Origin of the sequence: Neisseria sp. HMSC067H09 (assembly GCF_001814135.1) — a bacterium.
Taxonomy (GTDB): domain Bacteria; phylum Pseudomonadota; class Gammaproteobacteria; order Burkholderiales; family Neisseriaceae; genus Neisseria.
Window position 1 is genome coordinate 38,299 of record NZ_KV814909.1, and the last position, 56,929, is coordinate 95,227.

48 protein-coding genes, 4 tRNA genes and 1 pseudogene (1 of these 53 cut by a window edge) are annotated in these 56,929 nt (G+C 51.2%); 21 read left to right on the forward strand and 32 right to left on the reverse strand.

What is annotated here, in order from left to right:
• Positions 1-38: 38 nt before the first annotated feature.
• From HMPREF2954_RS06135 to pdxH, 3 genes are all read right to left on the reverse strand, one after another.
• Positions 39-1,631: a vWA domain-containing protein gene (locus HMPREF2954_RS06135; RefSeq protein WP_045072732.1), complete on the reverse strand. Its 1,593-nt coding sequence runs from the start codon at positions 1,629-1,631 to the stop codon at positions 39-41.
• Positions 1,632-1,884: 253 nt separating this feature from the next.
• Positions 1,885-2,934 (reverse strand): pseudouridine synthase, encoded by a 1,050-nt coding sequence (locus HMPREF2954_RS06140; RefSeq protein ID WP_003764594.1) that lies wholly within the window; start codon positions 2,932-2,934, stop codon positions 1,885-1,887.
• Positions 2,935-3,123: 189 nt separating this feature from the next.
• Positions 3,124-3,756 carry a pyridoxamine 5'-phosphate oxidase gene (gene pdxH, locus HMPREF2954_RS06145; RefSeq protein ID WP_045072733.1) on the reverse strand — a complete coding sequence of 211 codons (633 nt, stop codon included), beginning with the start codon at positions 3,754-3,756 and terminating at the stop codon, positions 3,124-3,126.
• Positions 3,757-3,878: 122 nt separating this feature from the next.
• On the opposite strand from pdxH, the gene dut reads away from it, so the two are divergent.
• The 4 genes from dut to nrdD all read left to right on the forward strand — a co-directional run bounded on the left by dut (position 3,879) and on the right by nrdD (position 8,573).
• Entirely contained in the window at positions 3,879-4,331 is a 453-nt protein-coding gene (gene dut / locus HMPREF2954_RS06150) for a dUTP diphosphatase (protein WP_045072751.1), read from the forward strand.
• A gap of 166 nt (positions 4,332-4,497) precedes the next feature.
• A complete protein-coding gene (locus HMPREF2954_RS06155) occupies positions 4,498-5,889 on the forward strand; it encodes a nucleobase:cation symporter-2 family protein (RefSeq protein WP_045072734.1) in 1,392 nt (463 codons plus the stop codon).
• 331 nt (positions 5,890-6,220) lie between these two features.
• Complete coding sequence (nrdG, locus tag HMPREF2954_RS06160) at positions 6,221-6,757, forward strand: anaerobic ribonucleoside-triphosphate reductase activating protein (RefSeq protein ID WP_045072735.1); 537 nt, start codon at positions 6,221-6,223, stop codon at positions 6,755-6,757.
• Between the two features lie 34 nt (positions 6,758-6,791).
• A complete protein-coding gene (nrdD, locus tag HMPREF2954_RS06165) occupies positions 6,792-8,573 on the forward strand; it encodes an anaerobic ribonucleoside-triphosphate reductase (RefSeq protein WP_045072736.1) in 1,782 nt (593 codons plus the stop codon).
• A 67-nt stretch (positions 8,574-8,640) separates the two neighbouring features.
• Here nrdD and HMPREF2954_RS12975 read toward each other — a convergent pair.
• From HMPREF2954_RS12975 to HMPREF2954_RS06180, 4 genes and pseudogenes are all read right to left on the reverse strand, one after another.
• Positions 8,641-8,748, reverse strand: a pseudogene (locus HMPREF2954_RS12975) (IS5/IS1182 family transposase); the annotation flags it as partial.
• 91 nt (positions 8,749-8,839) lie between these two features.
• Positions 8,840-9,169, reverse strand: coding sequence for an NGK_0946 family protein (locus HMPREF2954_RS06170; protein WP_045074342.1), 330 nt, complete (start codon positions 9,167-9,169; stop codon positions 8,840-8,842).
• 39 nt (positions 9,170-9,208) lie between these two features.
• On the reverse strand, positions 9,209-9,460 hold the full coding sequence (locus tag HMPREF2954_RS06175) for a hypothetical protein (protein WP_045074344.1): 252 nt from the start codon (positions 9,458-9,460) through the stop codon (positions 9,209-9,211).
• Positions 9,461-9,909: 449 nt separating this feature from the next.
• Positions 9,910-10,782 (reverse strand): pirin family protein, encoded by an 873-nt coding sequence (locus HMPREF2954_RS06180; RefSeq protein ID WP_045074346.1) that lies wholly within the window; start codon positions 10,780-10,782, stop codon positions 9,910-9,912.
• Positions 10,783-10,945: 163 nt separating this feature from the next.
• On the opposite strand from HMPREF2954_RS06180, the gene HMPREF2954_RS06185 reads away from it, so the two are divergent.
• Complete coding sequence (locus HMPREF2954_RS06185) at positions 10,946-11,302, forward strand: winged helix-turn-helix transcriptional regulator (protein WP_045074348.1); 357 nt, start codon at positions 10,946-10,948, stop codon at positions 11,300-11,302.
• 125 nt (positions 11,303-11,427) lie between these two features.
• On the forward strand, positions 11,428-11,913 hold the full coding sequence (locus HMPREF2954_RS06190) for a DUF4189 domain-containing protein (RefSeq protein ID WP_039407323.1): 486 nt from the start codon (positions 11,428-11,430) through the stop codon (positions 11,911-11,913).
• A 111-nt stretch (positions 11,914-12,024) separates the two neighbouring features.
• On the opposite strand, the gene HMPREF2954_RS06195 is transcribed toward HMPREF2954_RS06190, so the two are convergent.
• The 5 genes from HMPREF2954_RS06195 to HMPREF2954_RS06215 all read right to left on the reverse strand — a co-directional run bounded on the left by HMPREF2954_RS06195 (position 12,025) and on the right by HMPREF2954_RS06215 (position 17,809).
• Positions 12,025-12,591, reverse strand: a complete 567-nt coding sequence (locus tag HMPREF2954_RS06195) for a peptidylprolyl isomerase (RefSeq protein ID WP_045074350.1) — start codon at positions 12,589-12,591, stop codon at positions 12,025-12,027.
• A gap of 148 nt (positions 12,592-12,739) precedes the next feature.
• Positions 12,740-13,300, reverse strand: a complete 561-nt coding sequence (locus tag HMPREF2954_RS06200) for a YceI family protein (protein WP_045074352.1) — start codon at positions 13,298-13,300, stop codon at positions 12,740-12,742.
• A gap of 162 nt (positions 13,301-13,462) precedes the next feature.
• Complete coding sequence (locus tag HMPREF2954_RS06205) at positions 13,463-15,910, reverse strand: DNA translocase FtsK (protein WP_045074354.1); 2,448 nt, start codon at positions 15,908-15,910, stop codon at positions 13,463-13,465.
• Positions 15,911-16,081: 171 nt separating this feature from the next.
• Entirely contained in the window at positions 16,082-17,446 is a 1,365-nt protein-coding gene (locus tag HMPREF2954_RS06210) for a sodium-dependent transporter (protein ID WP_045074357.1), read from the reverse strand.
• Between the two features lie 286 nt (positions 17,447-17,732).
• Positions 17,733-17,809 (reverse strand) — tRNA-Pro (locus HMPREF2954_RS06215).
• A 269-nt stretch (positions 17,810-18,078) separates the two neighbouring features.
• On the opposite strand from HMPREF2954_RS06215, the gene HMPREF2954_RS06220 reads away from it, so the two are divergent.
• Positions 18,079-18,552, forward strand: coding sequence for an FxsA family protein (locus HMPREF2954_RS06220; protein WP_045074360.1), 474 nt, complete (start codon positions 18,079-18,081; stop codon positions 18,550-18,552).
• Between the two features lie 91 nt (positions 18,553-18,643).
• On the opposite strand, the gene HMPREF2954_RS06225 is transcribed toward HMPREF2954_RS06220, so the two are convergent.
• From HMPREF2954_RS06225 to znuD, 4 genes are all read right to left on the reverse strand, one after another.
• Entirely contained in the window at positions 18,644-19,204 is a 561-nt protein-coding gene (locus HMPREF2954_RS06225; RefSeq protein ID WP_003743036.1) for a hypothetical protein, read from the reverse strand.
• Between the two features lie 127 nt (positions 19,205-19,331).
• Positions 19,332-19,832: a hypothetical protein gene (locus tag HMPREF2954_RS06230; protein WP_045074365.1), complete on the reverse strand. Its 501-nt coding sequence runs from the start codon at positions 19,830-19,832 to the stop codon at positions 19,332-19,334.
• Between the two features lie 477 nt (positions 19,833-20,309).
• Positions 20,310-22,220: an alpha-amylase family protein gene (locus HMPREF2954_RS06235; RefSeq protein ID WP_070689047.1), complete on the reverse strand. Its 1,911-nt coding sequence runs from the start codon at positions 22,218-22,220 to the stop codon at positions 20,310-20,312.
• Positions 22,221-22,673: 453 nt separating this feature from the next.
• The gene (gene znuD / locus HMPREF2954_RS06245) at positions 22,674-24,962 is read right to left on the reverse strand and encodes a TonB-dependent zinc receptor ZnuD (RefSeq protein WP_045074372.1); all 2,289 of its coding nucleotides are present in this window, start codon (positions 24,960-24,962) and stop codon (positions 22,674-22,676) included.
• A gap of 87 nt (positions 24,963-25,049) precedes the next feature.
• Between znuD and HMPREF2954_RS11600 the strand changes: the two genes are divergently transcribed.
• Entirely contained in the window at positions 25,050-25,199 is a 150-nt protein-coding gene (locus HMPREF2954_RS11600; protein WP_082054535.1) for a peptide chain release factor RF2, read from the forward strand.
• A gap of 65 nt (positions 25,200-25,264) precedes the next feature.
• Here HMPREF2954_RS11600 and HMPREF2954_RS06250 read toward each other — a convergent pair whose 3' ends face one another.
• Positions 25,265-25,741 (reverse strand): cupin domain-containing protein, encoded by a 477-nt coding sequence (locus HMPREF2954_RS06250; protein ID WP_045074375.1) that lies wholly within the window; start codon positions 25,739-25,741, stop codon positions 25,265-25,267.
• A gap of 160 nt (positions 25,742-25,901) precedes the next feature.
• Here HMPREF2954_RS06250 and HMPREF2954_RS06255 point away from each other — a divergent pair, with 160 nt between their 5' ends.
• Entirely contained in the window at positions 25,902-26,264 is a 363-nt protein-coding gene (locus HMPREF2954_RS06255; RefSeq protein ID WP_045074377.1) for a nuclear transport factor 2 family protein, read from the forward strand.
• 106 nt (positions 26,265-26,370) lie between these two features.
• Here HMPREF2954_RS06255 and HMPREF2954_RS06260 read toward each other — a convergent pair whose 3' ends face one another.
• The gene (locus HMPREF2954_RS06260; protein ID WP_045074379.1) at positions 26,371-27,780 is read right to left on the reverse strand and encodes a leucyl aminopeptidase; all 1,410 of its coding nucleotides are present in this window, start codon (positions 27,778-27,780) and stop codon (positions 26,371-26,373) included.
• Positions 27,781-27,947: 167 nt separating this feature from the next.
• Here HMPREF2954_RS06260 and lptF point away from each other — a divergent pair, with 167 nt between their 5' ends.
• Both lptF and lptG read left to right on the forward strand, forming a co-directional pair.
• Positions 27,948-29,063 (forward strand): LPS export ABC transporter permease LptF, encoded by a 1,116-nt coding sequence (lptF, locus tag HMPREF2954_RS06265; RefSeq protein ID WP_045074382.1) that lies wholly within the window; start codon positions 27,948-27,950, stop codon positions 29,061-29,063.
• Positions 29,060-30,130 (forward strand): LPS export ABC transporter permease LptG, encoded by a 1,071-nt coding sequence (gene lptG, locus HMPREF2954_RS06270; protein WP_039407274.1) that lies wholly within the window; start codon positions 29,060-29,062, stop codon positions 30,128-30,130. Before lptF ends, lptG begins: the two co-directional genes overlap by 4 nt.
• Before the next feature lie 276 nt (positions 30,131-30,406).
• On the opposite strand, the gene aroD is transcribed toward lptG, so the two are convergent.
• Positions 30,407-31,174: a type I 3-dehydroquinate dehydratase gene (gene aroD / locus HMPREF2954_RS06275; RefSeq protein ID WP_045074385.1), complete on the reverse strand. Its 768-nt coding sequence runs from the start codon at positions 31,172-31,174 to the stop codon at positions 30,407-30,409.
• Positions 31,171-31,866, reverse strand: a complete 696-nt coding sequence (locus tag HMPREF2954_RS06280; RefSeq protein WP_045074388.1) for a TIGR02117 family protein — start codon at positions 31,864-31,866, stop codon at positions 31,171-31,173. The genes aroD and HMPREF2954_RS06280 overlap by 4 nt, the downstream gene beginning before the upstream one ends.
• A gap of 380 nt (positions 31,867-32,246) precedes the next feature.
• Here HMPREF2954_RS06280 and HMPREF2954_RS06285 point away from each other — a divergent pair, with 380 nt between their 5' ends.
• Both HMPREF2954_RS06285 and HMPREF2954_RS06290 read left to right on the forward strand, forming a co-directional pair.
• Positions 32,247-33,662 (forward strand): SLC13 family permease, encoded by a 1,416-nt coding sequence (locus tag HMPREF2954_RS06285; protein WP_045074391.1) that lies wholly within the window; start codon positions 32,247-32,249, stop codon positions 33,660-33,662.
• A 107-nt stretch (positions 33,663-33,769) separates the two neighbouring features.
• Positions 33,770-34,279, forward strand: a complete 510-nt coding sequence (locus HMPREF2954_RS06290; protein WP_009311530.1) for a peptidylprolyl isomerase — start codon at positions 33,770-33,772, stop codon at positions 34,277-34,279.
• A gap of 588 nt (positions 34,280-34,867) precedes the next feature.
• Here HMPREF2954_RS06290 and fghA read toward each other — a convergent pair.
• Together fghA and HMPREF2954_RS06300 are read right to left on the reverse strand one after the other, a co-directional pair.
• Positions 34,868-35,695, reverse strand: a complete 828-nt coding sequence (gene fghA / locus HMPREF2954_RS06295; protein WP_045074395.1) for an S-formylglutathione hydrolase — start codon at positions 35,693-35,695, stop codon at positions 34,868-34,870.
• 8 nt (positions 35,696-35,703) lie between these two features.
• The gene (locus tag HMPREF2954_RS06300) at positions 35,704-36,840 is read right to left on the reverse strand and encodes an S-(hydroxymethyl)glutathione dehydrogenase/class III alcohol dehydrogenase (RefSeq protein ID WP_070689048.1); all 1,137 of its coding nucleotides are present in this window, start codon (positions 36,838-36,840) and stop codon (positions 35,704-35,706) included.
• 332 nt (positions 36,841-37,172) lie between these two features.
• On the opposite strand from HMPREF2954_RS06300, the gene HMPREF2954_RS06305 reads away from it, so the two are divergent.
• Positions 37,173-37,979 carry a calcium-binding protein gene (locus HMPREF2954_RS06305; protein ID WP_070689049.1) on the forward strand — a complete coding sequence of 269 codons (807 nt, stop codon included), beginning with the start codon at positions 37,173-37,175 and terminating at the stop codon, positions 37,977-37,979.
• A gap of 220 nt (positions 37,980-38,199) precedes the next feature.
• Here HMPREF2954_RS06305 and HMPREF2954_RS06310 read toward each other — a convergent pair whose 3' ends face one another.
• The 5 genes from HMPREF2954_RS06310 to HMPREF2954_RS06330 form a co-directional block, all read right to left on the reverse strand.
• Positions 38,200-38,697: a YbhB/YbcL family Raf kinase inhibitor-like protein gene (locus HMPREF2954_RS06310; protein ID WP_045074404.1), complete on the reverse strand. Its 498-nt coding sequence runs from the start codon at positions 38,695-38,697 to the stop codon at positions 38,200-38,202.
• 108 nt (positions 38,698-38,805) lie between these two features.
• Positions 38,806-39,465, reverse strand: coding sequence for a uracil-DNA glycosylase (ung, locus tag HMPREF2954_RS06315; RefSeq protein WP_045074406.1), 660 nt, complete (start codon positions 39,463-39,465; stop codon positions 38,806-38,808).
• A gap of 102 nt (positions 39,466-39,567) precedes the next feature.
• Complete coding sequence (gene dsbD, locus HMPREF2954_RS06320) at positions 39,568-41,373, reverse strand: protein-disulfide reductase DsbD (protein ID WP_045074408.1); 1,806 nt, start codon at positions 41,371-41,373, stop codon at positions 39,568-39,570.
• Between the two features lie 271 nt (positions 41,374-41,644).
• Positions 41,645-42,301, reverse strand: a complete 657-nt coding sequence (locus HMPREF2954_RS06325) for a response regulator (RefSeq protein WP_003743074.1) — start codon at positions 42,299-42,301, stop codon at positions 41,645-41,647.
• Positions 42,298-44,091 (reverse strand): histidine kinase, encoded by a 1,794-nt coding sequence (locus HMPREF2954_RS06330; protein ID WP_045074413.1) that lies wholly within the window; start codon positions 44,089-44,091, stop codon positions 42,298-42,300. The genes HMPREF2954_RS06325 and HMPREF2954_RS06330 overlap by 4 nt, the downstream gene beginning before the upstream one ends.
• A 236-nt stretch (positions 44,092-44,327) precedes the next feature.
• Here HMPREF2954_RS06330 and mobA point away from each other — a divergent pair, with 236 nt between their 5' ends.
• Positions 44,328-44,888, forward strand: coding sequence for a molybdenum cofactor guanylyltransferase (gene mobA / locus HMPREF2954_RS06335; protein ID WP_045074415.1), 561 nt, complete (start codon positions 44,328-44,330; stop codon positions 44,886-44,888).
• A 124-nt stretch (positions 44,889-45,012) separates the two neighbouring features.
• Here the strand turns inward: mobA and rnr are convergent, their stop codons facing one another.
• Positions 45,013-47,505 (reverse strand): ribonuclease R, encoded by a 2,493-nt coding sequence (gene rnr, locus HMPREF2954_RS06340; RefSeq protein ID WP_141755644.1) that lies wholly within the window; start codon positions 47,503-47,505, stop codon positions 45,013-45,015.
• 93 nt (positions 47,506-47,598) lie between these two features.
• Here rnr and HMPREF2954_RS06345 point away from each other — a divergent pair.
• The 3 genes from HMPREF2954_RS06345 (at position 47,599) to HMPREF2954_RS06355 (ending at position 47,994) form a co-directional block, all read left to right on the forward strand.
• Positions 47,599-47,685, forward strand: a tRNA-Leu gene (locus HMPREF2954_RS06345).
• 37 nt (positions 47,686-47,722) lie between these two features.
• Positions 47,723-47,809, forward strand: a tRNA-Leu gene (locus tag HMPREF2954_RS06350).
• A gap of 94 nt (positions 47,810-47,903) precedes the next feature.
• Positions 47,904-47,994 (forward strand) — tRNA-Ser (locus HMPREF2954_RS06355).
• A gap of 279 nt (positions 47,995-48,273) precedes the next feature.
• Here HMPREF2954_RS06355 and HMPREF2954_RS06360 read toward each other — a convergent pair.
• From HMPREF2954_RS06360 to HMPREF2954_RS13240, 3 genes are all read right to left on the reverse strand, one after another.
• Entirely contained in the window at positions 48,274-49,314 is a 1,041-nt protein-coding gene (locus HMPREF2954_RS06360; protein WP_045074511.1) for an ABC transporter substrate-binding protein, read from the reverse strand.
• 94 nt (positions 49,315-49,408) lie between these two features.
• Positions 49,409-51,430 carry a TonB-dependent receptor domain-containing protein gene (locus HMPREF2954_RS06365; RefSeq protein ID WP_168165596.1) on the reverse strand — a complete coding sequence of 674 codons (2,022 nt, stop codon included), beginning with the start codon at positions 51,428-51,430 and terminating at the stop codon, positions 49,409-49,411.
• Positions 51,387-51,791 (reverse strand): TonB-dependent receptor plug domain-containing protein, encoded by a 405-nt coding sequence (locus HMPREF2954_RS13240; protein ID WP_045074512.1) that lies wholly within the window; start codon positions 51,789-51,791, stop codon positions 51,387-51,389. Before HMPREF2954_RS13240 ends, HMPREF2954_RS06365 begins: the two co-directional genes overlap by 44 nt.
• 740 nt (positions 51,792-52,531) lie before the next feature.
• On the opposite strand from HMPREF2954_RS13240, the gene HMPREF2954_RS06375 reads away from it, so the two are divergent.
• Both HMPREF2954_RS06375 and HMPREF2954_RS06380 read left to right on the forward strand, forming a co-directional pair.
• Positions 52,532-53,500: a FecCD family ABC transporter permease gene (locus HMPREF2954_RS06375; RefSeq protein ID WP_231574653.1), complete on the forward strand. Its 969-nt coding sequence runs from the start codon at positions 52,532-52,534 to the stop codon at positions 53,498-53,500.
• A 3-nt stretch (positions 53,501-53,503) separates the two neighbouring features.
• The gene (locus HMPREF2954_RS06380) at positions 53,504-54,289 is read left to right on the forward strand and encodes an ABC transporter ATP-binding protein (RefSeq protein WP_045074537.1); all 786 of its coding nucleotides are present in this window, start codon (positions 53,504-53,506) and stop codon (positions 54,287-54,289) included.
• A gap of 694 nt (positions 54,290-54,983) precedes the next feature.
• Here HMPREF2954_RS06380 and HMPREF2954_RS06385 read toward each other — a convergent pair.
• Complete coding sequence (locus HMPREF2954_RS06385) at positions 54,984-56,411, reverse strand: acyl-CoA dehydrogenase family protein (protein WP_141755646.1); 1,428 nt, start codon at positions 56,409-56,411, stop codon at positions 54,984-54,986.
• Positions 56,412-56,599: 188 nt separating this feature from the next.
• Here HMPREF2954_RS06385 and HMPREF2954_RS06390 point away from each other — a divergent pair, with 188 nt between their 5' ends.
• Positions 56,600-56,929, forward strand: partial view of a VIT1/CCC1 transporter family protein gene (locus tag HMPREF2954_RS06390; protein ID WP_045074517.1) — the beginning only. 363 nt of this gene lie beyond the right edge of the window; 330 of the gene's 693 nt are visible here — the first part of the coding sequence; its start codon is at positions 56,600-56,602; its stop codon lies off the right edge, out of view.

The window sequence follows — 56,929 nt, forward strand, 5'->3', positions numbered from 1 at the left end:
AGGTCGTCTGAAAAGTTTTCAGACGACCTTTTGAGATTTTACTCTTTAACTAAAGGACCTGATGTTCCTCCGTGTCCGGCGGCGGTGCGCACCAGTTGGAGAAATTCGGACTTCAGGCCGAACGGATCATCGCCTTGGACTTTTTGTGCCATGTTTTCGATGTCGCCCCAGCTTAGTTTGCCGTTGTATTCGCCGCCGCGCAAGGCTTGGGCGTAGGAGGCGGCGGCAAGGGCGAGCAGGGTGTCTTTGTCGGCTTGGTCAAGCGGTTTGCTGCCGACGGGGACGGCTTGTTGCATCAGTTGGCTGTCTTTTTGTCCGGGCAGTTTGTAGCGCACTTTGACAAAGGCGTATTCGTTTTTGCTGCCTTTAGCGGCTGGGGCTTTTTGATAGCGTGATTCTTCAAGCCAGCCTTGTTTGCCCTGCGGGATGATTTCATAGAGGGCGGTCACGCTGTGGCCTGCACCGATGTCGCCCGCATCTACATTGTCGTTGTTGAAATCTTCATTGCGCAGGGTGCGGTTGGTATAGCCGACCAAGCGGTATTCTTTGACGGTGGCGGGGTTGAATTCGACTTGGATTTTGACATCCTGCGCTACGGTGGCGAGTGTGGAGGTCAGCTGCTGTTGCAGGACTTTTTTCGCTTCTTTTTCGTTGTCGATGTAGCTGTAATTGCCGTCACCCGCATCGGCGATTTGTTCCATCATGTCTTCGTTGTAGTTGCCCATGCCGAAGCCCAGGGTGCTGAGTGAAACGCCGCTTTTGCGTTTTTCGGCAACCATGGATTTGAGGGTTTCGGTGTCGGATACGCCGACGTTAAAGTCGCCATCGGTCGCCAGTAGGATGCGGTTGATGCCGTTGGGTACGAAGGCTTTTTGCGCTTGCTCATAAGCCATTTGCAGTGCAGATTCGCCGTCTGTCGCGCCGCCTGCACGCAGTTTGTCGATGGCGTTCAGGATTGTTTCTTTATCTGCACCTGAGGTGGGCGGAAGCACTAGATCCTCGCCTGACGCATAGGTAATCAGGGTCACTTTGTCTTGCGGGCGCAGTTGTCGGGTCAGGATGCGAAGGGTTTTTTGAACCAGCGGCAGTTTGTTTTCCTCCCCCATACTGCCGGATACATCCACAAGGAAAACGAGGTTGGCAGGCGGCAGGTCTTTTTTCGCGGTGTCTTGTGCTTGGATACCGATTTTGATGAGTTTGGCTTCCGGTTGCCATGGAGAATCAATGGTTTCAGTGTGAACGGCAAATGGACGGTCGTCAGTAGGCAGTGGATAGTTGTAGGGGAAATAATTGACGATTTCTTCAATCCGTACAGCGTCTTTGGGCGGCTGTTCGCCATTGGTCAGAAATCGGCGGACGTTGGCGTAGCTTCCGGTATCGACGTCTATGCTGAATGTGGAAACAGGCTCTTGAGCAACGGATTTGACCGGTTGGTCGGGTTGGTCTTGGTAGCGTTCGGTGTTTTCTGCAAGAGGCAGATTTTCTTCAGCAACGGCGGCAGTAGACAGTGCTGCGTTGGGTGGACTCTGAAGACTTTCAGGTGAAGAACTTGAGCGTTCGAGTGGGCCGGAACACGCGGCCAAAGCTGCTAACGTGAGTATGGAAACGGTTTTTAGAAAAAAACGGGGCATGATTCAAGCTCCAGGGAAATATCACATGCTGATTGTTAAAAGTATTGATAGCAGTGTATTGGCAGATTCAACGATAGCGCAGGGTCACTTTTTATTTGGATTTTAATGTGTGAATAGTGGGTTAAGTTTAAATCAGGACAAGGCGGAGCAATGCGGTACTGGTCTAAACTTAACCCACTATGTTTATGACTTGGGCAAGATTTTGTCGGGCTGAGACGATTTTGTAAAGGCCTCAACCCCGATTTATCTTACATTAACTTTTCTTCCGGCGGCGTTCGCCCGGCAGCAGCATATCCGCCCATTTGATGATGTTGGCGACTTCGGCGGGGTTGAGTTCGTAGAACTGTCCGCGTTTGAGGCGGTTGGGCAGGCCGATGGGGCCGAAGCCGACGCGCACGAGGCGGCTGACGGTGAGGCCTTGGCTTTCGAATATGCGGCGCACTTCGCGGTTGCGGCCTTCTTTAATCACGACGTTGTACCATTTGTTTGCACCTTCGCCGCCTTGTTCGTAGATGCGTTCGACTTTTGCCAAGCCGTCTTCGAGCATCACGCCTTCTTCGGTGAGGCTGCGCATTTGTTCGGTGGTCAGCCCGCCCAGTACGCGCACGGCGTATTCGCGTTCGACTTCGAAGCTGGGGTGGGCGAAACGTTGGACGAGTTCGCCGGAGGTGGTCAGGATGAGCAGGCCGCTGGTGTTGATGTCCAAGCGTCCGATGGCAACCCAGCGGCTGCTGGCGGCTTGCGGCAGGCGGTCGAATATGCTGACGCGGCCTTGCGGGTCGTCGCGGGAGACGATTTCGCCTTCTTGTTTGTAATACAGGATGATGCGCGGCAGGCGGTCCGCCCATTTGAGCTTGATGATGCTGCCTTTGACGGTAACGTGGTCGTCAGGGGTGACTTTGTCACCCAGTTGCGCGGTTTTGCCGTTGACCGTTACCCAGCCGTTATTGATCCACTCTTCCATTTCGCGGCGCGAACCGACGCCGGACGCGGCAAGCACTTTTTGCAGGCGTTCGGGTTCCATGCGCGACAGGTCGCTGCGGCGCTCTTTCAAATCGCGCGCGCGTTCCATGATTTTTTGGTTGGGATTGCGGACGACGAGTTTTCTGGCTTTGGCGGCACGCTGTTTGGGGGCGTTTTGCGGCTTGAGGTCGTCTGAAACTTTTTGTCCGTAAGGTTTGGAAGCGGTTTTCCGCGTTTCGTCTTTGGGACGGGCTTTGCTTTTGAAAGGTTTGGCGGTTTTCTTGGCAGACGGGGCTGCTCCGTCGCGCCATTGGCGTTTGCTGGTGGGTTGCTTGGACATGGAGTTCTCCTAACGCGTTTCCTGATGATTTCGAAACGGTTCTTCTGCGGCGGTGGCGGCAGGAATAAGTTACGGATAAAAGGCCGCCTGAAAACGAATGAAACGAGTTTTGCTAAAACGTTTTTATATTTCAGACGACCTTTTGCTGGAGTCGGGATTCTACCCTATCGGCTTGAAGCTGTGGGAAGTTTAAGGCGACAGCCGCTCGCGTATCCAATTGCCGTCAACCAAGCGGTATTGGATGCGGTCGTGCAGGCGGCTGGGGCGGCCCTGCCAGAATTCGATGCGGTCGGGGATGACAAGATAGCCGCCCCAATGCGGCGGACGCGGGACGTGCAGCGGGTGTTTCGCGCCCACTGCCGCCGCTTTGGCAACCAACAGCGCCTTGCTCGACAACACTTCGCTTTGCGCGCTTGCCCATGCGCCGATGCGGCTGGTGTAGGGGCGGCTGTCGAAATATTCGTCCGAAGCGGCGGCATCCAGTTTTTCGATGCGCCCTTCAACGCGCACCTGCCGCTCCAGCTCCGGCCAGAAAAACGTCATGGCGGCAAACGGATGCGCGTCAAACGAGCGGCCTTTGCGGCTTAAGTAATTGCTGAAAAACACAAATCCCTGCGGATTGACCTCTTTCAGCAGCACCATGCGGCTGTTCGGCCTGCCGTCTTCGCCCACGGAAGCCACGTTGACGGCGGTCGGCTCGTTGACTTGCGAATGAATCGCCTCGTTCAGCCATTGCTCGAACTGGACAATCGGGTCGGCACGGCATTCCGATTCCGACAGTTCGCGCTTGCTGTAATCTTCGCGGATATTGTGCAAATCCATGATGTCCTCCGATATTCACGTTTGTTTGAATGCATCATACCCCGTTTTTTCAGACGACTCCAACGATAGGGAGGGGGAAAATGTGTATAATCCGCGTCAAATCAAATGAAACGGAAAAAACCATGCAAACCGAAGTCGAACTGAAAATCCTCAATCCGAAAATGGCGGACAAACTGCCCTCCTACGCCACGTCGGGTTCTGCCGGACTGGACTTGCGCGCCTGTTTGGACGAAGCCGTTACCCTGCAACCGGGCGATACCTACCTTGTTCCGACCGGCCTAGCGGTTCACCTTGCCAATCCCGACTACGCCGCCGTTTTGCTGCCGCGTTCCGGTCTGGGACACAAACACGGCATCGTCTTGGGCAACTTGGTCGGACTGATCGACTCGGACTATCAGGGCGAACTCAAAGTCTCCGTGTGGAACAGGGGCAAAGAAGCGTTCACCATCGAGCCGATGGAACGCATCGCGCAAATGGTCATCGTTCCCGTCCTCCAAGCCTCGTTTAAAGTCGTGGACGAATTTGCCGCCAGCGAACGCGGCGAAGGCGGCTTCGGCAGCACGGGCAAAGCCTAAACCGTCTGTTCACATACAAAGGTCGTCTGAAAACTTGCAATGCCGGTTTTCAGACGACCTTTTGCCGTATTTGTATTGCAGGCTGAAATTGATAGAACATGCAGTATTGGTTACAATTTCGTTTCTTAAAATTTTTTAACGTTTGAAAACGTATAGAAAGACTGTAATGGCTGAAACAATGAAAAAACAGGTGGACTCGCCTGATTTGGTGTACGGTTTGGAAGACAAACCGCCATTCGGAAATGCCTTATTAAGCGCGATAACGCATCTTCTGGCGATTTTTGTGCCGATGATTACGCCCGCGCTGATTGTGGGCGGCGCGCTGGAATTGCCGGTGGAGATGACGGCGTATCTCGTGTCGATGGCGATGGTTGCGTCGGGTGTCGGCACTTATTTGCAGGTCAACCGTTTCGGGCCGGTCGGTTCGGGGATGCTGTCTATCCAGTCGGTGAATTTCTCGTTCGTTACCGTCATGATTGCGCTCGGAGCAGGGATGAAAGAGGGCGGTTTGACTAAGGATGCGATGATTTCGACACTGTTGGGCGTATCGTTTGTCGGCGCGTTTTTGGTGTGTTTCTCGGCGTGGCTTCTGCCGTATTTGAAAAAAGTGATTACGCCAACAGTCAGCGGTGTGGTCGTGATGCTGATTGGTCTGAGTTTGGTACACGTCGGCATTACTGATTTTGGCGGCGGCTTCGGTGCGAAGGCGAACGGCACGTTCGGTTCGATGGAAAACTTGGGGCTGGCGTCGCTGGTGTTGTTGATCGTGTTGATATTCAACTGCATGAAAAATCCGCTGTTGCGTATGAGCGGCATCGCAGTCGGGCTGATTGTCGGCTACATCGTCGCGCTGTTTTTGGGCAAGGTGGACTTTTCCGCGCTGCAAAACCTGCCGCTGGTTACGCTGCCCGTACCGTTTAAATATGGTTTTGCTTTTGAATGGCACGCATTTATTGTGGCGGGCGCGATTTTCCTGTTGAGCGTATTTGAGGCGGTCGGCGATTTGACTGCGACGGCAATGGTGTCCGACCAGCCGATTGAAGGTGAGGAATACACCAAACGCCTGCGCGGCGGCGTGTTGGCAGACGGCTTGGTATCGGTGATTGCGACGGCTTTGGGTTCGCTGCCGCTGACCACCTTCGCGCAAAACAACGGCGTGATTCAGATGACCGGCGTGGCTTCGCGCCATGTGGGCAAATATATTGCGGCGATTTTGGTGCTGTTGGGTTTGTTCCCCGTCGTCGGGCGCGCGTTTACGACGATTCCGAGTCCGGTTTTAGGTGGGGCGATGGTTTTGATGTTCGGACTGATTGCGATTGCGGGCGTGCGGATTTTGGTCAGCCACGGCATACGCAGGCGCGAGGCAGTGATTGCGGCAACGTCGGTCGGTTTGGGCTTGGGCGTGGCGTTTGAGCCGGAAGTGTTTAAAAACCTGCCTGTCTTGTTCCAAAACTCCATTTCCGCCGGCGGCATTACGGCAGTTATCCTGAACCTGCTTTTGCCGGAGGATAAAACCGACAAAGTCGTCAAAATCGATACCGAGGGGCTGGAACATTAAGTTTCAAGCGTAAACAAAAAGCCGTCCCTTTCGGGTGGCAATATATAAGGTCGTCTGAAAATTTGATTTTCAGATGACCTTTTTGTATTTTGGGGTGTTAGGGCTATTGAGTGTTTTTGATACAACGGAGTTTGCTCATCTTATACTTTGTATTTTAAACCGTGGTTGTGGATACGAGTTCTTTATTCATACTGCTTTAAATTTGAAAATTTAATATGGCTAATTATAAAAAGCTATTGCAACCCTTTGTTGTATTGTTAAATAAAAATACCATATCTTGTGTTCTTGTGATTTAATTTGCACCATATATTGTATTTATGGGTAGCAGGTCATGGCGGTGTTGAAATTCACAATCGAGCAAATCGTATGGCAGGAAGTGCCGGGCGAAGTGTCGCTGGCGTTTCTGTTTTCAGGCTGCCCGCTGCGCTGCAAAGGCTGCCACAGTGCTGATGCGTGGAAAGAGGGTATCGGCACGGAATTGACCGAGGATTATTTGAAAGGTCGTCTGAAACGCTATCGCGGGCTGATTAGCTGCGTGTTGTTTATGGGCGGGGAATGGCAGCCGGAAGCCTTGCAGAAAATGTTGGGCATCGTGACGCAGGCGGGGTTGAAAGCCTGTTTGTACACCGGTTTGGAGCGTGAGGAGCTGGAGGCGGTTTCAGACGGCATCCTGCCTTATCTGACGTATCTGAAAACCGGCCGTTGGCAGATGGAGCTGGGCGGCTTGGACAGCCCGACAACCAATCAGAAATTTATCGATTTGCGCACGGGCGAGGTGTTGAACCGCTTGTTTATCAAAGACAAACCCGCGCCCAAAATCATCCCGATTACGACTCAGCCGCAGGCAGCGGCTTTTCAGACGGCCTGAGGCTTTTTATCTAACCCACACAGGAGGAATTAACATGATTCGGCTGCATCCCGAACAGTTAAACGGCAAACTGCAATTCATGCACGACTACATCAGTGCGCAAAACGCGGCGGACGGCTCGAAAATGGACGCCAATGCCAACGTTACCCAGAAAAACATCGCCACGATGGAAGCGGAAATTATGAAAGACTTTTTCGTGCAGATTAACCGCGCCCAAGTGTCGCGCAAAATCGCCGAAATTTTCGACCAATCCGTTGCCGACGAGTACATCCGCCAGATTGAGGCGCATGAGATTTATGTGCACGACGAAACCAGCCTCAAGCCTTATTGTGTGTCGGTTACGCTGTATCCCTTCCTGCTCGACGGGTTAAGCAAACTCGGCGGCGAATCTAAGGCGCCGCAGCATTTGGCGTCGTTTTGCGGTTCGTTTATCAACCTTGTGTTTGCCATCAGCGCGCAGTTTGCCGGAGCGGTGGCGACGGTGGAATTTCTGACTTATTTCGACTACTTCGCCCGCAAAGACTACGGCGACGATTATTTGGAAACCCACGGCAAAGAAATCGCCAACCATATGCAGCAGGTGGTGTACAGCATCAACCAGCCCGCTGCCGCGCGCGGCTATCAGAGCGTATTTTGGAATATTTCCGTGTACGATCAATATTATTTCGATGCGATGTTCGGCGATTTCGTCTTCCCCGATTTCAGCAAACCGGTGTGGGCGAGCGTGGCGAAGCTGCAAAACTTCTTCCTCAAATGGTTCAATCAGGAACGCACCAAAGCCGTTTTGACTTTCCCCGTCGTTACCGCCGCAATGCTGACCGATGGCGGCAAATGCAAAGACACCGTGTTCGCCGACGAAATGGCAAAAGAGTTAGCGGAAGGCAATTCCTTCTTCGTCTATCTTTCCGACAATCCCGACTCGTTGGCTTCCTGCTGCCGCCTGCGCAATGCCATCGAAGACCGCACCTTCAGCTACACACTCGGCGCGGGCGGTGTGGCGACCGGTTCCATCAACGTCATCACCATCAATATGAACCGACTGGAACAAGACGGGCGCGACCTTGCCGCCGAAGTGGCCAAAATCCACAAATACCAATACGCCTACCGCAAACTGATGGAAGAATACCAAGCCGCCGGAATGCTGCCCGTTTACGATGCAGGCTTTATCACGTTGGACAAACAGTTCCTCACCATCGGCATCAACGGCATGGCGGAAGCCGCCGAATCGCAAGGCATCAAAGTCGGCTACAACGACGATTACATCCACTTCGTCCAAGGTCGTCTGAAAACCATATTCGAAGCCAACCAAGCCGCCAGCAAACACTATGGCGTGAAGTTCAACACCGAGTTCGTTCCCGCCGAAAACCTCGGCGTGAAAAACGCCAAATGGGACAAAGCCGACGGCTACAAAGTCAGCCGCGAATGCTACAACTCCTATTTCTACGTCGTTGAAGACGAAGAAATCAACGCGCTCGACAAATTCCTGCTGCACGGCAAAGAACTGGTGGATTGGCTCGACGGCGGCTCCGCGCTGCACCTGAACCTTGACGAAGCCCTGCCCGAATCCGGCTACCGCTCGCTCTTGGACATTGCCGCACAAACCGGCTGCAACTACTTCTGCGTGAACGTGCGCATCACCATCTGCAACGAATGCGGCCACATCGACAAACGCACCCTGCACGCATGCTCCGCCTGCGGTTCGCACGACATCGACTACGGCACCCGCGTCATCGGCTACCTGAAACGCGTATCTGCCTTCTCGAGCGGACGGCGCAAAGAACATGCGCTACGGCATTACCATCGTAAAGCGGCTTGATGGTATTGAATAGATAAAGGTTGTCTGAAACTTGGGTTTCAAGTTTCAGACGACCTTTTGGGTTTTATAGTGGATTAACTTTAAACCAGTACGGCGTTGCCTCGCCTTTCCGTACTATCTGTACTGTCTTCGGCTTCGTCGCCTTGTCCTGATTTAAATTTAATCCACTATATCTATGACTTTATTCGGGATGAACGAGTTTGAAGCCGAGAATAAGAAAAACGACCGATACGCCGTACCGGTCGTTTTTACGAATACCTGCTAAATTAGAACCAAGCTCTGATCAGAGCAGCAGTACCTGCGATACCACCAACCAAGCCAACTGCATTGGCTGCGGTACCCATTGCGCCATTGATCTGATCACGTTTGTTGGCACGTTTTTCACGTTCTAAAGCCAGCTCTTCTGACACGTTCGCACGTTGACGACGGTGTTGTTCCAGTTCTGCGCGGGAAAGTTGGGCAGATGCACGGTTACGCCCCGCTTTAATAGCAGCAGAATCGTCACCGATAGCCATATCACCAACAGAGTTTCCTTGCGTGGCGCAACCTGTTACTACCATGGATGAAAGAAGCAGGGCAGCAATTGTTTTTTTCATGATTTTTACCTAGTAAAAAATATTAAGCGGTTATATATTTTAGTGAAGAATATAGATTTTTCGATCGCCATAAGCACGGTTAATCGCATCTGCTTCATCCATCATTTCTTCGCGACGTTCGCGACGGCGTTCTGCTCGTTCTGCTCGCTCATCACTTTGTACTCTGCGGGAATCAGCTTGCATAGCAGCTTCCTGTTCAGGAGAAGGAGAGAAGCGCATATCGCCGTAAGTGGCGGAACAGCCTGTCAATGCAGACAGTAAGAGGGACATCAAAATAGTTTTTTTTAACATAACAAATCCACTTGTCCTTAAAGAGGGTTAGATCGGGTTAATTTTTTATATTATATCATTCTTATGAATTTAGCAAATTGTTTTGTGTGAGTATGGAGTGACGAAAAGATCAAATAGTGTAACCTGTAATAGGATAATCTCACGATTTTCTCTAGAGATATAATTAATTGTTTTCTTAGTAAAATTTAAGTTAGGTACTAAAATTTATAATGTACATACAAATTTAAACTGATTTTAATAAATTAAGATAAGGTAAATTGAACATTGTTAATATGATTTATTCTTTATATTTTTTATTTTTATAGCTGTTTTTAGGTATATTCTATTCATATTGAGTAGATAGAGAAGGTTGTCCTAAGGGGGTAGGACAACCAAATAAAACACTGTTGAGTTACGAAGTAAATATGTAATTTTATGTAATCCAAACCGCTAGAATTTTCTTAAATAGCTCAATCTATACCGCCGAATTTGCCGCTTTTGAAATCGCTGATGGCTTGGCGGATTTCTTCGGCGGTGTTCATCACAAACGGGCCATAGCCGACGACGGGTTCGTCAATCGGGACGCCGGAGAGCAAAAGGATTTTGACTTCTTCGCTGTCGGCTTCTATGTGTACGTTGCCGCCGCTTTTCTCAAAGCCGACCAATTGTCCTGCGCCTGCCTGCTCTTTGCCGTTTAGGGTAACGTTGCCCCGCAGGACGACCATAGACAGGTTGTGGGCTTCGGGTATTTCCAATACGGCTTTTTTATTGGCATTCAAAACGATGTCCCAGACGTTCATTTCGGTGAAGGTGTCGGCTGCGCCTTTTACGCCTTTGTATTCTCCTGCAATCAGCCGCAGGCAGCCTGCCTCGTCAGGGAGCTCAACCACGGGGATACCGGCTTTGGCGAGATGCTGATAGCGCGGTTGCGTGTTTTTGTCTTTGGCGGGCAGGTTGACCCAAAGTTGGACCATTTCAAACAGTCCGCCTTGTTTGCTGAAGTTTTCGGAGTGGAATTCTTCATGGATGATGCCCGAACCTGCGGTCATCCATTGCACGTCGCCTTCGTAAATGATGCCGCCTCCGCCGCTGGAGTCGCGGTGTGCCACTTCGCCGTGGTAGGCGATGGTAACGGTTTCAAAGCCTTTGTGCGGGTGTTGCCCGACACCGCGCGGGCTGCGGGCTTCGTTGGGGGAGAATTCATAGGGTGCGGCGTAGTCGAGCATCAGGAAAGGGTTGGTGCCGCGGTCTTCCCCCATGTGGGAGAACAAGGGTTGGACGAGGAAGCCGTCGCCGACCCAGTGTTGGCTGTTTGCACGGTAGATTTGTTTGACGTTGCGCATGATGAGGTTCCTTCTTGTGGGGTCGTCTGAAACCTTTTCAGACGACCTTTGTGTAATGAAATTAATAATGTCGTGGTTGCCATACTTTGTTGCATGTATTATATGGGGTACAAACTTATTAACAAGTACGCACAATTTTTATACTGTCATTTGGAGGTCAATAATGGCGGAAACAGAACTGACACACAGCACCTGCTGTCCGGTCGTTAATACTTTGGATATTATCGGCGGCAAGTGGAAGGTATTGATTTTATATTATTTACACGGGGAAACCCGACGATTCAACGAATTGCAGCGTCTGCTGGCGGGCGTTACCCAGCGGATGTTGACGTTGCAATTGCGCGAGTTGGAGCACGACGGTATTGTCCATCGCGAAGTGCATCCGCAGGTGCCGCCGAAGGTGGAGTATTCGCTGACCGCGTTCGGACGGACATTGATGCCCGTCATCGAGGCGATGCACCGCTGGGGCGAGCAATATGCCGCAGAATGCGTGAAACACAGAAAGCAGCCGCAAGAGTAAGCAGCTCTCAGACGACCTTTAGTCCGTCCGAGCAGGACAAGGTCGTCTGAAAGGGGCATATATCATGCCGTTCTTTTGTTTTATAATGACAACAGCCGATGTAAATAAAGTAATCAGGGATGAATATGAAAAAAACAGTTATTGCATTGCTTCTTGCCGTATGTGCAGGTACTGCGGGGGCGGCGGATACTTATGGCTACTTGGTCATGTGGCAGAATCCTGCGGATGGCGGCAGTGCCGTACAGCTCAAAACAACCAAAGAAAATGCTTCGCAACTGGAAGCAAATGCCGAATTGGAGGCTTTCTGCCGCGCACAAGATACACTTTCGGGCGTGCAGCAGGGGCAGGCGACGGGGTGTAAGTCGGTTATTCCGCTTCACAATACCTGTATCGCGCTCGCTTATCCGAAAGCGCAAGGCGGTCTGACGGCGGAAAATGTAGTTGCCATTACTTCTCCGCGTTTTAAAAGCGTCCATCAGACTGCGTTGAACCAATGTATTAAAAAATATGGGACGCAAGGTCAATGTGGTTTGGAAATTGCGTATTGTACGTCCGCTGATTTGTATGGCGGTCAGGTCAGGGCGTTTTGGAACCGCTTGAAATCGTTGTAAGTCATTGAGTTGATTTTTATGGTATAGCCGTTTAAAACAAAAAAGGTCGTCTGAAAATCGGATTCTGTTATTTCGATTTTTCAGACGGCCTTTTTATTTGGATTCGCGTATTTATTGGGTGACGGTTATACGTTTGATAATAATGGGTTTGATTGGGACGTTTTGATGGAAGCCGCGTGTTTCAGTCGGCGTTTTGCTGATTTGGCGTACGACATCCATGCCCGAGGTTACTTTGCCGAAGACGGTATAGCCGTAGCCTTGCGGGGTTTTGTTTTTGAAGTTGAGGAATGTATTGTCGGCAGTGTTGATGAAGAACTGGCTGGTGGCGGAATTAGGATCGCCGGTGCGCGCCATGGCGATGGTGCCGACAGTGTTTTTTAAGCCGTTGTCCGCTTCGTTGATAACAGCTTTATCTGTGGTTTTTTGGGCAAGGTCTGGGGTAAAGCCGCCGCCTTGAATCATAAAGCCGTCGATAACGCGGTGGAAGACGGTGTTGTCGTAAAAGCCTTTGCGCGCGTAGCTGACGAAGTTGGCGACGGTTTTGGGCGCTTTGGTTTCGTCGAGCGACAGACTGATATTGCCCATATTGGTTTCGATGACAGCGCGTGTCTCGGCTTGGGCGTTGAAGGCTGCGGCAAGCGCGAGAGCGGCGAAAGTGAGTTTGAGGGTTTTGTTCATTGGAGTGTTTCTCGTAGTGTGAAAATTAAACGTTATTATCGCGGATTTTATGTGAAATCTCTAAAAGGCGTTGTGAAATATTTTAAGGTCGTCTGAAAACGGATACAGCAAGCTTCGTTTCAGACGACCTTTTGTGTTGCGCCGCGGCTTATTGTTTGGCAGCTTCGAGTTGGATGTCGATGCGGACGGTTTTGGTCATGCCTGCATCAACCAGATAGTTCACGCCCCATTTGGTGCGGTCGATGGTGGTGCTGAAGTCGCCGCCGCAAACTTCGGTTTTCGCCATCGGGCTTTGGTAACAGTTGAATTTTTCGGCTTTGAGTTTGACGGGGGCGGTTTTGCCGTGCATGGTCAGGTTGCCGTCAACGGAAAGCAGTTTTTTGCCGTTGAAGTTGAATTTGGTGGAAACGAAGCGGATGTTCGGGTATTTGGCGGCGTCAAAGATGTCGGCGGATTTCAGGTGGTCGGTGAAGTGTTGCGAACCGCTTTGCAGGTTGGCAACGGGGATGGTAATGTCGATTTTGCCTTGACGTTTGGCTTGATCGAAATCGACGGAGCCGGTCAGACCGTAGAAACCGCCGACGTTGGTACTGGTGTTGAAGTGGTCGATGGCGAAACGGGCGTTGGCGTGGTGTTCGTCCACTTTGTAAGTGGCGGCGGAGGCAGTACCGATAGCTGCTGTGAGTGCGGCGAAGATGATTTTTTTCATGATTCTTTTCCTTTGTATGAGGTTATGAAGATGTTTATCTTAACATAGGAAAGGATGAGAATCATTTCTTAACGGTGAACGGTAGGTTTACTTATGTTTGATAAAAAGGTCGTCTGAAAACCAATATTTTGGTTTTCAGACGACCTTTGGCAATTATTGAGATTACAACTGATCTTTTTGCGCCAAAATCCTGCGGCTGCCGTTGATGTCTGCGGGGGAAACGACACCGGCGTTTTCGAGCGCTTCCATCAGGTTGGCGGCGCGGTTGTAGCCGATGCGCAACTGGCGTTGCAGGGAGGAGATGGAAGTTTTTTTGCTTTCCAAAATGTAGGCGACGGCTTGGTCGAACAATTCATCGCTGCCTGCATTTGGATTAACAATGTTGGTGGTTTCCAGCGCAGCTTCACCGCTGAGCAAACCTTCGATATAGTCGGCGGGGGCTTGCGATTTGACGAAGTTGACGACTTGATGCACTTCGTCGTCTGAAACGAATGCACCTTGCAGGCGGGTCGGCTCGGCGCTGCCCGGTTGCAGGAACAGGGAGTCGCCGTATTTCAGCAGTTCGTCCGCGCCCATTTGGTCGAGGATGGTACGGCTGTCGATTTTGCTTTGCACGGTAAACGCCATGCGCGTCGGGATATTCGCTTTAATCAAGCCGGTGACGACATCGACGCTCGGCCGTTGGGTCGCGACAATCATATGGATACCGGCGGCGCGCGCTTTTTGGGCGAGGCGGGCGATTTGTTGCTCGACGGCTTTGCGTTCGGTCATCATCAGGTCTGCTAGCTCGTCGATAACGACCACAATCATCGGCAGTTTTTCCAACGGCTCGGGATCGTCCGGATTCAAGCTGAACGGGTTGGGCATGGGTTTGCCCGATGCTTTGGCGGCTTCGACTTTTTGGTTGAAGCCTTCCAAGTTGCGCACGCCGGCGTGGGAAAGCAGACGGTAGCGTTTTTCCATTTCGGCAACACACCAGTTCAACGCCTGTCCTGCTTCGCGCATATCGGTAACGACCGGGCAGAGCAGGTGCGGAATGCCGTCGTAAATGCTCAATTCGAGCATTTTCGGGTCAATCATGATGAAGCGGACTTCGTCGGGCGTGGCTTTGAAAAGCATGGACATAATCATGCCGTTCACGCCGACGGATTTGCCCGAACCGGTCATACCGGCAACCAAAAGGTGCGGCATTTTTGCCAAATCGCCGACGACGGGCGTACCGGCGATGTCTTTACCCAACGCGACGGTCAGCTTGGATTTGGCTTCAGTAAACACGGGCGAAGACAAGATTTCGCTCAACATCACGTCTTGGCGTTTTTCGTTGGGCAACTCGATGCCCATGGTGTTTTTGCCCGCGATGGTTTCCACGATGCGCACGGATTGCAGCGACATGGAACGCGCCAAATCTTTAGACAGGGCAACGATTTGGCTGCCTTTTATGCCTTGCGCGGGTTCGATTTCATAACGCGTAATCACAGGGCCGGAAGTGGCGGACACAACTTGCACGCCGATGCCGAATTCTGCCAGTTTGGACTCAATCAGTTCGGCAGTGCGCTCTAATTCGGCAGGATTGATGCTGACGGGTTCGCCGTTGGGCAGGCGCAGCAAGTTCATGCTGGGTTTGTGGTATTCGCCTGTCTGTTGCGGCTCGTTGTCTTCAAACAAAGAAGCCTGAATTTTGGGCGGCGGCGCGACGGAGACTGCGACGGATTTGCGGTTACTGGTGCTGCCTGCAAGCGGGGCGACGGGCGTGGCAGTGATGTTTTTGGCTTCTTTCACCATGCGGCGGGTGTTTTCCGTTTCCAAGGCTTCGGCGGTCGAGCCGTCGTCCTTGCGTCTGCCCAACGCCTTTTTCAGACGACCCCAAATGCCTGAAAACAGGCTTTCGGTATTGCGTCCAGTTTTTGCCATGACTTCCAGCCAAGACACTTGCGCCAGCAAGGAAACGGAAAGCAGCAGCATGACGCACATAATCAGCAGGCTGCCGGATTTGCCCAACAGCCAAGCCAAGCCCGAACCAGCCAAAGCGCCGACCAAACCGCCCGCACCGACAGGCAGGGTTTCGTCCAAAGTATTTTGAAGGGTGAAGTATTCGAGAATCGGGCTGCACACCAAAAGCAGGAACAAAGCCAGCGCGGCAACGCCGTGGTTGTAGGATTTGTAGTCTTCTCGCTTTTGCAGCGGGCGGAAATTTTTATAGAGGAAAACGCACGAAGCGACGATCCACCACCAAAACGATAGACCAAAAAGATAATAGCCGACATCGGAAACATACGCGCCAAACAGCCCGCCGAAATTGGCGATATCGTCCGATTTCGGCACGCTGCGCGACCATGCGGGGTCGGTCATTTTGAAGCTGGCGAGGGAAATGGCGATGAAGACCGTCACCATCAGCCCGAAGAGCCACAGCGCGTCGTTAATCAGATTGACGACATGCTCGGGGCGCGCTTTTTTTTCTTCATTTTTTTGCAGCGCTTTGGCAGCCTTCAAACGCTCGGAAACCTTGTTCGGCTCTGTCTGCGCCTTCGTTTGGCTTTGACGGCGCGTGCTCGGTTTGGCGTTTGTTTTGGCTTTAGTTTTTGATGCGGTTTTAGAGGATTTTGCGGTCATGGATGGATTTTTGGTATTCGGCACAGGTCGTCTGAAAAGGGAAAACCGACGGGGAATCAATCCGTCGGGTGTAATGTGTGTTGGGTTCAAATTATACCGTATTTACCGTTTCTGATAAAACAAGGTCGTCTGAAAAAGGTTTTCAGACGACCTTGTTGTCCTAATTAGACTTTAGAACAGGTTGCTGATAAAAATCAGCAAAATCACCAGCGGCACGAGGTATTTCACATAGGCAAACCAAATATTGACCGTCGTATGGTTGCCTTTATAAAGCAATTCGTCCTTCGCTTCGTCCTTCATCACGAAACCGACAAACAGCGCGGAGCCGAGTGCAGTCAGCATAAACAAGATGTTGCCGCTGATGTAGTCAAAGGCATCGAAAATATTTTTGCCGAACACGGAAACGTCTTTCCACGGGCCATAGCTCAGAATAGACGGAATGTTGCCGAAGATGAAGATAGCAGCCAACACAATCGTAATCGCTGCGGTACGGCGGATTTTGGTTTTTTCCTGAATGGTCGTAATCAACACTTCATAAATGGTCAGCGAGGTCGTCAGCGCGGCAATCAGGAGCAGTGAGAAGAAAATCACGGCGAACACAGCTCCCGCCCACATATTCGAGAACACAATCGGCAGGCTTTGGAACACCAAAGTCGGGCCGGAATTGGGCGCGACGCCGAAGCTGAAGAGCGACGGGAAAATCATAAAGCCCGCAAGTACGGCGATGATGGTATTGGTAATTGCGGTAATGACTGCGGTTTGCACCAAATTTTCGTTTTTATCCAGATAGCTGGACAAAGTAATCATCACGCCGAAACCCAAGCTCAAGGCGAAAAATACTTGTCCCAAGACAAAGACGAAAAGTTCTGCGGTAATCTTGCTGAAGTCAGGCTTCAGATAGAAAGTAATCCCTTCCATCGCGCCCGGCAGGGTAACGTTGCGCACGACCATGGCAATCAGGAATAAAAACAGCAGCGGCATCAGGTATTTCGCCGCTTTTTCAATACCGCCGATAACACCTTTGACCAAAATCCATTGGTTCACCGCCACAAACAGCAGCGTATAAAAGGCAATTTCCCAAGGGCTGTTTTCGATGTGTTCGGTAAAGAAGCTTTTCGTTATTTCGCCGCTGACAGGGCTGGAAATATTCAGATTTCCGCTAATAATATTAACGATATAGCTGATCACCCAACCGCCGAGCACCATGTAATAAGCCATAATGCCGAACGCGCCGAGTAAGCCCATCCAGCCAACCAGTTTCCAAATTTTAGCGACGGGTTTGCCGTTCATCGAGCCGCCGAACGCATCCAGCGCGTTCACACCTTTGCGCCGTCCGATGACGTTTTCCACCAAAATCATCGGAATACCGATAACAAACATGGCGATACAGAATAAAAACACATATGCGCCGCCGCCGTTTTCACCGACCAAATACGGGAAACGCCACGTCGCGCCGAAACCGACAGTCGCGCCGGCAACGGTAAGGATATAAGTCAAACGGTTGGACCAAGTTTGACGGGTTTGGTTGGAAGACATAAAACACCATCTGCCTTGTTGGGAAAACTTGAAATTATACGCGAACGGATTAACGGTTCTTAACTGAATATCAAAAAGCATTATAGTGAAAACATCTGGGAATTTTGCATTTTTTAGGGGAAAGCCATAAAGACAAAGGTCGTCTGAAAACAAAACAGGGGATATAGCTGGATATACTAGGAAACCATTGTCATTTCCCACCCTATTAAAATGTCAGGATTCAGACTTAAAACCACGATATGAAAAAACCTGCTTTGATCATGCAATCAAAGCAGGTTTTTATATTTGGTCGGAATGAGAGGATTCGAACCTCCGACCCCTTCGTCCCGAACGAAGTGCGCTACCGGGCTGCGCTACATTCCGAATAAGCAGGCATTATAGAGGAATTTTCGGCAGGATGCACGGATTTTGTCGGAGAAACTGTCGGGATTCGGATAAATATTTGGATAATAAACATCTTATCGATATATCTATCGGCTTGGGTTTGAAAAGGTGGGAAATACTTACCGTTTTTCACATTTTCCTTGCTTGAAAGCAGGGATTTTATCTTTATGTTAGTATCCGCTATGGCTTCGAATATAAATACGGATTGGTCAGAATCGCTTCGGCTTAGAGATTAAGGAACAGTAATTATGCAATTTTTCGGTATCGGTTTTTTAGTTTTGATTTTTTTGGAAATCATGTCGATTGTCTGGATTGCCGACTGGCTTGGCGGCAGCGTGGCGTTGCTGCTGATGGTCGTCAGTTTCGTATCCGGCGTATTTATGCTGCGCAATACGGGTCTGTCCGGCATTTTACTGGCAGGAGCGACGATACGGAGCGGAGGAAAGGTTTCGCTTTATCAGATGCTATGGCCGATACGCTATGCTGTGGCAGCGGTGTGCCTGATGAGTCCGGGCTTTATTTCGACGGGATTGGCATTATTGCTGTTGTTGCCGTTTAAAGGTCGCCCGGTTGTGCAAGCGGAGACGGATAGGAATATGTTCGGGCAGCGGCCGTTTTCAACTAAAGCACAAGATGATGATGTGATTGAGGGCGAATATACGGTAACGGGTGAAGATTCGGATACGAAGCATCAGGCTTACATCGAACATAAAAAAGATTGAGATACGGAATCTGTCAGCCGGAATGGTTGGCTTGAAATAAAAAGGTCGTCTGAAAATATTTTCAGACGACCTTTTTGTCATTGTTGCCGACTTAACGGCGACGACCGAATCCTCGACCCATCGGGCGGCGGTAGTTGGAAGGTTGTTGGGTGGTTTGGCGGTAGCGGGGTTGTTGTTGAGCCTGCTGTGCAGGGATGCTGCGGGTATTCAGTTGCTGGCTGGTACGGCCGTTGGGACGGGCCGATTGGTAGTAATGGGTACGGGCGCGCTGTGCAATCGGGCTGTTTTGATTGTTCGCACGGGTGAATTTGTTTGCCAGTGCGTTACCGATAAATGCGCCTGCGGCTGTACCGATTAGGCTTTGAAGCAGCCAGCTTCCTGTGGATTGGTCGTAAATATATTGTTGTCCGTCTTTGCCGGTAACGGGTTGGCCATTGTTGCCGTTGGCTTGCGCTTCGGCAGGGATGGTGTCTTGTACAGCTTCGGGAGTGAGTTGGTAAACGGTATTGTCCTGCTGGCCGTTTTGCTGTGCCAATTGTTGTTGCAGCGCTTCAATTTGTTTTTGCTGCTGTTCAAGCTGTGCTTGCGTATTGTCTTTGCAGGCGGCAAGGGCGAAAGCGGAGAGCGCGGCTAAGGCGATAATTTTTTTCATTGTTGTGTGTTTCCTTGGTCGGTTGTCATTAATGCCGTCTTATGTAAGTCGGCGGCATGGTTCTAAGCGCGTGGCCTGCCTGCCATATGGTGTGTTTTGGGGATTTATCAAGCAAGGTTGCTCTTTTTTACAATGGGAGTTTCGGTAGTTTGGCTGCAAAAGCAAGGCTGTCGGCAACAATATTTCCTTGAGGTTTCACTTCGTGTTCGGTTTCCATAATAAGCAGTTTGTCGGGGCGGCGGGCGTGCAGGCTCATGTGCATTTCCGCGGGGGAGAAGGGGAGGTGATGGTGTTTGGCAAATGTTTGTGCGCGCTGATTGGCGGTTTTGAGCATGGGCATCAGGGTGATGTCGAGATGAAAGCGGCGAACGCCTAAAATAAGAATGCGTGCGGCGAAGAAGTCGGCTTCTTCTGTAAACACGGCGGGACTGTTGCAATTGAAGTCGTGGCGTTCGGCCGCAATCAATGTGGCGAGAGAGCGGATTTGCGGAATCAAGGCCTCGCTGATAAGGCCTGAGGTTTGGGGAATGGTGTCGTCTGAAAATGTGTTGTGGCTGTTGCCGTCAACAATCATATGGCAGCGGTGGAGGGTTTGTGGACGTCTTTGGATATTTGCAGAGAGGTTCATGGCTTTTCCTTTATTTGCAACTGTTCGCATCGTGTATCGGGATTGGCGGCCATGAAGGGTATGAAAAAAGCCGCTCAATCAGGGCGGCTCTTGTTTTGCTGTTCATTTCCGTCTGTTTCAGACAAGCGCAAAAAAGTACCGCACATTTGTGTGGTACCAATAGAAGAATGCGTTTGAATGCTTAGCGGTTTGCATGACGGTATTTTGCTGGATATTGAATATATATGCGCTGAATTCTAAATCAGAAAGTCGAATAATTTCAATACTTGATGGATAAATTTGATTAATAATTTTTCAACTTTTTGTAATTAATGGAATTTATTTTTAAGCTGTGTATGGAAAGGCGCATTGTATGCGGATGTTGGGGAAAGTATCATCGCTTGGGTAGGTTTGATGCCTTATATTTTAAATAGGTCGTCTGAAAACGGGCAATGCCGGTTTTCAGACGACCTTTGCGTTTTTAAGCTGCTTGAATTATCAGGCGATTTCGAGCCACATCACTTGGTAGGGGCGCAGCACCAAATCCTGATTCAATGCCACGGTTTCGCCGCTGATGAGGTCTTTGGCGCGGGCGGGCATGGCTTGCAGGGTGTGCGCGCTGATGGTTTGCGGGTGTTCGCTGAAGTTGCCGAACGCCAACAGCGCGTTGTTGCGGATGTAGCCGATGATGTGTTTGTTGTTGGTGTTGAAGGTAACCAGACGGCCGCCGTTCAAACGCGGGTTGTTTTGGCGGATGTCTATCATGTGGCGCAGGCCTTGATAGATTTGCCCTGCCGCGGTTGACGGGTCGTGGCGCTGTTCGTACAACTCGGCGTTGTAACGCGGACGGTGCGCCCAGCGGCTGTCGTCGCTCTTGTTGCTGTCGCTTGACCAGGCGTCGTCGTTGAGCGTGCCGACTTCGTCGCCGAGATAAATCAGCGGCAGACCGCCGGTACTCAGGGCGATGCTGTACAAGAGTTTGATGCGGTCAACGGCTTGTGGGTCATGTTGCGCCAAACCTGCCAAGGCGGCGGCAGTGCCGCTGACGCGGCAGTCGCCGGTGTTGGGGTTGTATTGGAAGGGGACGCCGCGCGCGAAGCTGCCGTCGAAATGGTTGACGAAGAAGCGGTTGAGGAATTGGCGGTGGTCGTAGCCGTGGATGCCGAATTGTGATGCGTCTTCGTCGGCGAACGTCCAGCCGATGTCGTCATGGCTGCGGACGTAGTTGACCCATGCGGTATGGTCGGGCAGGTTGTGGCGGTAGGAGAGGGCTTGGTGGAGCAGGTTGACTTCGCGGGTGGCGAGGGTGTTCCACAGTAATGCCATTTGCAGCGGGTTGTAGCCGATTTGGCATTCGTCTTGTCCGATGTATTGGACGACTTGGTCGGGGTGGACGATGGCTTCGGATTTGAAGAACACGGCAGGTGCGGCGATGCGCATGACGGCGTTGAATGCGCGGATTAAGGCGTGGGCTTGCGGCAGGTTTTCACAATCCGTGCCCATTTGTTTCCAAATGAAGGCGACGGCGTCCATACGCAGGATGTCGATGCCCAGATTGGCGAGGAACATCATTTCGCCTGCCATGGCGCGGAATACCCATGGATTGCTGTAATTCAAATCCCATTGGAAGGAATTGAACGTCGTCCATACCCAGCGTCCGTCTTCCAATTGGGAGAAGCCGCCCGGATGCTGGTCGGGGAAGATTTCGCGCAGGGTGCGGTCGTATTGGTCGGGCATCCAACGGTCGGGGAAGATATAGTAGAAATTGTCGAAAAGCGGATCGCCGGCGGCGCAGCGTTTCGCCCATTCGTGTTCGTTGGAAGTGTGGTTGAAGATGAAATCGACGACGGCGGAAATGCCCGCTTCGTGCAGCGCGGCAATGACATCGCGCAAATCGTCTATCGTACCCAAAGCCGGATTGACGTCGCGGTAGCTGCTGACCGCATAGCCGCCGTCGCTCTTGCCTTCAGGGCATTTAAACAAGGGCATCATGTGCAGATAGGTCAGCCCCAGCTCTTGAAAATAAGGGATTTTGGCTTTCAAGCCTTTCAAATCGCCTGCGAACAAATCGACATAGCACACGCCGCCGACCTGTTTATTGGACAAAATCCAATCGGGGTCATTCTCACGCGCGGTATCGATGGCTTTCAGAGACTTGTCGCGTTGGGAATAGCTTTGCCATGCTTGGGCAATCAGTTGTTCCAGCATGGGTAGGACGGCTTCGTTGTCGTTGTAAACGTTGTCCAGCTCGTGCATCAGCTTGGGAAAATGCTCGTTCAAACGCCGGTCAAACTGTTTCCAGTCTTCGGAAGCTTCGACGGTCGCACGCTGTTTGGGGCTATATTCTGCCAAGGCGCGCTCTTTGAGATGATGCAGGGTCAAATCGACCTGTTGGGTCTGGGTCAACATGATGTTTACTCCGAGTTGAGGTTGGATTTGTTTGGAAGCCTGATTCCGGCGGGAACATTGGCCGGAGACAGGCTTATCATACTTTAAGAAACTGCTTGTGAACAGGGTTTGGAGAGGAGTAACCGTATTGTTTTATGTGGAATTTTTTTAAACCTAGGGCGGCGGGTGTGTTTGGGGTAACTGTATATATTATTTGGAAAAAAAATTTTATGTGGGGAAGGCTGTGGGGCAGGGGGATGTTTGGGACGAAGAGGGGAGGAATATCGGATACCTGTCGGATGATTTGGTTTACAAAGGTTTATGACGAGCGCGGAAAGGCCGGATTAATACTGGAAGTAGACGGATGAAAACAATTTCCTTTGACGAAAGTCAAAAGATTGGGATGACATGAAGGGATGAATAAAAAAGGTTTTCAGAGGCCGTCTGAAAACCTTTTTTCTTGTCTATCGCCCCTTAAAACTTAAAGTTCACGCCGCCGGTGAAGCTGCGTCCCATTTGCGGGGTGTCGGACAGGAAGCTGCTGTGGGCGTAAACGGATTGGTTGAACAGGTTGTCTGCTTTGACATACCAATTCCACTCGCCATAGCGCGTATTGCGGCGGTAGTTTGCGCCGAGGTTGAGCATATGGTGTCCGGGCGTACGCGTTTCGTAGCGGGCGAGTTTGTTTTGGGCGAACACGCGGTAGTAGTCCAAATTGGCATCGATACGGTCGGTCAACGAGGCTTTCAGGTGGAAGCCGAGGCGCGCGGCGGGAACGCGCGGGGCGTTTTGGTCGGCTTGGGCAATGAGTGGACGGTTGCCGTAGGCGTCTTCCCTGCCGGGCAGCGACGGGAGGTTTTTCAGACGACCTCTGACGTAGTCGCCGGAAAGTCCGATGCGGTAGCGCGGCGTGGGCTTGAAGTAGATTTCGCCTTCCGCGCCGTAGAAGTCGGCGCCGGATTGGTTGTAGCGCACGAGCTTCATTTCGCTGTCGTCTTCGATGGATTTGGGGCCGCGTCCGTCGTTTAAGGTTTGGGCGTAGATGTAGTTGCCGAAGCGGTTGCGGTAGAGTGCCAGATTGTATTGCCAGCGGTCGCCTTCGTAGCCCAGCGCGAGTTCGATGTTGTTGGAACGCTCTTTGTTGAGGTGTTTGTTGCCGACTTCAAAGGTGTTGGTGGCGACGTGTTTACCGTGTGCGTACAGCTCTTGCGTTGACGGCAGGCGTTCCTGATGGGAGGCGGTCAGGCTGAGTTTGTGGTGTGGCGTGAAATACCAGTTGCCCGAAAGCGCGAACGAGCGGGCGGTTTGGCGGTGCGCGCCGAGGTCGGGCAAGGGTTGGTTGTAGTAGTTTTCCCGATCAATCAAGGCTTTGTCGTACTGGATAGATGCTTTTTGTTTTTCCACGCGCACGCCGCCTTCAAGCGAGAAGTTGTCCCAATTTGCCTGTTCTACGCCGAAAAAGCTGTAATGATGCACATCGTTGTCGATCAGCATCGGTTGTTGGACGGTTTCGGGAATGGCGGAAAGCGCGCTGGATTTTTGGGTCAGGTATTGTACGCCCCAACTGCCTTTCAGACGACCTATGGGCAGATGGAGCAATTCGATGCGGGCATTTTGCGTTTTGTTTTTAAAGAAGTTTTCCACCGCATCGCCCGCTTTTTCGTCGTGGCGGTAGTCGTTGCGGTTCAAATGCACGCGCAGGGCTTCGAAACCGGGGAGCGGCTGCTTCCATTCGGCGCGGATTTCATAGCGTTTGTTGCGCAGGTCTATCCACGGTCTGCCGCTGTGGGTATGCGCGTGTGCATTATCGTCGTCGTGGAAGCCGCAGCTCAAGCCCGGATTGTCGTAATCGATGTCTTCTTCGGTCAACAGGTGCGGATAAAGCTGCAAATAGCGTTTGTTAATCAAACTCTTCTGCCAGATGATGTCGGCGTGGCAGTCGTCGTAGAGGTGACTGTGCGCAGGCAGACCGTAGCGGTCACGACGGTCGCTGTACGCCGCGCCGATAAAGCCTTTCTCGCCCACCCAAGACAGCCCGATGCTGCCTGTTTGCGAATCGGCATGGCTGTCGGGCAAGCGTTTCAGACGACCCTCTTCTTTGCGGTAACGCGGTACGGCGTAGTCGCCCGATTTGCGGTACAGCCCTTCCGTGTGCAACACGAAGTTTTTACCCAGTCCGACATTGATGCCGCCGGACGTGAGTTTTTCCAAATTGCCACTGCTCAAACGCAGCCCCAGTTCACCCGATACGCCGTTTTCAGGCATTTTTTCGGGGATTTTTCCGTCGGCAACATCCACCAAACCCGCCACATTGCCCGAGCTGTACAACAACGTTACCGGCCCGCGCAGGATTTCGACCTGTTGCGACAAGGCGGTGTCCACCATCAGGGCATGGTCGGGCGAGAAATCCGCCATGTCGCCCGTTTCACCGTGATGGTTCAACACTTTAATCCGTCTGCCCGTCTGCCCGCGTATCACGGGCGCGGACGCGCCGCCGCCGTATTGCGAAGCATGGACGCCCGGCACGCCGTTGAGCGCGTCGCCGAGATTGACGGCTTTTTGCCGCAAAGTATCGCCGGCGATGATTTTGTCGGAGGCGGTCGAACTATGCAGCAGCCCCGAAGTGGCGCGCGGACGGTTTTTGCCGACGACGTTGACCGTTTCCAAGTCCACCGTCTGCTCGGTTTCATGCGCGTGGGCAAGGATGGGGGAACTGATTAAAAGAATAGATAAAACAATAGGTTTAAGCGTGGTTTGTGTCATTTTAGGTTTCCCGTCATATTTCAAATAAATTGTTATTATATAACATCACATCATTAATATGACAAGAATTCAAGGAACAAACCGCATTTGATACGGCAAAACAGCCAAACCCAAGCCCATACAAACAGCGAAAACCAAAGGTCGTCTGAAACCCAATATCTTGAAAATGATAAAAAAGACGGAAACAGCGGCAGCGCGCCATCCTCCCGTTTGCTTGGAACGAATCATGTTGCCTAAACAACAAAAAAGGTCGTCTGAAAACGCAATATGGTTTTCAGACGACCTTGTCGGTTTGATGACTGCTATTTGGCAGCTTGGGCGGTGGCGGTCTCGGCAATCAGGTCAAGGAAGACCAGCGGCTCTTTGCCGATGTTCTTCAGCGCATGGGACTGGCCGGGGCGGGCGATGGTGATGTCGCCGGCGCCGACTTGGGTCTGTTTGCCCGTGCTGTCGGTAAACACGCCTTTGCCCGATACGATGATGTAAACGTCTTCGTTGTCGGTGTGTTTGTGTTCGCCGATGGGTGCGCCCGGTGGCAAGGTCAGCCAGCCGATTTCCCTGAACGCGTCTTGGGCGCCGGTTTGGTGGCGGTTGAAGGCGAAGCGACCGAGCAGCGGGCCTTTGCCTCCGGCTGCGTTTTCGCGGTTCCACTCCGCCAAATCGGCTTTTTTGTACACTTGGACGCTGCGGTCAGTCGGTTTGGCCTGTTCTGCGGCGTGAACGCTGACGGTCGTGCCGAGCAGAAAGGCGACGGACAATGCGGCAAATAGCGGTTTCATCATGGTTCTCCGTTTGTTTTTTTTGGGGCAGGTAAAGCGCAGGCTGCATTCAGGCAGTTTTCGTATCAATATTGACGACAGGTAAGATTGCATAGCATCATTTCCCAGCTTTTCAGCACAGGATTTTCCTTATTACCCAACATCGTTAAGAGACAAAAACATGACCGAAACACAAAAAATCTATACTGCATGGACACAGATGTGGAATGGCAATCTAAACATTGCTGATGAACTGCTGTCAAACAACTTCAAAGCACATCTGACCGCTGATTCCACTCCACCACCCGCACCCGTAACTGACATAGCCAGTGCAAAGGCTTGGATAGCTACCATTCGTGCTAAAGCAGATTTGCATTATGAAATCGTACTCGGTCCGTTCCGCGACGGCGACACAATTTCTGCATATTGGCGTGTAACCGCTACGCTCGGTAACCAAACCGCCGTCAAAGTCGGTACGGATTTTCTAAAAATCAAAGACGGTAAGATTACCGACTGCTGGACGATGAACAACAACGCTGCATAATGGGGTTACCAAACCCGATATATTTTCGATCAGCCTGCATTAGTTGATGCGTTCCGTTTTCAGACGACCTGCGGGGTCGGTTGCTTTGCCCCGCAGGCGTCAAGGCTTATTTCACGTTGCGCAGATAGTTCAGCAACAGGGGAACGGGGCGGCCGGTCGCGCCTTTTTCGCTGCCGGATTTCCATGCCGTACCCGCTATGTCGAGGTGCGCCCACGGGTAGTCTTCGGTGAAATAAGACAGGAAGGTGGCGGCGGTAATCGTGCCTGCGCCGGGCGTGCCGATGTTGGGAATGTCGGCGAAGTTGGATTTGAGCTGGTCTTTGTAGGTTTCAAAGAGCGGCAGTTGCCATGCTTTGTCGTCTACGTTGCGGGAAGCAGCCAGCAGGCTGTCGATCAAATCCTGATTGTTGCCCATCACGCCGCTGACGTCATGACCCAAGGCGATGATGCACGCGCCGGTCAGGGTGGCGACGTCGATGACGGCTTTGGGCTTGAACTGCTCTGCGTAAGTGAGCGCGTCGCACAAAATCAGGCGGCCTTCGGCATCGGTGTTCAATACTTCAATCGTCAGACCTTTCATGCTTTTCACGACGTCGCCCGGTTTGTTTGCCGCGCCGGAAGGCATATTTTCGCAGGTGGCGACGACGGCGACGAGGTTGATCGGCAGTTGCAGTTTGACGGCGGCGCAGAAGGTGCTGATGACGGTTGCTGCGCCGCACATATCGAACTTCATTTCATCCATGTTCAAACCGGGCTTAAGGGAGATACCGCCGGTGTCGAAGGTGATGCCTTTGCCGACCAAGACGACGGGGGCGGCTTCTTTGTCGGCTGCGCCGAAGTAGCTCAATTCAATCAGATAGGGGTCTTCCACGCTGCCTTTGGCAACCGACCAGAACGAACCCATGTTTTCTTTGATGTAGTCTTTTTCGATGATTTTGGCGTGTGCGCCCAGTTTTTCGGCTTCGGTTTTGGCGGTGCGCGCTAAAAATTCGGGCGTGCATTCGTTGGGCGCGGCGTTGCCCAAGTCGCGGCAGAGGCTTTGTCCGTAAACCTGCGCTTCGGCGACGCGCAGGGCTTCTTTGACGGCGGCTTCGTGTGCGGTGTGGAACACGGCTTGTGCGAATTTGGCGGGCTTGGCTTCTTTTTTATAGCGGTCGAAACGGTAGGCGGCATTGCCAAATGCGATGGCAAATGCTTCGGCAACGGCGGCGGCTTGCGCTTCATCGAAGGCATGGATGTCCGCATTGACCGTTTCCTGATTTTGCGCCCATTTCGCGGCTTCGGCAGCGGCTTTGTTCAGCGCGGCGCGGTCGGTTTTTTCGAGGCGGACGACGGCGACTGCCTGCAAACCGTTGTCCGTCGGGATTTTGGTGTCGGCAAAAGTTTGACCTTCTTCAAGCGAAGACAAAAGGGCAAGGGCGGTCGGGTGGTTTAATTGCGCGGTTTCGGTGCAGACAAATAACTGCGCGCCTGCCTGTTGCGGCTGCAAGGTTCCGGCTTTTGTGCTAAATTCCACGTTTATTCTCCTGATTGAGATGGTTTCGGGTAGTTTCAGACGACCCTTTGCATCAAGGGGTCGTCTGAAAACGGTTGGAAAGATTGTACTCCATTTGAGAGGTCGTCTGAAACCTTGCGCAGACAATCCGCCTGCGCCGAACCGCTACCGCTCCTAGCCGCGATTCTATGATTTATCAAAGAAACTTCATCAAAGAACTCTCTTTTACCGCCGTCGGCATTTTCGTCGTCCTCTTGGCGGTGTTGGTCTCCACGCAGGCAATCAACCTGCTCGGCCGTGCCGCCGACGGGCGCGTCGCCATCGATGCTGTGTTGGCATTGGTCGGTTTCTGGGTTATCGGCATGACGCCGCTTTTGCTGGTTTTGACTGCGTTCATCAGCACGCTGACCGTATTGACCCGCTACTGGCGCGACAGCGAAATGTCGGTTTGGCTTTCCTGCGGGCTGGCGTTGAGGCAATGGATACGCCCCGTCATGCAGTTTGCCGTACCGTTTGCCATCCTGATTGCCGTCATGCAGCTTTGGGTGATGCCGTGGGCAGAACTGCGCAGCCGCGAATACGCGGAAATCCTCAAGCAGAAGCAAGAATTGTCCATGGTGGAAGCGGGCGAGTTCAACAGCTTGGGTAAGCGCAACGGCAGGGTTTACTTCGTCGAAACCTTCGACACCGAATCGGGCATCATGAAAAACCTGTTCCTGCGTGAACAAGACAAAAACGGCAACGACAACATTATCTTCGCCAAAGAAGGCAATTTCTCGCTGAATGATAACAAGCGCACGCTCGACCTGCGCAACGGCTACCGTTACAGCGGCACGCCCGGCAAAGCCGACTACAACCGCGTTTCCTTCCAAAACCTCAGCCTGATTATCAGCACCACGCCCAAACTCATCGACCCCGTTTCCCACCGCCGCACCATCCCGACATCGCAGCTCATCGGCAGCAGCAACCCGCAACATCAGGCGGAATTGATGTGGCGTATCTCGCTGACCGTCAGCGTCCTCCTGCTCTGCCTGCTTGCCGTGCCGCTTTCCTATTTCAACCCGCGCAGCGGCCACACCTACAATATCCTCGTCGCCATCGGGCTTTTCCTGATTTACCAAAACGGACTGACCTTCCTGCGCAATGCCGTGGAAGACGGCAAAATCCATTTCTGGCTCGGACTGCTGCCCATGCACATCATCATGTTCGCCATCGCCGTCGTACTCCTGCGCGTACGCAGTATGCCCAGCCAGCCCTTCTGGCGGGCGGTTGGCAAAAGTCTGACATTGAAAGGCGGAAAATGAACCTGATTTCACGTTACATCATCCGCCAAATGGCGGTTATGGCGGTTTACGCCCTCCTGGCCTTCCTCGCCCTGTACAGCTTTTTCGAGATCATCAACGAAGTCGGCGACTTGGGCAAAGGCAGCTATAACGGCGCAACCATGGCGCAATACGTCCTCATGCAGATGCCCGCGCGCGCCTACGAACTCATGCCCCTCGCCGTCCTCATCGGCGGACTCGTCTCCCTCAGCCAGCTTGCTGCCGGCAGCGAACTGACCGTCATAAAAGCAAGCGGCATGAGCACCAAAAAACTGCTGCTGATCCTGTCGCAGTTCGGACTGATTTTCGCCATCGCCACCGCCGCGCTCGGCGAATGGATTGCCCCCACCCTCAGCCAAAAAGCCGAAAACATCAAATCCGCCGCCATCAACGGCAAAATCAGCACCGGCAATACCGGGCTTTGGCTCAAAGAAAAAAACAGCATCATCAACGTGCGCGAAATGCTGCCCGACCATACCCTGCTGGGCATTAAAATTTGGGTGCGCAACGACAAAAACGAATTGACGCAGGCGACGGAAGCCGAATCCGCCGTTTTAAACAACGACGGCAGTTGGCAGTTGAAAAACATCCGCCGCAGCACGCTTAGCGAAGACAAAGTCGAAGTCTCGACCGCCACCGAAGAAAACTGGCCGATCGCCGTCAAGCGCAACCTGATGGACGTATTGCTCGTCAAACCCGACCAAATGTCCGTCGGCGAACTGACCACCTACATCAGCCACCTCGAAAACAACAACCAAAACACCCAGATCTACGCCATCGCCTGGTGGCGCAAATTGGTTTACCCCGTCGCCGCCTGGGTCATGGCACTCGTCGCCTTCGCCTTCACCCCGCAAACCACCCGCCACGGCAATATGGGCTTGAAGCTCTTCGGCGGTATCTGCCTCGGCTTGCTGTTCCACTTCGCCGGACGGCTCTTCGGCTTTACCAGCCAACTCTACGGCGTCCCACCCTTCCTCGCCGGCGCACTGCCCACCATAGCCTTTGCCCTGCTCGCCGTTTGGCTGATACGCAGGCAGGAGCGAAGGTAAAAAGACGGATTCGGAGAAAACGTCGTCTGAAAACGGTTTTGCGAAATACGCTATGTCTGTTTTCAGACGATGTTTTGTTTGGCTTGATGTTGGGTAGGGCGGGGTAGCGGAGGGTACGGTTTATTTGGATTGTTATAAGCTAATCCGCTGTAAAAGTCGTCTGAAACCAATCCGTCGCTTAGGAGATTTGCCCGACAAATTGCTGAAACAAAGAAAACGAGGTCGTCTGAACGCTGTTTCAGACGACCTTTTGTTTTTTTGTATTTGTATTTATTGTTATCCGGTAACGCCGCTGTTTTCCAAAATATCCAAGATGTTTTTCAGGCTAGCGGAATCGAGCTGGCCGGGGGCGGAGGCGGTGCCTGCCGTGCCGAATGTGATAGCGGAGCCGAAGGTCGAGCCTGCGATGCGGCTGACGAGTCCGAGCTTGCCCATGGAGATGGTAACAATCGGGCGGTTTGCGGTTTGACGGGCTTCCCAAGTGGCATCCAAAAGCGTCAGGACATCAGCGGGGCTTTGGGGCATCACGGCGATTTTGCAGATGTCCGCGCCTGCCTCTTCCATTTTTTTCAGACGACCTGTGATGTCCGATTTGGCGGGCGTTTGATGAAAATCGTGGTTGCTCATCAGGACGGCGGTTTTGTGCGCTTTGGCGGCGGCAACCGCTTGGCGGACTTCGCTCTCGCCGGCGGAAAGTTCGATGTCGATGATGTCGATGATGCCTGAAGCGGCGGCTTTATCGAGCAATTCGAAATAATACGCTTTGCTGCAAGGGTATTCGCCGCCTTCCTCCGCGCGTCTGAAGGTGAACAGCAGCGGGGTTTCGGGAAAGGCGCGGCGTACGGCTTCGGCTTGGGTGATCAGGTATTCGGGATTGCCCGCTTGGTCGAAATAGTCGGCTCTGAATTCGATAATATCGAAACAGGCGTGTTCGAGGTTTTTCAGGGCGGCGGATAAGGCTGCTTCGTCTCGGGCAACCAAGGGAACGGTGATTTTCGGCTGTCCGCTGCCGAGCGTGAGATGGCGGATGGTCAGGGTTTTCATGGTTTTTCTGCTGTATTAGTGCGGTGGCTGTCGAGCAGCGGATCAGGGAACGGTGTCCAAACGACGCCGTTGATGCCGCTTTCGGTCAGGCGGCGGTTGAGCCAGCTGTTGCACGTATTGAAAAGATGGTAGCGGCCTTCTGCCTCGTAGAATGCGTCATCAGCGCTGTAATGCGCTCCGGCGACGGGGATGGCTTTGCCCGCTTTCAACTTGAAATGGCGCATCAGGTTGGCACTCAGGCGGCGGTATTGTTCGCGGCTGACGGTGAATTTGACGGTATTTTCGCCTTCGCGCGGCGGCTCGCGGTAGTAGATGGCGTGAATCAGCGTGCTGTTGACTCCGCTTAACGCCTGTACTGCCGTAGAGGCGGTCAAATCCGACCACTGCGGCGTGTTCAAATAGAAATTGCGCTCGCCCCAGCCTATGCCGACGTAGCGGATGGGCGCATCGCCTTGCCCTGCGGTACTGTCGGCAGGATTGATGATGCTGGTCCAATCAAAAAAGTCGTCTGAAAGCGGCATGACGATGTCGGCGTGTACGCCGTTGCTGTGTAAATAAAGTGTGACCTCACCGTCGGAGGCGGTGCCGTCCTGTGGAATTTTGCCGAGTATGTAGGCGGCGGCAAAGTAAAGGATGGCGGCGATGATAAATGCCAACAGGGCTTTCAGGAGGATTTTGAATATTTTTTTCATTGACGTGACGGCGTCGATAAAGATGCGGCATCATATCACGATAACGGCATGTTTTAGGCATTTCAGACGACCTTAACGCTTTAACTACAAAGGAGGTCGTCTGAAAATCAACAAAAAGATATTTTTAGTTTCCCATCAATCCGTTTTCGTAAAAAACCGCGCCCGATTGTTAACATTATATTTACACTACACCCGATTACAAATATACTCATTGCCATGCCGCACGGCTTTGTTTGCCTGAAATCCAAAGCCTGCGAACAACCCGACGCGGGAAACAAGAAAAACCGATTCAGTGGAATCAATAAAAAAGCAATGTCAGGCGATGAGCCTAGGCATCAGCGGTTTTAACGATTTCGCGTTATGTTTCAGAGGAATACTTCATGGACTTACATGCAAAGGACAAAACCCAGCATCCTGAGAATGTCGAGTTACTCAGCGCGCAAAAGCCGATTACCGACTTTAAAGGTCTGCTGACCACCATCATTTCCGCCGTCGTCTGCTTCGGCATTTACCACATCCTGCCGTACAGTACCGATGCCAACAAAGGTATCGCACTGTTGATTTTCGTTGCCGCGCTTTGGTTCACCGAAGCCGTCCACATCACGGTAACCGCGCTGATGGTGCCGATTCTCGCCGTCGTGCTCGGCTTCCCCGATATGGACATCAAAAAAGCGATGGCGGGCTTTGCCGATCCGACGATTTACATCTTCTTCGGCGGCTTCGCGCTTGCCACCGCCCTGCACATGCAGCGTCTCGACCGCAAAATCGCCGTCAGTCTCCTGCGCTTGTCGCGCGGCAATATGAAAGTCGCGGTGTTGATGCTGTTTGCCGTTACCGCCTTCCTGTCCATGTGGATCAGCAATACCGCGACCGCCGCCATGATGTTGCCTTTGGCAATGGGTATGATGAGCCACCTCGACCAAGAAAAAGAACGTAAAACCTACGTCTTCGTCCTGCTCGGCATTGCCTACTGCGCCAGTATCGGCGGTTTGGGTACCGTGGTCGGTTCGCCGCCGAACATGATCGCCGCCAAAGCCCTGAATCTGGATTTCGTCGGCTGGATGAAGCTCGGCCTGCCGATGATGCTGTTGATTCTGCCGCTGATGCTGTTCTCCATGTACGTCATCCTCAAGCCCAATCTGAACGAGCGCGTCGAAGTCAAAGCCGAGTCTATCCCTTGGACGCTGCACCGCGTGATCGCGCTGTTGATTTTCTTGGCTGCTGCCGTTGCCTGGGTATTCAGTTCCAAAATCAAAGAAGCGTTCGGCATTTCCAACCCCGATACCGTCATCGCCCTGATTGCCGCCGTCGCCGTCGTCGTATTCGGCGTGGCGCAATGGAAAGAAGTCGCCCGCAATACCGACTGGGGCGTATTGATGCTCTTCGGCGGCGGTATCAGCTTGAGCGCGCTGCTGCAATCTTCCGGCGCATCCGAAGCATTGGGTCAGCAGGTGGCCACCACTTTCACCGCCGCGCATCCGCTGCTGGTGATTTTCGTAGTCGCCACCTTCATCATCTTCCTGACCGAGTTCACCAGTAACACCGCCTCCGCCGCGCTGCTTGTACCTATTTTCGCCAGCATCGCCACGCAAATGGGGCTGCCCGAACAAGTCTTGGTATTCGTTATCGGCATCGGCGCATCTTGCGCGTTCATGCTGCCAGTTGCCACGCCGCCCAATGCGATTGTGTTCGGTACAGGCTTGATTAAGCAACGCGAAATGATGAACGTCGGCTTGTTGCTGAACGTCCTCTGTATCGTATTGGTTGCACTGTGGGCTTATTTCATTCTGATGTAAACCCATAAAACCATAGCCAAGGTCGTCTGAAAGAATATTTTTCAGACGACCTTGAAGTTTTTCCGCCCAGCACCATTTGTAAAAAGATTCTTAACGAAAGGAAACCCATGATTATCCTGCACACCAACAAAGGCGACATCAAAATCGAACTCGACTTCGACAAAGCCCCCGTTACCGCCAAAAACTTCGAGCAATACGTCAAAGACGGCTTCTACGACGGCGTAATCTTCCACCGCGTCATCAAAGGCTTCATGATTCAAGGCGGCGGCATGGACGAGAACATGAACGAAAAAGAAACGCGCGATCCGATTCAAAACGAAGCGTCCAACGGCCTGCCCAACGAAAAATACACCATCGCCATGGCGCGCACTTCCGACCCGCATTCCGCCAGCGCGCAATTCTTCATCAACACCGCCGACAACGCCTTCCTGAACTTCCGTTCCAAAGAGCTGTACGGCAAAACCGTCGTCCAAGACTGGGGCTACGCCGTATTCGGCAAAGTCGTCGATGGTTTTGACGTGGTCGATGCCATCGAAGGCGTCGCCACCAAACGCCACGGCTACCACGACGACGTACCGACCGAACCTGTCGTCATCACCAAAGCCGAAGTGGTGTAAATTTGACGCGTCAAATACCATGATGCAAAAAGCAGCCTGAAACGGGCTGCTTTTTTTGCGGATAAGGCATATCGCCGGCTTCTTTGGTTTTTGATGAATCAGTTGCCATCAACCGTCAGCAATCAATCAAACAAATCTGTTGCATTGGCAGCGTAGCGTGGGCTTGACGCAAGGAAAAATATGTAGGACGAAACTGGGCAGGGCGGTATGCCTGACTGTTTTTTGTAATCCGCAACGAAACAGCCGAAACCCTGTGTTTGGGTTTCGACTGTTGGGGGTGAAAAGGGCTATTTGCAAAGTTCTCGATAACAACAAAAGGTCGTCTGAAAACAGGTTTTCAGACGACCTTTTCGTTTTTTACCTCTCAACAATGGTTTGTATTGGAATGGGGGGATATTTAAGTAGAATGAGTGAGGAGATTTTGCAAAGGGCTCCTCATGTTAATTCTAGGAGGCAGCTCATTTTAAATAGCACTTTTTTATCATTTATAAAAACAAAAGGCATCAATCCGATGCCTTTTTAATTCATTAACTTGAAAAATTAACGTTCACTTCAACGTTTATTCGATTCACGAATCACTTCTTTGGATTACTTCAAAAATGCCGCATGATATGCAATATGCTCACCAATAAAACTGGCGATGAAGTAATAGCTATGATCATAGCCTTTATGGAAGCGCACGTTGATCGGCTGATTTGCCGCACGACAGGTTTCGATAAAATCTTCGGTACGCAATTGTGTTGGTAAAAACTCATCTTCCAAGCCTTGATCAATGCGCATACCTTGCACTTTATAGCCTTGTTGAATGAGCGTGCCGGCATCATATTGTTGCCATTTTTCACGATCTTTTCCTAAATAGGCAGAAAAGGCTTTTTCTCCCCAAGGCACAAGGCTTGGCGACAAAATGGGCGAAAAGGCAGAGACACTTTGATAACGTTCTCGGTTTCGCAGTGCCAATACCAATGCGCCGTGTCCGCCCATTGAATGCCCCATAATGGAACGTTTGCCGTTGGTAGGAAAATTTTCCTCAATCAGACTGGGCAACTCGTTCAAAATATAATCATACATTTGATAATTCGTCGCCCAAGGCTGTTCGGTCGCATTAAGATAAAAGCCCGCACCTTGCCCTAAATCATAAGCCGCATCGTTCGGCACTTGCTCTCCGCGAGGGCTGGTATCGGGGGCAACCACAATCACTTGATGTTCTGCCGCATAGCGCTGAAAGCCTGATTTGGTAATGAAATTTTGTTCAGTACAGGTTAAGCCGGAAAGCCAATAAATCACACCAAGTGGTCGATTCTCCTGATTATCCGGCAAATAGACGGCAAATTTCATTTCGCATTGAAGCGTTTGGGCATGATGTACCCAAACTTGTTGCAAACCGCCAAAAATTTGATGTTGTTCAATCAGTTTCATCACGGGCCTTAGTAATGAATAACAGAGCGGATCGATTTACCTTCGTGCATTAACTCAAAGGCTTCATTGATTTGATCGAGTGTCAGTGTGTGGGTTACAAACGGTTCTAACTCGATGTCGCCTTTCATTGAATCTTCGACCATTTTCGGAAGTTCGGAGCGGCCTTTCACGCCACCAAAAGCCGAGCCTTTCCAAACACGACCTGTTACCAACTGGAACGGACGAGTTGAAATTTCTTGTCCTGCACCTGCTACGCCGATGATAATGGATTGTCCCCAACCACGGTGTGCACTTTCTAATGCTTGACGCATTACGTTTACATTGCCGATACATTCAAAGGTATGGTCAATGCCCCATTTATTGATGTCTAACAACACATCTTTGATTGGTTTATCGTAATCTTTCGGGTTTAAGCAGTCAGTCGCACCAAACTGTTTTGCCAACTCGAATTTTGCGGAATTGGTATCAATGGCGATAATGCGCCCCGCTTTGGCTTGACGCGCACCTTGCACCACAGCCAAACCAATCGCCCCCAAGCCAAACACGGCCACAGAGTCGCCTTCTTGCACTTTTGCCGTGTTATGTACCGCACCAATACCTGTGGTAACACCGCAGCCGAGCAAACATACTTGTTCGTGGTTGGCTTCCGGGTTGATTTTCGCCAGTGAAACTTCGGCAACAACAGAATATTCACTGAAAGTCGAACAGCCCATATAGTGATAGATCGGCTGACCTTGATAAGAAAAACGCGTCGTGCCGTCCGGCATTAAGCCTTTACCTTGCGTATCACGCACTGAGACGCATAAGTTGGTTTTACCTGAACGACAAAACTCACATTCTCCACATTCAGCGGTGTAAAGAGGAATGACGTGATCACCTGGTTTTACGCTTAACACACCTTCGCCCACAGCAACGACTACACCTGCACCTTCGTGTCCAAGCACCACAGGGAATACGCCTTCAGGATCGTTCCCTGATAATGTAAATGCATCAGTATGGCACACGCCAGTGTGGGTATTGCGGATTAACACCTCGCCTTTACGCGGCATTTCTACATCGATTTCCACAATTTGTAAGGGTTGATTTGGCGCGAATGCTACCGCCGCACGCGATTTGATGGTTGAATTGGTTTGTTTAATTTCCATTATTTTTGCCTTTTAATTCATTAATAAAGTTACTAAATGACACCAGTTTATACTTTGGACTCCAGTCTGAAGCAAGCGTTTTTTGCAATTTTGCTTCGGCAGTAGCATGATTGACTGAAGATGTAAAATGCAATTGGCATTTTATTGAAGTGCCATCAAATATCATTTTTATTTTAAATTAATAAACAAAACAATAATATAAATTATTATATCTTTCTCATCATTTCATTCGCCGATCAAATCCTCGTTGAGATGTACAAGAAAAAATCCTTTAATTTTATATAGATAGAATTATTTATATTCCTGGCAACTTGATCTCAAGGAGAGCCATCATGGCCAATACATTGCACTCTTTATCCCGCAGCGCAGCAAACAATAAATCAGACGTCCTTAAAGGAACGCCCCATGATGACGTTTTACATGGCAGTCTCGGACATACCACATTCTACGGCGGCTTGGGCGACGATATTTATTACAGTAAGAACGCAGACGACACCATTGTTGAATATGCAAATGAAGGCAACGACACGGTTTACGCCGATACAACCTTTACCTTACCGACCCACGTCGAAAACCTGACACTGGAAGGCAACGGCAACACCTTCGGATTTGGCAACAACTCTAACAATATTCTGATAGGCAACAGCGGCAACAACCGCTTGAGTGGTGAAGAAGGCAACGATTTCCTGTACGGCGTGGGCGGCAACGACACCCTGTCAGGTGGCAATGGAAATGATCACCTCAACGGAGGAGACGGAGATGACTATCTTGCAGGCGGCTTGGGTAGCGACACCATCATAACAGGTGCAGGCAGAGACACTGTCGCCTTTACTGCAGCAGATATTCGTGAAGGCAGCATAGATCGTTTGCTCGACTTTAACCCTGAGACGGATAAACTCGACCTATCTGGTATGCGTTCATTGCTGACTGACAGCAACACCAATTTGAGCTGGTCAAAGATGTTCGTTGACAAAGACCCTGAGGTCATTCTCCAAAAAGACCATCCTTATCTCATCTTTGATACAGAGCAGCAGACTCTTGCTTATCGTGCAGCAGGTTCAAGCAGTAGCACCGTATTTGCCAAATTCGATAGCGACGATCCATCAAAATGGTTGGATGCATCCAATATCATCGGCTAAAGACCCGTGAAAAAGAACCGACAGTTTGAAATGAATCTGCTTTTTAAACTCCAAAGCAAAGATTTAAAATAAACATTATTTGAAATAAATCGTCAGTTCATTCTAAGCTGATTCAATAAAAACGTCGTCTAAAAACGTAGTTACAGGTTTCAGACGACGTTTCTGTTTCTAAGATTACGCTTTCTGAAAAATCTGGCAAAGGTCTCAAATTGCTTAGACTTTATACGTCATACGTTCCCATCACGCTTGCGCTGTCTAAGATATGTCCCTGCATGGCAAAGTGCAGGTCGTTGAAGCGGAAGCCGCGCGGTAGGTTTAATACGGTGTCGAGTGCGTAAACGATGAGTTCGTAGCGGTGGCGGCAGTTGGGCGGATACATGCCGCCGTAGCCTGTGGCTTCTTCGATGTCCAACTTGCCCAACAGGCTCGCCCAACTGTTTGCGCCTTGTGTGTAGTCGGTGGCGGTCAGGCTTTCGTTTTCGGCGACGGAGGTGCGTTTGAGATCGGAAATCAGCCAGTGCGTCCACACAAATCCGCTGGCGGTAATGGCGTCTTTGTCTTCTAAAATGACGGCGAAGGATTTCGTGCCTTCGGGCGCGCCGCTGATTTCAAAAGGGATGGAGTAAGTCGGCATATCGTTCGGACTGAACTGACTGCCGCGTTTGCCGTATTTATCTTCAAATTCGCCGTTGACAATGGCTGAAGTCGTTACCTGCATAGTGTTCTCCTGTGGGGTTGGGGAAGGGGTCGTCTGAAAAAGGAAGGCTTGTTCAGACGGAGGGTGGATTGTTCGGTTTGCCGGGCTGCTGTTTTCAGACGACCTGTTTTATACCTGCCAATCTATCGGCGTTATCCCGTTTTCCTGCAAATAGGCATTGGCGCGGGAAAAGTGTTTGCAGCCGAAAAAACCGCGATAGGCGGACAGCGGCGAGGGGTGCGGCGCGCTGAGGACGAGATGGCGGCTGCGGTCGATAAACGCGCCTTTTTTCTGCGCGTGGCTGCCCCAAAGCATGAAGACGACGTGTTCGCGGTTTTGGTTGATTTGGTTGACCACTTCGTCGGTAAAGCGTTCCCAGCCCAATGTGGCATGGGAATGCGCCTGTCCCGCGCGGACGGTCAGTACGGTATTGAGCAGTAAAACGCCCTGCTCCGCCCAATATTGCAGATAGCCGTGTTGCGGGATACGGAAGCCTTCGATGTCGTCCGCCAGTTCTTTGTAAATATTGACCAGCGAGGGCGGGACGGCGACGCCTTCGCGGACGGAAAACGCCAGCCCGTGCGCCTGTCCTGCACCGTGATACGGGTCTTGCCCCAAAATCACGACTTTGACGTTACCGAATTCGGTTGCTTTAAAGGCGTTGAACACGTCTTCGGCAGGCGGATAGATAATCCGCCCCATGCCGCGCTCTTTTTTGACGGTTTCGATGATGTGTTGGAAATAGGGTTCGGACTTTTCCGAGCCGATTGCTTCGTGCCAAGTTTGCATGGGGCTGCCTTTGTGAAGGGAGATAGTTGGGATTATAGTGCGGTTGTTTGTAAAAAGGTCGTCTGAAAACCCTGTTTCAGGTTTTCAGACGACCTTTCGTCTTTATTTTTCGTTTTGTTTGTACCAGTTGATGAATTCGTCCGGTTTGGCGAAACCGAGCAAGGGGTCGCTGCGGCGGCCGTCGGCGTGGATGGCGAAAATGCCCGGCGGGCCGTAGATTCCGTATTCTTTGTAGAGTGCCTGATGTTCGGGCGTGTTGGCGGTTACGTCGATTTGGAAGAAGCGGTCCATATCGACGGCTTCATGCACTTGCGGCTGGTTGAGCGTGTAGTTTGCCATTTCTTTGCAGGAAATACACCAGTCGGCGTAGAAATCCAAAACGACGGGTTTGTCGGGGTTGGCTTTCAATGCGGCGTCCATGGCGGCTTTGAGTTCGGCGACGTCGGTGAACATTTTGCCGTGGTCGGTGGTTTTGCCTGCTTCGGACGGGGGAGACAGCGTCAGGAAGTGGTGCAGGGCGGTGGTTTGTTTGTTTGCGCTTTGCCAGCCGAACCATGCGCCGCCGATGATGAGCAGGAAGCCTAAAACGGAGGCTGCGGTTTTCAGACGACCTTTTTGTTTGCCGGATTTAACCAGCAACATGACGGCAGGGACGATCATGAGCAGGGTGTAAAGCGCGACCACGAGGTAGTAGGGCAGGTGCGGCGTGGCGAGATAGACGGCTACGGCAAGTAGGATGAAGCCGAAGGCGTATTTGATGCCGTTCATCCAGTCGCCTGCTTTGGGCAGGACGTGGCCGCCGAATGTGCCGATGAGGATCAGCGGGACGCCGGTGCCGAGTGCCAAGACATACAACGCCAGTCCGCCCAAAACGGCATCGCCGGTTTGTCCGATATAGCCCAATGCGAATCCGAGCGGCGGGGCGACGCAGGGGCCGACGATCAGCGCGGAGAGTATGCCCATGACGAAGACGGAGAAGATTTTGCCGCCGGAGAGTTTGCTGCTTTGGTTTTGGAAGTAGGATTGGACGGCGTTGGGCAGTTGGATGTTGAAGAGTCCGAACATGGAGAGCGCGAGGACGACCATCAGACCTGCGGCGGCAAGGACGACCCATGCCTGTTGCAGCCATACGGTTAGGAGCGCGCCCGTCAGGCCTGCGATGACGCCGACCAGCGTGTAGGTCAGTGCCAAACCTTGCACATACGCTACGGACAGCGCGAAGGCGCGGCCTTTGCCGGCGGTTTTATCACCGACGATGATGCTGGAGACTATCGGTAAAAGCGGATACATACAGGCGGTAAAGCTCAGGAATACCCCTGCGGTAAAAAACGCCAACAGGTTGGCGTTTAATGTGTCCCACGATAATTTGAAGCGGCTGCTGTCGTCGTTTTGCGAGGCTTTAGGCGCGGCGGCGGGGGATGGTTTGGCGGAATCGGGTTGCAGGAAGCGGTCTTTAGCGGATATGGGTTCGTCACTTTGCGGCTGGTACAGGCCGTTGCCATTAATCTCGAAAGATGTGTCCACGGGCGGGTAACATACGCCGGCTTCGGCACAACCTTGATAAGTCAGCGTCAGCTTGTAGGTCGGCGCGGCTTTTTTGTAAGGCCAGTTGACCTGCGCGGCGCGGTGGAACACGGTTTGTTTGCCGAAAAACTCATCTTCTTTGGCTTCGCCTTTGCTGAAAACGGGTTCGCCCAATACGCCTTCAGGCGCGGTGGCGGCGACGATTTTCGATTGGTACATATAGTAGCCGTCGGCGATTTTGAATTCGACGTTGATGCCTTTGTCGGTAACGTTCACTTGCGGCACAAACGCTTTTTCAGGCGGCAGCAAATCGTCGGCGTTCACAGCGAACGCGCTGGAACACAGGGCAAAAAAGGCGGTAAAGAAGTAAAGGAGTTTTTTCATGGCGTCTTCTCGGTGGAAGGGTTGAACAGGCGCATTATAAACGCAGCAGCCGTTTATAGGCCTAAATTTATATTAAAAGCAGCGATTGTTTTTTATCGTCGCGAGGGGGGATTATCGGACTACTTGATAGATGATGCCCGTCGGATTGTCTCTTTTTCATAGCCGATTGGAACGGGAAAGGTCGTCTGAAAACGGATAGGGTAAATTCTGCTAAACCATTTTCAGACGACCTTTCATGTTTTACCGCTTGAGTACCGGTATCTTGAGCCGTTTAATTGATTTCAGGCTGCGGGACTTTGTGCTGAACGGCGTAAACGGCGGCTTGTACGCGGCTGCTGAGGTCAAGTTTTCGCAGCAGGTTTTGAACGTGAACCTTGACGGTGGATTCTGCCAATTCCAAATGACGGGCGATGACTTTGTTACTGTGTCCGGCGGCGAGGTAGCCTAAGATTTCGAGTTCGCGCGGGGTGAGGGTAGAGAGTGCCTGATCGGTACGCGGTGCGGACGGGGAAATCAGGGATTGGACGAGGCGGGTGGTCATTTCGGGAGAGAAGACGTTGTCGCCGTCCACGGCTTTGCGGATGCTGTCGAGCAGGAAGTCGGCGTTGATGTTTTTCAGCAAAAAGCCGCGTGCGCCGATGCGCATGCATTCGGTCAGGTCGTCGCTGTCTTCGGAAACGGTCAGCATGATGACGGTTTGGTTCGGGTTGACGCCCAAGATTTGTGCCAGTGCTTCGCGACCGTTCATGACGGGCATGTCAAGGTCGAGTAAGACGACGTCGGGTTTGAGCTGTTCCGCCATTTTGACGCCGGACAAACCGTCGGCGGCTTCTCCGATGACTTCGAAGTCGCTTTGACGGGAGAGCAGGGCTTTGATGCCGCTGCGGAAGAGTGTGTGGTCGTCGATCAGGATAATTTTAATGGTCATGAGAATGTTCTCTTGTGTTTGGGTAGGGTTAGGGTAACGGTTGTGCCTTCATCCGGTTTGGAGCTGACTTCTAATTCTGCGTGGATACGTTGGGCGCGTTCGCGCATGATGCCCATGCCGACATGTTCGCCGGAAAGCGTGTCCAGGTGAGCGGGATCGAAACCTACGCCGTCATCGCGGATGATCAGCGTGAAGTCCTGACGGTTGTCAATGCTGACGGTAACGTTGTGTGCCAAGGCGTGTTTGCGGATGTTGGACAGGCTCTCTTGGAGGATGAAGATAATCTGTAACTGCTCATCGTTGTTCAATGCCGCGCCTTCATCCCTCCATTCGGTACTGACGTTGATTTTGGTCTGCCTTTCAAATCGGGTAAGCAGGGCAGAAACGGCTTCAGGGAAGTCTTTGTTACTGATTTTGGTGCGGAAGTTCAGCAGTAGTTCGCGTACGTCTTCATAACATTCCTGCACGCCGTCTTTGATGAAGCGGATATTCTCTTCGGCTTGTTCTTTTTGGTTTGAATAGAATGCGCTTTCCAGCATTTGGACTTGGAGGTTTAGGAAAGTCAATGCTTGTGCGATGCTGTCGTGCAGGCCTTGGGCAATCAGGTTGCGCTCCTGTAAAACGGCAAGCAGGCGGCGTTCTTGCTCGAGGCGGCTGTTGACAATGGAAACGCCTAATTGTCCGCTTAATGTACGCAGCAGTTCGTTGTCGTTGTTATCTGGTTTAAGGTCGTCTGAAAAATACAGGTTTAAAACACCCAGTTCTTCTTCTTGATAGCTGATGGGGAAAACGGCGTGTTTGAGTGCCGTTTTATCCGGGGCAGTATCTGGCTCATCCGAATCATCAGGCAGCCCGATGGACGCCACTATGTCCGTGCGTTTGCGTTCGTTATCCCAAAGGCGGATGCTGCCCGCTTCTGCGGAGACGGCAGGCAGGGTGCGCTTGAGAAATTCTTCCGCCGCCTGTTGGGGGGTGAAAGTTTGATGCAAATCGCGGGTGGTTTGATAGAGCAGCGTCAGATCACGGTTTTGTCGCGCCAGGTCTTGAGTTTGACGTGCCACTTGCCCCTCTAAATCGGTATAAAGCGTCTTTAGCCGGCTGCTCATTTGGTTGAAGCCTTTGTTGACTTGGGCAAACTCGCTTATCTGGTCTGTGTCGATCTGAACGCCGAACCTGCCTTGGCTGATGGTCTTTACACCGTCCCTCAGTGTTTCCAAAGGCCGGATAATCCATGCATAGTGCCAGATAATCATTAGTCCCGCCGCCGCAAAAATCATCCCCATCATAATCATTTGAAAGCGGCGCAACCATAGTGTGTTTTTCTCATTGGCGTGTTCCATCGCCTGTAAAAACAGTTCGATATTGGCTGCAAAACGGTAGAGCTTGATTTGGTCGGGGCGTTCGTAACGGCGCAGGACGGGCTGTATGTTGGCTTTCCAGTCTTCAATCAGCGCGGTCTGTATCAGGTCGTAGGCGGGCGGTGTTTCAGAGGGCATCAGTGGGTGTATGGCGTTACTCTGGCTGATGCGGTTGAGGTTTTGTTCGAATTCGCGGATTTGATTGTTGATTTGCGCCTTGGGTGCGCGTTCGCCGACCATGTAGGCAAGGCGGTAAACCTGCGTCCGCAAGTTGCCTGCATCTTCGATAACGGTGGCGGCATTTTGCAACCTCCAAGAGAGTACCAAAGTCAGGATGACGGACAAAAGGGCGGAGCCGACCCATAATATGGTCAGCAGCTTCAAGCGCGAAGACAGGCTCAGGCGGTTTAAAAAACGGAATGTGAAAGACATAGAAGGTATATGCCGTTGGAAGTTTTCGGTCAGTTACTGTGTAAACATATCATTCATTCGGCTTAGAGGCAATCGGACCGACGAGATGGTTGCCATGAAATAGAGATGACACTGTTTCAATGTAAAATCATGTTATGATAAAATTCAAATTATATGAATTTTATCATAAGCCCGCTCACTCGGATGAAGACTTTCAGACGACATCGGGTAACCAAACCGCTTCACAAAGGATAAATATGAAAATATTTGCGTTGATATCGGCAGGGGGACAGTCAGACGGCGTAGATAAAGGCCTGTTGCTCTGGCAAGGAAAAACGTTGATTGATTGCGTTATCGAAAGGATTAGGCCGCAAGTTGACCATATTGCCATCAGTGCCAACCGTAATTTGGAAAGTTATGCCGTCAGAAGCCCGCACCTGCTGCCGGATGCAAGGCAATGGCGGTATTTGGGCGGATTGGCTGCATTGTGTACCGCTGCCAATGATTTGCAGATTGCCTCTGCCGACTGGCTTTTGGTTGTGCCGTGCGATATGCCTAATTTGCCGGATGATTTGGTAGAAAGGTTTCAGGCAGTTTCTAAAAAAACACCTTTGTGCAATGCCTTTTATATCGAAACACCTGTAACGCCGCATTACAACGTGATGTTCATCCGCCCGCAAATTTTACAAAGTACCGTACCTTATTTGAATTCAGGATTAAGGACGGTGAGGGGGTGGTTGCAGCAACAGCGTGCCCGTGTCTTACAATTTGACCATGATGATTGTTTTATCCGTTACGGAAAATCAAACAATGCCTGAGTAGGAAAAATTAAACATAATCCAAACTGATGGTATTTATTGCAAAATGAATGTCGTTACACAAAAGGTCGTCTGAAAATTTCAGACGACCTTTTGTGATTGAAGGAGGCTTAGGGTTGCAATATCAGCCGTTAGCCTTGCTTCTGCCTTTGCGCTTGGTTGGCGCGGTATCCGGGGTTTTCACCTTGATTTTCATGCTTTTGCTTGGCTTTTTGTCTTTGCGTTTGGCTTTTTCCGTTGCCGTTTTGGCTTTGGCGGTTTTCTTTTTGCCGTTTTCAGACGACGTTGCTACGCTGGCCGGTTGGGCTTTGCTGTGGCGTTTGGCGGCGGGTTTTTCTTGTTTTACAGGCGTTTTCATCGCGTCGTCGATTTCTTTCGCCGTCAGTTTGCGTTTGGTTTTCGAGCCGGTTTGGGCGGTGGTTTTGGCGTGGCGTTTCTTGCTGCTGCTTCCGCCGCTGATCAAGGTCAGGTCGATTTTGCTGGTGTCCAAATCGGCGCGCGCCACTCGGACGCTGACTTTGTCGCCCATGTTGAAACGGATGCCGCTGCGTTCGCCTTCTATCGCCATGATTTCGGGACGGAAGTTGAAATAGTCTTCGCCCAAATCGCTGATGTGCACCAAGCCGTCGATGTGGATGCCGTCCAGCGTAACGAAGAGGCCGAAGTTGGTCATGCCGGAGATTTTGCCTTCGAATATTTCGCCGACTTTATCGCGCATGTAATAGGTTTTCAGCCAGTTTTCCACGTCGCGGCTGGCATCGTCGGCGCGGCGTTCGCAGAACGAGGTGTGTACGCCCAAAGCCTGCCAGCTTTTGCTTGGCGTGTAGGTTTGCTGGTTCAACACGGCTTTGATGGCGCGGTGTACGGTCAGGTCGGGATAGCGGCGGATGGGGGAGGTGAAGTGGGCGTATGCTTCGTAGGCAAGGCCGAAGTGTCCGTCGCAATGCGGTTCGTAAACTGCCTGCTGCATGGAGCGCAACATCATGACTTGCAGCAATTCGGCATCGGGTCTGCCTTTGAATTGTTCGGCAAGTGCGGCATAGTCTTTCGGCGTCGGGTTGTCGCCGCCGCCCAGTTGCAAACCCAATAAGCCGAGCTGCTCGCGCAGGGTGGCGAGTTTTTCGGGTGTCGGACCTAAATGGTTGCGGAAGAGGGCGGTGTGCTTGTTCTTCATCAGGAACTCTGCCGCGCAGACGTTCGCCGCCAACATGCACTCTTCAATCAGTTTATGGGCGTCGTTGCGGACAACGGGTACGATTTTTTCGATTTTGCCGTTGTCGTCGAAAAGCATTTGGGTTTCGACGCTTTCAAATTCCACCGCGCCGCGTTCGAAGCGTTTTTTCTGAAGGATTTTGAAGAGTTTGTAGAGGGTATCGATTTGGGCTTTGTGCGGATGGTCGAGGTCGTCTGAAATCCAATCCCAGACTTGGTTGTACGTCAGGCGGGCATGGGAACGCATAACCGCAGGGTAGAAGCGGTATTCTTTAATATTGCCCGCGTAAGTGATGACCATGTCGCACACCATGCACAAACGCTCGACATCGGGATTGAGCGAGCAGATGCCGTTGGACAGGTTTTCCGGCAGCATGGGAATCACGCGGCGCGGGAAGTAAACGCTGGTGCTGCGTTCCTGCGCGTCCGTGTCGATAGCGTCATCTGGACGGACATAATGGCTGACATCGGCAATCGCTACGACCAAACGGTAATTGCGCCCGATTTTTTCGGCAAACACGGCATCGTCGAAATCGCGCGCCGTTTCCCCGTCTATGGTTACCAAAGGCAAATCGCGCAAATCGACGCGGCCTTTTAAATCGCTTTTACGAACATGGTCGGGGATTTTTTTCGCGGCTTTGGCACACGCTTCGCTGAATTGGTGCGGCAAATGGTGTTTGCGCACGGCGATTTCGATTTCCATACCGCTGTCGGCATAATCGCCCAATACTTCGATGATTTTCGCCACGGCAGGGCGGTTTTGCTCGGGATAAGTCTCGATTTCGCCGACGATGACCTGACCGGATTCGGGTTTGAAATGTGCGACGCTGTCAGGTTCCAAAACGATGCTTTGGTTCAGGCGTTTGTCTTCCGCTTCCAAAATCGCCACGCCGCGATCCATATAGAAACGGCCGACCACTTTGCTTTGCGCGCGTTCGACAATATCTAAAACCGTTCCTTCACGGCGGCCCTTGCGGTCGATGCCGGCAGGGCGGACGGTCACGATGTCGCCGTGCATGATGCCGCGCATTTGGCGTTCATATAAAACAAAATCGCCGTCTTTAGTGGGCGTGAGCGGTACGGCGAAGCCGAAGCCGTCTTTGTGCGCCTCGACACGGCATTTGACCAAATCCAATTTGTCCGCCGCGCAAACCGCACCGCGGCGGTTGATTAAAACCTGACCGTCCCGCGCCATCGCTTTCAGACGACGTTCGAAAAATTCGTACTCTTCTTCCGTAATCGACAACTCGCGTGCCAAGACTTCGATTTTCGACGGCACGCCTTTTTGCTCCAATAATTCAATGATCCACTCCCTGCTTGGCAGCGGATGTTCGTAACGTTGTTTCTCCCGTTTCAAAAACGGGTCTTTTTCTCGTAAATTTAAAGATTTAATATTTTTGTTCATTTTATTGGTTGACATTCTTTTTCTAAAATATATAATGACCGCTTCTTTGCGAAATAGTCAATCACTGTAACGCAAAACAGGAAATAAAGCAAAGCCCAGGTGGCGGAATTGGTAGACGCGCTAGCTTCAGGTGCTAGTGTCCTCACGGGCGTGGAAGTTCGAGTCTTCTCCTGGGCACCAAACCTTTTGGTCGCCGCTTTGCTTATCCATCCTAATTGCCCAGGTGGCGGAATTGGTAGACGCGCTAGCTTCAGGTGCTAGTATCCTCACGGGTGTGGAAGTTCGAGTCTTCTCCTGGGCACCAAATCAATTATCCGGCTTATCCGGATTTTTTATTGAATAGATTTATTTGTCTGATTAAGCTACAATATCAGACGACAAAATATGTTTGATTCCACAGAGAGGTGGATGAGTGGTTTAAGTCGCACGCCTGGAAAGCGTGTATACGTGAATAGCGTATCGAGGGTTCGAATCCCTTCCTCTCTGCCAGATTTTAAAGGCACTGTTTAAAGCAGTGCCTTTTGTTTGACTAATAAAAATTGGGGCTGAAGCAGATTGGCCTTAAATATCATACCCATTTCTCAGGGTTTTTAATTACCGTTTCGGTACGCCAAAGTTAAAAAACTTCACATTTCGTCTCCTCAAGGCTATGGAAAAAATTTCCAGTCATTTCTGTTGTATTTTAGTAAACCTCCTTAGTCCCAAATTTGCAGAAAAAGATTAGGTCGTCTGAAAACAAAAAACTCGGTTTCAGACGACCTGTTGATTTTATTTGCCTACGGGCGGTAATCCGGCCAACATGCGTTCAGCGTTGGTACGGCTGAGGTTGTAGTTGTAATATTTTTTATAGAATGCCTGGGTTTTGGACACCATATCGAGGTCTTTGAATTGTTCTGGATGGAACAGTTTTGCCGCCCACAAAATTTGCAGTGCTTCTTCGGTGCTGTATCTGTCCCATGGGAATGTTCCTGACGGATTGGCATACAGACGGCCGTTTTTGACGGCGCGTATGCTTTGCCATGCAGGGTTTTTCTTAATTGCATCAATTCCTTTTTTGCCGCTGAAGCGTCCGCTGCCGACAATGATGATTTCGGGATCGGCTTTGATGATTTCTTCCAGGCTGACAACGGCTTTATTTCCTGTCCCTGCCAGGACGCTGCGTCCGCCTGCCAGGCGAATCCATTCGCCAATCATGGATTTTCCGCCGTCTATCTCAGTCAGGTTGGTACTGCCGGTAATGTGCAATACGGTAGGACGACGGTTTTCAGGTATGTTTTTAAGTCGGCTGTTGACAAAATTGATATTGCCGTCCAATTCGCTGATGTAAGTTTCGGCAATTTTGGGGGCGTTACCACCAATGACGGAGGCGGTAATGCGGACGGTTTTCTTCAAGCCGTTAAAGTCCTGAAAATTGACTAATACCGCTTTCATGCCGGCTTTTTCTACCTGTTGCTGCATAGTGGGATTGGACATCAGCACGGCATCGGGACGTGTAGCCAAAAGAGCCTCCATTTGAATGCTTTGGCCGTTAGTCAGGGCGGGGACAGTTTTAATCTTTGGGAGGACTTCGGCAAACCAGGGATTGTTGCGGATAACGTCGGTGGTGGCGACCAATTTGTTACCGCCTCCTAAAAGCAGTACGACCTGATTGTTTGCATGCCATAAATCGGCAATGCGGTTTACCTGCTCAGCCAGTTCGACTTTTTTGCCGTTGATGTCTTGAACCGGGCGTGCGTATAGTGGGGCAGGGGTTAGGATAAAGGCGGAAAGCAGTGCGCCTGCCAGTATTTTTTTCAGATTCCGATACATTGGGATTTTCCTATAAGGTTGGGAAAAGGGGGGGAGGTCGTCTGAAAGCACGGATATTGTGTTTTCAGACGACCTTTTTGACATTATTGATTATTTAAAACGAGTAGCGTGCGCTCAGGTAATAAGAACGACCGCGTTCGTTATAGGTTCGTGCCGTGCCGGCGGTACGCAGGATTTTCTTATTGAACAGGTTGTTTACGCCGGCGCGTACTGTGATTTTGTCTTGCCAGTTATAGCCGGCATTCAGTCCGAATATACCATAACTGCCTAATTCATATTGTTTTACGATGCTCTCGCCACTGTTGTAGATAACGTCCATAAAACGGTTGGGGTGTTTTCGGGTAACCTGGCGACCGTATCGTGTGTATGAGGCATTCACATCCCATGAGTCATTGATTCTCCAGTTTAAAGTACTGTTAATCGTATATTTGGGTACGATGGAAACAGGGTTTTTCGTGGCACGATCCTCATTTTTGTGCATATAAGTGAAATTGGTGGTCATTGTCAGGCGTTTGTCTAGCAAAGGAAGGGTTAAGTTGCCTTCCAAGCCGGAAATAATGGCACGGGTGCCATTGCCCCAACGATAGACGTTGGTCCCCTTGTAATTCCGATAAATGGGTGTGCCGTCAGGCGTGTTGTCGGTACGAATTTCGCGGTCGTAATTGCCGTTGACGGTTTCGATAAATTGGCCGTTGTCTACAATGCGGTTGCGGTAATCATTGTGGAAGTACGCCAGTGAGGCCAAATAACCGTTTTGAGAAAATTCAAAGCCGATTTCCTTATTCAAGCTGGTTTCGGGCTTGATGTTTTTATTGCCGAGGAAATAGCAGGCGCGTCCCCAATCAAAACCTTGTGCGCTGTTGTTGGTGTAAGGGTTGGTTCGGGAGCCGTTGCCACTGTCATAGGTTAAGGCATTGGGGTTGTTCCAGTGGTTTTGGGCGTCTATCGGACAGCCGTTACTGGCGTTGATCAGCAGGTAGTTTGGCTGGCTTTGATAAAGGTTGGGTGCTTTGTAGGCACGCGCGATGCCGCCTTTGATTTTCCATACCGGATTGAAGGCGTGGGAGAAGTTGAGCGATGGCGTCCATGCGGAACCGGAAACGCTGTGTCTGTCCCAGCGCAAGGCAGGCGTTAGGAATGTTTTCCCGCCGTTTAAGGCGATATTGTCTTCCACATACAGGGCATATTCGGTTTGCGCGCCTTTTCCGCTGCGGCCTGAATTGGCCAGCCATGGGATAACGCCGTAAGTACGCATATTTGCAGTCATGGAGGCCGTATCGTCTAATTTGGCTCGGTTGGCTTCTGTACCGACGGTTACGGTATGGTTGTTGACGGAAAAGTCCGCGCGGCTGCCAAAGCGATAGTTTTTCAATATGCTGTCGGTAAAACCTTCGGTGGCGTTGTACGCGCCTTCGGTGCTGCCTAAAAGACCTTCGGGTAGGCGGCTGTTGACAGTTTTGTCATAACTTAAATAAGTTTCAGTATTGCCCCAATTCCATTTTCCTTTATGGGTTAGGGTATAGCTTTGGCGGTACAGTCTGGCTGTTTCTCTGCCTATCAGTTGTTGTGCAATTGGCTGTATGGCTGCAACCAACACATTGCTGCTTTGGGTATCGCCGTTATAGATGTTGCCCTGGCGGCTGTATGAAGTATCAAAAATCAGTTTTTGATCCGGGGTAATATTCCATTGCAAACGTCCTGCAATGTCTTTGTTACGCACACCTTCCCGTCCCGCGCTCAATGCAGTACGCGAACTTTTCACGCTGTCATTGATATCGAATGCATCGGCTTGGGTTTTGTTTAGATTGCCATAAACGCGGAGACCTAAAGTGTCTTTAACCAAAGGGGCGGAAAGTACGAAATTTGCACGGCGGGTTGCTCCTTCTTTGTCGCTTTGCGGATGGTCTGCATAAATGCCCACGCTTCCGGAAACTTCGTCACTGATGCCTTTGGTAACAATATTGACCACGCCGCCCATCGCGCCGGAACCATAACGGGCAGCAGCCGGACCGCGCAATACTTCGATTTTTTCTACCATTTCAGCAGGCACCCAGTTACTGTCGCCACGGGTGTTACGCACACCGCTTCTGCCGTATCGCTCGGCATCGCTCGGCATTGCGTGAAGTTACCGGTTTGCCGTCTATAAGGATCAGCGTGTTTTCCGGCCCCATGGAGCGGATGTCGATTTGGCGTTTGTTGCCGCGTTCTCCACCGGGCGAGTTGGAACTCATATTCACGCCGGGCATTTTGCTGACGATTTCGGATAAATCGTTGGTAACGGGGTTTCTTTGGATGTCTTGGGCGGTAATGACAGAAGCCCCCAACTGTTGTTTGACTTGGCGTTCTGCTGTTACATAAACAGTCGGCAGCTCGCCTTTGCTGACTTCGGCGGCGGTTTCGCTATCTTGTGCATACGTGGTAAATGCAGTAAGCAATAAAGTATTTAAAACACTTAATTTGAAAATGGTGGAAGTCATCAGGTTGTGGTCCTTAAAATGGTTTTAGATGATAAACGTAGTGTGTTTATGCGGTTTAATACTGAATCTATATTTTGATCCGTCATAGGGTTATGCCCATTTGACATTAAAAAAACATTGTATTTCCTGCTTTATTTCAATTTTGGTTTTTTTGAACATAAAAGGTAGATTCAAGCGTATCAAAATAGGCATGATATTATTCAATTAAGTAAATGGAAGTAAAAGGTTTCTTGAGAATTAGTCTAGAAGAATTAATTTTTAAAATTGATTTTTTATTTCATTGTTTATATTGGGATTTATTTATATTTTAATGGCATTTTGGGAATATTTATTGAATCAAAAGGAGTATATGTTTTTTTACTCCTTTTGATGGATGACGGTATCACCATACCCCCAATAGAATGTATGCCCTTTGGTAGAAATTAGTTTTGTTTTCAGTATCTTTAGGGAAAATACTGGAGCGGAACATTATCAAAACACGCATCTCACTTCTATTTTTTCTAAGCAATTTCCTGCCTAGTGCAAAAAATTAAGGAACATTGCCTCTCCAAGTCTTGTCCTGCCCGGCTGCTAATCTGGCAATCCGTTGTTTTGGGAGGTAGATTTAGTTTCAAGCTGCTAAATAGCACGATTGTTTTCTATACGTTTATTTTTATTGAATATTGGTTCCAATTACGAATGCCGGATTTAACATGGTAAATGAAACGAAACTTGTACGTCGTTATCTGCCGTATAAATGGATGTTGATCTTATTGATCGTGGCTTTGACTGCTGTTTCGGCGGTATCTTTATCGTGGGGGCGGTTTCCCGTACCTATGGAAGGGGTATGGCTGAGCCTGTTGCAACAGAATCCTGATGATGTACAACAGAATGTTGTGCTGAATTTGCGGCTGCCGCGCGTATTGGCTGCAGTTTTGGTCGGTGCTGCGCTGTCAGCGGCGGGAACAGCCTATCAGGGTATTTTCCGCAATCCCTTGGTGTCTCCCGATTTGCTGGGGGTTTCAGCCGGCGCGTGTATTGGTGCGGCTGTGGCGATTTTGGCAGGTTTTGGGATTTGGGGAATTCAGACGGCTGCCTTTATCGGAGGATTGGCGGCGGTAGGCGCAACCTTGACATTGCCCAAACTGGTCGGCCGTGATTCGGCCATCGTGCTGGTGTTGGCCGGTATAGTGGTATCGGGGTTTATGTCTTCAGTTTTGGGGTTGGTAAAATATTTGGCCGACCCCGAAACGGAGTTGGCGGAAATTGTCTATTGGCAGTTGGGTAGTTTGGCCAAGTCGGATTACGGCAATCTGATCATGTTGGCGCCGTTGATTCTAGCTGCCATATCCGTTTTGTTTGCCATGCGTTGGCGGATTAACGTGTTGTCGTTGGGCGACCGAGAAGCGCGGCTGGCGGGGGCAGATATTACATACGAGCGGACAGTGGTGGTGATATGCGCTACTTTGTTGACGGCTTCGGCAGTTTGCCTGAGCGGTACCATAGGCTGGCTCGGTTTGGTGGTGCCGCATTTGGCAAGGATGTTGGGTGGGGATAATAATTTGCGGGCTTTGCCTTTGGCATCTTTAATAGGATCGGTATTCCTTCTTCTGACCGATATGTTGTCACGCAACCTTTACGAACAGGAAATTCCATTAGGGATTATGACCGGCTTTATCGGCGCGCCGTTTTTTGCGTGGATTTTGGTGCGGCAGAAAGTGGCGGATTGAATGATGTTGGATATTAGTAATCTGTATTATGCATACCGGAATCGTTTGGTTCTAAACGGGATTAATTTGACACTGGACAAAGGAGGACTGCTGACGCTGCTTGGTCGAAATGGGGCGGGAAAATCTACTTTGTTAAACTGCATTGCCGGTTTGTTAAAGCCGCAACGTGGCCGGATTATGTTGGATGGCAAGTCGGTGCAGTCCATGAGTGCGCGCCAAATGGCAAAGATAACCGCTTATGTGCCTCAGTATTCACCGCAAACCTACCGTTATACGATGTTGGAGTATGCAGTCCTTGGTTGTGCAGCGCGATTGGGAATAATGCAGAAGCCTGAAGCTGCGGATTATGAACGGGCAGTGCAGGCGTTGGAAGTTTTGGGCATCGCCCACCTCGCCGACCACATTTATATGGATGCTAGCGGCGGAGAAAAGCAGTTGGCAAATATTGCCAAAGTGTTGGTACAGGAACCGCAGCTGATTTTATTTGACGAACCTACATCAGCTTTGGACTACGGTAATGCCGCTAAAACCTTACGCCTGATTGCGGACTTGTCGGAACGAGGTTATACCGTAGTAATGACGACACATAATCCGGAACATCCATTGTTGCTGTATGGCCGCTGCCCGAACAGTCAGACGGCCATTTTGGACGGGTCGGGCCATTTGAAGGCGGGGGATACGGCAGAGATTGTTAATGAAGAGAACCTGTGCCGTTTGTATCAGGTTGATTTGACCTTGGTGGATGTCCCTGGCAGCCAACACAAAGCCTGCACTTTAACCGGCTTGTAAATGCGAGTCGGGCAGTTTATATCCAATTCAAAATTTCTTTATGCAAAATCCGGCCGCCGCAATGCAATCGCAAATCTGTCGGCTGAGAGGTTCCCGATTCAGTTCAAAATCTCCGTGCAAGCAGCGCGGAGATTTTTTATCCCTCAGTACCTTGCTGCAATATTTTGCCCTCAGTAGAGTCAGATATAAGAGGAATCGGATGGATGGAGACCTTCGAGGGACTATCCGGCACGCACAATACCGCCGCTTTCAGACTACCTGTGCCATACAGCATCTACTTTTGGAACGCCAACCTTATCTCAAAGACCGCAAACTAAAAATATCCAATGCCGATTGACAACCCATAGACTTAAAACCGCTGACCCATCAACGTTAACACCTGCCATTCGTCACGGTGGTGCAAAGGAAATCAAATTGTAGAAGAACGATACCGAAGTCAGAAAATACACCGCAGGGGCTTGAGCTTGGTTCAACCGGCAGCGCAAGTAAGATGTCGCAGACTTGTTCGGGAGTCTGCCAGAGAGAAAGTTTGGAGAGGGTCATGGGCTTGGAGGTCGTCTGAAAGTCAATGAACATGGCTAAATCACTTGATTCATTTGATTTTCGTAACGAAGCTGCTTTTGAATTGAAAATATGAAAATCCGCCCGAGGTCGTCTGAAAACCGATTTCAGACGACCTCTCTGCCTTAAACCATCAACCGCAATATCGGCAGTCCAATATGTCTTTGCGGATGTCGTTCAACAGGAAGGCTGCGGTGTCTTCGTGTTCCGCCTGTACGAAGACGAAGAGTCGGGCGATGATTTTGCCGATGAAGACTTTTTGCAAGGCGCAGGCGTCGGTCAGGGTGCGTTCCTGCAGGAAGCTGCGGATGTCTTCAGGTAAGGTGTAGTCGCGCGCAACGGCGGCAAAGCGGGCGTCGGTTTGCAGACGATCGAGCAGGGTTTGGTTTTTGTCCAATTTAATGCCTGCTTCTTTTTCTTCGGCGGTGGCGCGGACGAACTGGTCGTAAATTTCGGCATAAAGCATATCGTTCGGACCTTCGAAGATGGTGAATGGGCGGATGTCGATAGCGATATTGCTGGCGGTGTGTCCGCGTTCAAAACCCTTCGCGCCCAAGAGTTTTTGCAACATTTGGGCGGCGGCGTAAGTGTATTCCGTGGCGAGGGTTTTGATGATGTTTGCCTCCATCAGCTGATGGGCGACGGGGGCAACGGGCGAAACGCAATGGCAGACGTAGCGGTAAAGAATCTCGGAAACCTGATGGCGGCGTTGGATTTCGCGGCGTTCATAATCGACGAATTTGATGTCGTGGCGGACATATCGGTTCAGGTTGTCAATGATGTATTCCATGATGCCGTGCGTCATGCCGATCAGTTGCAGGCGGCTGCGGATAAAGATGTTTTGGAACGCGCGCAAACCGGCGGCGTCGCTCTGCGAGAGTTTCATGACGGCGGCAGCAGGCATTTGGGCATCAATGCGGTTGACGGCGTAACGGACGGCGCGCAGGCCTTCGGATGCGAGGGCTTCGTAGCGGATGTATTGTTTGGGAACGAGCAACAAGTTGATGATTTTGGAGAGTTTGCCGTTTTTGCGCTCTTTGGCGGCAACGAGGAGGAAGTCGCTTTGCGAGTTGCCCTGCCAATATTTCGCGGCGTTGACGTAAATCGTTTGTTCGTCGATGTATTCGTAGTAGGACTGCATTTCGCGGGCAATCGCCGCGCCGGAGGTTTCGGGTTCGGTAATACCCAAACCGCCGCCCTCGCCTTTGAAAACCATGTCCAAACCTTGCGCGACTTGCGCTTCGTCGCCAAACTCTTGCAGAGGCTGCAACACCAGCGCACCTTCGATGCCGGTACGCAGGGTAACGGGTACGCCGTAATGCCCCGCAATCCGCAAGACTTCTTGGATTTCAAACTGGCTGCCCTTGCGGCCGCCGTGTTTTTTGTCGAGGAAGGGCAACAGCAAACCCGCCTGCTTCAAGGCAAGCCATTTGTCTTCAGGCAGGTATTGCATGAGGTTGAGGTCGTCTGAAAAAATGCGGAGGAATGCGGATTCGATATGCTTTAAAAAAGCAGCCGTGTCCATAGTTGACGGCTGCGCGCTTGATTCAGTGTGTGTCATCATGATTCTCGGTTAATCGACGGTTATTAGAGTTTAGAGCTAAATTTCTAGGATTTATACCACAAACCCGTTTAAGCGACAATGATTATCAAGTGTGGACGGATTTTCAGCGTGCAAACGCATGATTACGCCGCCCCGACAAACCGATACGGTGCTACCATAGCGCAAAACACCGCCGGAACACTGCCATGTATTCACAACACAGCGAACGCCATTTCAGCAACCGCAACAACTGGCTGCGCGCGAGCGTATTGGGCGCGAACGACGGCCTGATTTCCACCGCTTCGCTGCTGACGGGCGTTGCTGCCGCCGCACCCGATTTCCAAACCCTGCTGCTAACCGGCGTTTCCGCCCTAATCGGCGGCGCGGTCTCAATGGCAGCGGGGGAATACGTTTCCGTATCCAGCCAGTCTGACACGGAAAAAGCCGACTTGCACAAAGAACGCCACGAATTGGAAGCTAACCCAGATGCCGAACTTGCAGAACTGACCGAAATATACCGCCGCCGCGGTTTGTCC

What these genes read in the sequence shown, in the direction of transcription:
- HMPREF2954_RS06135 (WP_045072732.1), bottom strand. Translation starts at nt 1,631, where the DNA reads ATGCCCCGTTTTTTTCTAAAAACCGTTTCCATACTCACGTTAGCAGCT.
- HMPREF2954_RS06140 (WP_003764594.1), bottom strand. Translation starts at nt 2,934, where the DNA reads ATGTCCAAGCAACCCACCAGCAAACGCCAATGGCGCGACGGAGCAGCC.
- pdxH (WP_045072733.1), bottom strand. Translation starts at nt 3,756, where the DNA reads ATGGATTTGCACAATATCCGCGAAGATTACAGCAAGCGCGAACTGTCG.
- dut (WP_045072751.1), top strand. Translation starts at nt 3,879, where the DNA reads ATGCAAACCGAAGTCGAACTGAAAATCCTCAATCCGAAAATGGCGGAC.
- HMPREF2954_RS06155 (WP_045072734.1), top strand. Translation starts at nt 4,498, where the DNA reads ATGGCTGAAACAATGAAAAAACAGGTGGACTCGCCTGATTTGGTGTAC.
- nrdG (WP_045072735.1), top strand. Translation starts at nt 6,221, where the DNA reads ATGGCGGTGTTGAAATTCACAATCGAGCAAATCGTATGGCAGGAAGTG.
- nrdD (WP_045072736.1), top strand. Translation starts at nt 6,792, where the DNA reads ATGATTCGGCTGCATCCCGAACAGTTAAACGGCAAACTGCAATTCATG.
- HMPREF2954_RS06170 (WP_045074342.1), bottom strand. Translation starts at nt 9,169, where the DNA reads ATGAAAAAAACAATTGCTGCCCTGCTTCTTTCATCCATGGTAGTAACA.
- HMPREF2954_RS06175 (WP_045074344.1), bottom strand. Translation starts at nt 9,460, where the DNA reads ATGTTAAAAAAAACTATTTTGATGTCCCTCTTACTGTCTGCATTGACA.
- HMPREF2954_RS06180 (WP_045074346.1), bottom strand. Translation starts at nt 10,782, where the DNA reads ATGCGCAACGTCAAACAAATCTACCGTGCAAACAGCCAACACTGGGTC.
- HMPREF2954_RS06185 (WP_045074348.1), top strand. Translation starts at nt 10,946, where the DNA reads ATGGCGGAAACAGAACTGACACACAGCACCTGCTGTCCGGTCGTTAAT.
- HMPREF2954_RS06190 (WP_039407323.1), top strand. Translation starts at nt 11,428, where the DNA reads ATGAAAAAAACAGTTATTGCATTGCTTCTTGCCGTATGTGCAGGTACT.
- HMPREF2954_RS06195 (WP_045074350.1), bottom strand. Translation starts at nt 12,591, where the DNA reads ATGAACAAAACCCTCAAACTCACTTTCGCCGCTCTCGCGCTTGCCGCA.
- HMPREF2954_RS06200 (WP_045074352.1), bottom strand. Translation starts at nt 13,300, where the DNA reads ATGAAAAAAATCATCTTCGCCGCACTCACAGCAGCTATCGGTACTGCC.
- HMPREF2954_RS06205 (WP_045074354.1), bottom strand. Translation starts at nt 15,910, where the DNA reads ATGACCGCAAAATCCTCTAAAACCGCATCAAAAACTAAAGCCAAAACA.
- HMPREF2954_RS06210 (WP_045074357.1), bottom strand. Translation starts at nt 17,446, where the DNA reads ATGTCTTCCAACCAAACCCGTCAAACTTGGTCCAACCGTTTGACTTAT.
- HMPREF2954_RS06220 (WP_045074360.1), top strand. Translation starts at nt 18,079, where the DNA reads ATGCAATTTTTCGGTATCGGTTTTTTAGTTTTGATTTTTTTGGAAATC.
- HMPREF2954_RS06225 (WP_003743036.1), bottom strand. Translation starts at nt 19,204, where the DNA reads ATGAAAAAAATTATCGCCTTAGCCGCGCTCTCCGCTTTCGCCCTTGCC.
- HMPREF2954_RS06230 (WP_045074365.1), bottom strand. Translation starts at nt 19,832, where the DNA reads ATGAACCTCTCTGCAAATATCCAAAGACGTCCACAAACCCTCCACCGC.
- HMPREF2954_RS06235 (WP_070689047.1), bottom strand. Translation starts at nt 22,220, where the DNA reads ATGTTGACCCAGACCCAACAGGTCGATTTGACCCTGCATCATCTCAAA.
- znuD (WP_045074372.1), bottom strand. Translation starts at nt 24,962, where the DNA reads ATGACACAAACCACGCTTAAACCTATTGTTTTATCTATTCTTTTAATC.
- HMPREF2954_RS06250 (WP_045074375.1), bottom strand. Translation starts at nt 25,741, where the DNA reads ATGAAACCGCTATTTGCCGCATTGTCCGTCGCCTTTCTGCTCGGCACG.
- HMPREF2954_RS06255 (WP_045074377.1), top strand. Translation starts at nt 25,902, where the DNA reads ATGACCGAAACACAAAAAATCTATACTGCATGGACACAGATGTGGAAT.
- lptF (WP_045074382.1), top strand. Translation starts at nt 27,948, where the DNA reads ATGATTTATCAAAGAAACTTCATCAAAGAACTCTCTTTTACCGCCGTC.
- lptG (WP_039407274.1), top strand. Translation starts at nt 29,060, where the DNA reads ATGAACCTGATTTCACGTTACATCATCCGCCAAATGGCGGTTATGGCG.
- aroD (WP_045074385.1), bottom strand. Translation starts at nt 31,174, where the DNA reads ATGAAAACCCTGACCATCCGCCATCTCACGCTCGGCAGCGGACAGCCG.
- HMPREF2954_RS06280 (WP_045074388.1), bottom strand. Translation starts at nt 31,866, where the DNA reads ATGAAAAAAATATTCAAAATCCTCCTGAAAGCCCTGTTGGCATTTATC.
- HMPREF2954_RS06285 (WP_045074391.1), top strand. Translation starts at nt 32,247, where the DNA reads ATGGACTTACATGCAAAGGACAAAACCCAGCATCCTGAGAATGTCGAG.
- HMPREF2954_RS06290 (WP_009311530.1), top strand. Translation starts at nt 33,770, where the DNA reads ATGATTATCCTGCACACCAACAAAGGCGACATCAAAATCGAACTCGAC.
- fghA (WP_045074395.1), bottom strand. Translation starts at nt 35,695, where the DNA reads ATGAAACTGATTGAACAACATCAAATTTTTGGCGGTTTGCAACAAGTT.
- HMPREF2954_RS06300 (WP_070689048.1), bottom strand. Translation starts at nt 36,840, where the DNA reads ATGGAAATTAAACAAACCAATTCAACCATCAAATCGCGTGCGGCGGTA.
- HMPREF2954_RS06305 (WP_070689049.1), top strand. Translation starts at nt 37,173, where the DNA reads ATGGCCAATACATTGCACTCTTTATCCCGCAGCGCAGCAAACAATAAA.
- HMPREF2954_RS06310 (WP_045074404.1), bottom strand. Translation starts at nt 38,697, where the DNA reads ATGCAGGTAACGACTTCAGCCATTGTCAACGGCGAATTTGAAGATAAA.
- ung (WP_045074406.1), bottom strand. Translation starts at nt 39,465, where the DNA reads ATGCAAACTTGGCACGAAGCAATCGGCTCGGAAAAGTCCGAACCCTAT.
- dsbD (WP_045074408.1), bottom strand. Translation starts at nt 41,373, where the DNA reads ATGAAAAAACTCCTTTACTTCTTTACCGCCTTTTTTGCCCTGTGTTCC.
- HMPREF2954_RS06325 (WP_003743074.1), bottom strand. Translation starts at nt 42,301, where the DNA reads ATGACCATTAAAATTATCCTGATCGACGACCACACACTCTTCCGCAGC.
- HMPREF2954_RS06330 (WP_045074413.1), bottom strand. Translation starts at nt 44,091, where the DNA reads ATGTCTTTCACATTCCGTTTTTTAAACCGCCTGAGCCTGTCTTCGCGC.
- mobA (WP_045074415.1), top strand. Translation starts at nt 44,328, where the DNA reads ATGAAAATATTTGCGTTGATATCGGCAGGGGGACAGTCAGACGGCGTA.
- rnr (WP_141755644.1), bottom strand. Translation starts at nt 47,505, where the DNA reads ATGAACAAAAATATTAAATCTTTAAATTTACGAGAAAAAGACCCGTTT.
- HMPREF2954_RS06360 (WP_045074511.1), bottom strand. Translation starts at nt 49,314, where the DNA reads ATGTATCGGAATCTGAAAAAAATACTGGCAGGCGCACTGCTTTCCGCC.
- HMPREF2954_RS06365 (WP_168165596.1), bottom strand. Translation starts at nt 51,430, where the DNA reads ATGCCGAGCGATGCCGAGCGATACGGCAGAAGCGGTGTGCGTAACACC.
- HMPREF2954_RS13240 (WP_045074512.1), bottom strand. Translation starts at nt 51,791, where the DNA reads ATGACTTCCACCATTTTCAAATTAAGTGTTTTAAATACTTTATTGCTT.
- HMPREF2954_RS06375 (WP_231574653.1), top strand. Translation starts at nt 52,532, where the DNA reads ATGTTGATCTTATTGATCGTGGCTTTGACTGCTGTTTCGGCGGTATCT.
- HMPREF2954_RS06380 (WP_045074537.1), top strand. Translation starts at nt 53,504, where the DNA reads ATGTTGGATATTAGTAATCTGTATTATGCATACCGGAATCGTTTGGTT.
- HMPREF2954_RS06385 (WP_141755646.1), bottom strand. Translation starts at nt 56,411, where the DNA reads ATGACACACACTGAATCAAGCGCGCAGCCGTCAACTATGGACACGGCT.